Genomic DNA, 57,671 nt, shown 5'->3' on the forward strand with positions numbered 1-57,671 from the left:
GACCAGACTGACCAGACTGACCAGACTGACCAGACTGACCAGACTGACCAGACTGACCAGACTGACCAGACTGACCAGACTGACCATGTCAATCTTCCAATGAATCCGCCTGTTTGGATTTCACGGCGCAAAATTGCGTCTGGACCTGGTCAGTTGAAAGAAAGAGGGGGCGAACAGGATGTTGCGGCACCTCCTGAGTGGAATAGATCGGAGGAAACGGGCCTGGCAGATCAGGCTTTTGATGCGGCAAGCAAAGAGGGTCAGAGGCGCAACGACGCTGGTGCGAACCGAGACACGCAGCCTTCGCAGAGGGATGAGCCGGGAAACTCGGATATCGTTTCAGGAGAAGATAGCGGCGCTGGGACGCGTGCTGGCGTGTCAGACGTTTCCGGGGAGGCGCAGAAGATAGCCAAGCGGGTGAGCACAGATCACTCATCTGCGAGACCTGACAATGTTGAGGATGCTGACCACGCGCGGCCTGACGCTTTCGACCGATCATCCAACGCCGACCAATCGAAGAACCAGCAAGAACGCGATGCGGTTGAAAGTGATCATTATCGGGGTCCGACGCTTGACGGGTCTAACCGGCGGTTAAAAGGGTCAGTTACGCCAGGGTCGCCTGAACGTGATTTCCGATCTGAAAGGAGAGCTTCCAGGGATGATCCGGAACGGGGCCAGAAACCGGATTTGCAAGATGTAACGGATTTGGAACCCGGGCAGCTGGATGGCGCGACACCGGAAGCTTCGGCGCCAAACCCGGGACGCATAAAACCCGGGACTGAAGTCGAGAAAGACGTCAACTTGGACTCCGCGGCGTCGGACGATGGGCACCTGCCGGGTGGTGATCTTCCATCAGTTGAAGGTCAGGAAACGCCTCTTGCGTCGACATCATCAGAGGAGTTTTTCGCTGAGTCGAAACTCACCTTCACCTCTGAGAGACGGAAGGCAGAGGAGTTGCTGAAAGAGTCGCAAGCGAAGAGCGATGCAAAGGATCAGCGCGTTGCTTCTGATGTCGGGCAAGGCGGAGAGGGGGCTCTTTCTGAACGATCTGTTAATACCAACCGTAGGTACGCTGAAAACGCCACACCCGCCGATGATCAGCGTCGCAACGACGCCCCGCTGTCGGTAACCGAGGAGGAAGGCACGATTGGTTCAACACCTGCGCGTTCCGCCAGTCACGCTGGTCCGCCAAGGGCAGACCAGACAACAAGGCCGCTTGCACCGAATGATGACGGATCAGACGCGACACCGATATTCCGCACTTCCCAACCTGAGAATTCTTCTCAAACCAGGCCCGATGCGACGGATACGCTGCCTCCAGATTTTCCGTCGTCCGGGGATGTCGTCGATGCGCTTGTTGAGGCAGCATTTGGAGCGCACGCACAGGATTTTCGCGCGACCGTCGCCGCAATATGGTCGGCTTTGCCGCAAGCGGCAAAAGACGGCTATGGAAAGTTATCCATCGAGCATGAAGCCGCGCAGGTTCTGAGCGCTGCCGAACTTGAATGGGAAAAACTGGGCATCGAAGACCGTCTGCTGCTCGACATGGTCGCGCAAAACGGGGTGGTGGACAGGGATCTTCCACATTTTGTCAAAGATCTGCTGCAACTGATCGCACCAGAACAGATGGCGCGGAACGCCTTGTTGCGGTTGTTGGTTGTACGGGTTGGGTACGCTTCTGGTCAGGTGCCGCCGGCGTTGCGGTATCGGTTGAAATCCATTCTCCAGCAGCTTCTGGAGGCCGCAACACCAGATGTTTCCAGCGATCAAGCGACTCCGAGAATACCGCCCAATCAGGCTTCGCAACATCAATTGCTAACGGCCCATGCCGGGCTGATCCTGTTCCACCCTTACTATAAGATGCTCTTTTCGAGGATGGATTTGCTGACCTCCAAGGATGATTTGTTGCCTGATCAAATTAATCGGGCCGCAGCTGTCCTCAATGCCCTTGCGGGGGTGAATGACTTGCCCGGTCCCATGGACCCGTTGCACCGGGTTTTGTTGGGGATGCCCGATGGCATGGAGGCGCCCGTTCCTGACGAATTGTCAGCTGTCGAACTTGATCTGGTCGACAGTTTGATCCGTGCTGTGATCGATCAATGGGCAAGGCTGGGCCAAACCTCCCCAGCCGGTTTACAGGAAGCGTTTGTGCGGCGCGGCGGTTCCCTTCACTTTGATGACACTGGCGCTCATCTTCGGGTCGATCCCGGGCCCTTTGATGTGCTGCTTGACGGGTTACCCTGGTCGTTGGGCCCGACAGTTGCACTCCCATGGATGTCGATGCCCTGCCATATTCGCTGGAGGGACACCGATGCCTAGCGCCCCTAATCTTGTTGAGCTGAAAGGGAATGCGACGCCCCATGCTGTGGCTGTCGAAGCGGAACTGGCGTGGTTGTCGCAGGTCATCGAGACGCGGCTTTCCCATTTCTTTGATGCGACGGGGGCTGCATTCGTTATGCCCTCACCTCCGCCGCTTCGGCCCGGCTCGGCTTTGCAGGAGCTTGTTACTGAAAACCACTTGAGCGTCGGCGAGCGGCTGGTGATCGCTCTGGCGATTGCACCGCATGTGAATTCCGCGATCCTCGATCCGTTCTTTGTAAAAAACGCGGCGATCGACAGGGCCTTTTCACAGTTTGGCGGGCAACATAGCGGGGCAGGTGGGTTCCAACCAACCGCAGAGACTGCGCTGTTCCTGCTTGCTGGCGCGGAGACTTCGGACCGCATTGCGGCCATGGCGATTTTTGAGGCGGATCGCCCTTTACGAAAACGAGCAGGGATACTGTTGGGAACGGCGGGTCCGGAGACCAAGGCGTTTGGGAACCTTCTGGATATCTCGGTGCACCGGCTGGTGGCGTTGTGTGAAGGCTCCCCGCCGCGCCCGGACTTTTCGCCGAGTTTCCCTGCGCAACGCTTGCAGACGAGCCTGGAATGGTCGGATCTCGTCTTGCCCAGAGATTTGCACTACGCCTTGGGCCACGTCATCGCGTGGCTGGAAAACCGGGAAAAAATCCTGTCGGACTGGGGTCTGCACAAGCAATTTGGCAAGGGTTTCAAGGCACTTTTTTATGGCCCGCCAGGGACGGGAAAGACGCTGACCGCCTCCCTTTTGGGAAAGCGGACGGGCATGGATGTCTACCGCGTGGACCTGTCGATGGTTGTGTCCAAATACATTGGCGAGACCGAAAAAAACCTTGGTCTTGTGTTTGACATGGCGGCTGAACGGGAATGGATATTGTTCTTTGACGAGGCGGATGCCCTCTTTGGTGCGCGCAGTGCGACATCTTCGTCAAATGACCGATACGCCAATCAGGAAGTGGCCTATTTGTTGCAGCGGATCGAAGATTGCGAGAGCCTTGTGATCCTTGCCACAAACCTGCGCAGTAACATTGATGATGCGTTTTTCCGCAGATTCCAGATGTCCGTTGGCTTTGTTAAACCGGATACCGGGCAGAGGCTTCAAATCTGGCAGAACGTGCTGGCAAAGGTTCCGTTGGCGGATGATGTCGATGTCCAGAAAATGGCCCGTGATTATGCTCTGGTAGGCGGATCGATTTCCAATGTTGCCCGTACCGCTGCAATCACCGCTTTGCGTCGCGAAAGCGCAACCGTTGCGGCCGAAGATTTCAAACATGCCATCACGACCGAGATGCGCAAAGAAGGACGTACGTCATGACGATTATCAGACGTTTTCTGACCCGTTTTTGGGTTGTTGCTGCCCTTGCGATTGGAACACCGGTGGCAGCCTTGGCCAATTGTACTGACTTCCAGACCCTCGGGAATGAGGCATTTGAGGGATATGACGTCGGCACCGTCCAAACTGGTCTGCGCGCCGCGCTTGAAGACAGTAACGCACGTCTGAAAGACGGGTTTATGGGCAGCGTGACCCGCGCTGCCCTTGTGAAGCTCTGTGAGGATGTGCCGCGAAGGGGGAATGGCCCGGATATCACTCAGACTCTTGATTTAGCAACAGATTACGGCGTTCTATCCGGGCTCGTTTCCGAATGGCGCAGCCTCGTATTGTCGAACGATGTGATTTCCGGCCTGGCGCAGTCGAATGCGACGTCGCGGCTGGCGCTTAGATTAGCGGCAGGGCCGCACGTCGCATCGGCAGCTCTGACGGGAACGACATCCGTCGCGGATTGCAATGCACTGAGCGCAACCGAGGCTCTTTCAGCCGAGGTTCAGGCAGCGCTCGATCTTCTGTCCGGTCCGGATCTTGGCTATGCGCTGGTCGATATCTGCACCGCCTTCCCGATTGCGGGCACAGGCGAGGATTTCCTGTCGGCAATGGCGCGCATAGGCCAGATCGACCTTACCATGCCCGGCGGCGTAGATGATCTGATGTCGGACGCATTCGGAACCTGGCTCGGGCAATCGGCGGGAGACAGGCTGCCGCGCTTGCTGGGATCTGTTCCAGCCGTGCTGGCGTTGCTCAAGGAGTATGACGATAGCAAACTGACCGCCCCCGTCGTGGTCGATACGCCCGTACCAGTCGCCAAACCGGCATCCTGCACGGTTCATGCCGTCGACAGTTCGACACGTTACTTCGCGTTTTCGGAGGATAATCTGAAGGCGCTTACGGAAAACGTTGATGTGCAGACAGCATTTGAAGCTGTCAAGGACATGCAGTTTGCAAGCGCGCAGCAGTTATGGGCAGCATTGCAGGTCAATTTGCAGGGTGTGCTTGATCAATGCACCATGGACCAGATCAAGGAACTGGTCATCGGCCCAGAATTCCTGCCCAGAGCGTTCCTGATAGATGAAAACGCCACCAAATCTCTCAGCTTTATCGACCAACTGCAGGACGTTATGCCCGTGGTCGAACCCTTCATCGGGCGCATCGCCCCGGATGAAGAGACATTGATCTCCGGGCTCACCGCCGCTGTGACAGGACAGGTGACGCTGACGATAAACGAAGAAGTCGAAGTGGCCGCAACTACACTTGCTGCGGCTGCGGAGCCGGTTCCTCCGGTGTTGGACACCTTGCCCGAAGGTGTCCCGGAGTATGAATTGCCCGAACCACCGGCGACGATTGGAGTTACGGATGCCACGGATTTGGCCATCGCCAGCACGGTTCTGAACGACGCCTTTCGGGAAGCGCTCGCAACCAGCAACTACCTGCCTGCGACCCAGCCTGAAATCCTGAAAGGAGATGTGCGCCGCATTCTACGCCCGGTCGCCCAGGAACAGATTGCCGCAGAAGTCGCCGATAAGATGGCACAGATCGAACCGGTGATCATGTCTACATGGTCCCTCACACCCAGTCTCAAGTCCAGAATTCTTGACTTGCCGGATGTCAGCGATCTGGTGGATGACCCCACCAGCGACGACCTTGCGACACGGCTTAGATCATTGGTGGGTGTCGAGTATCCGTCAGCAAGGCTGTTTCAATCCGCATTAAACGCCGTGCCCCCTGCGGAAGGCGCGGACCCCTCGGAGCCGCCCTTGTCGGAACAACTGGTCGCCGCTGCTGCCGCATTGGCGCAACGCGAGGTCCCTGACAAATTCAAGGAACGTGCATTTGGTCCTTTGGCGGCGCCCGATTGCGGATGCGTTCCGAAAAGAGACGACACCGCAGAAGTCTATGGGTTCTACCCTTTCTGGTTCGCGCCCCTCAAAGATGCACCGCCCCCGGACGACAGTGAAGACGCCCCGCCTGCGCCGACATTGCAACTTGTCGATTTCGAATTGATCAGTCGTCTCGCGTTCTATGGAATGGAGATGACCTATGCCAACCCCGAAGGCGATGAAACGACGCGAAACCTGTCCCTGATCCATCGAGATCGTTGGATTGAGGCCCGGCGGAGTTTTGTGAATTCGGCGCACCGGCATCGTGCCAAAGTGGATGTGGCGTTTGATCTGCGTGACTGGTCCAACTGGACGGCAAGTGAAATTGATAATGCCACCACCGAAATCACCAAACAGTTGCAAGCCTTTGAGCGTATTCCAACTGAAACGGTGGCAGACCTTCGCGCCGCGCTGCCGACGCTCTTTGATGCGACCTATCCCGACGGTGTGACGCTGGTTTTTGAAAACTATGCAAACAAGACGATGGCTGATCTGAATGCCCAGAACCTGATCGATATCGTTCGCGCAGTGCACGCCAAGTTACCGCAGCCTGAAAACCAACATGTGAATATTGCACTTGATTTCGCCCTGATCGACATCCCCGGCCAAGAACCGGTGTTGAGCAACCTCAGCGATCTGCTTTTGACCGGCCGGTCCTTGGCGCAGAAACGTGTGGAGGGTCAGGAAGAAGGACAGTTTTCCCGCAAGGAGCAGGAAGAGGCAAAGATCGTGGACAAGATCCTGATCTTTCTGGAGCGCCCAACGACGGAAACGAAAAAGCGTCTGCGCGCCCGCATGGATCGCAGTGATTTCCGCGGTAAGGAGCGGTCGGAAATCCTGCGCAGCATCATTCCGATTGTCCCCCCCAGCGGGCACGAGTTCGTATTTCAGCGCCATCAGGAAAGCGACGTTACTGACGAAGAGGCGCTGAAATATTCGCAATTCGTTGATGACGTAATCTATTTTGAAGACAACTTTTCGGGTATTGGGTTCTGGCCGGTCCCGCGGTTGGAAGATACGGATATCGCCACGATCAAGGCAACAATCGCCGGGGACTGGAACCTGCACAGCCTTCCCAAGGAGCTCAGCACCATTCGGGTTCCGCTGGAACAGGTCTGCACATGGGCTTGTCCGAACCGTGCCTATATTTCGCTGATCGCGGCGGCCCTCTTTGTTTTTGTGCTCATTCTGACGCTGCGGTCGTTCTATAGCGGCGCCATCAATCAGTTGGCCTTCCGGCTTGGTGTTGTCTGGATCGGCATGGCTGCTGTGATCGCGATGTTGCTGATCCTGGACATTTGCGACTACCGATCGTTCTGGCCACGCATCTTCGTGATCTGGTTAATCGCCGTTCTGGGGCTCATCATCGGATACAATTTTGTGCAGCGGGTGAAAAACGGGCCGAAACCGTGACCGGGTTCAAAACTGTTGAAGCCGCTTGCAGGTCTCGCGGGTGTTCAGGGTAATAGCGCAGTTGATGCGCACGGTTTGATTCAGGTTGCCAACAATGGAGCCCGCCAGCTGTTGCCCGGCGAGGTGGCCGATTTCACGTGCTGGCAGACGGACCGTGGTCAAGGCGGGTGTCATTTCTTCGGACCCTTTGAAATCGCCAATGCCGATGATCGAAAGGTGATCAGGGACCTTCAGCCCGATACTTTGTGCGCCATACAATGCGCCGACCGCCAGCACATCATTGCCGCATAGCAAGGCGGTGGGCTTGTGCTCTTGATTGAGAATCCCCGTCACCGCTTGTTTGGCTTCAGACAGGCTATAAAGACTTTCGGTCATCCATCGTTCCTGCAGATCCACACCCGCTGCCGCCAGGGTCTTGCATGCCCCATCAAATCGCCCTCGGGCACGGTCATTGTCGGGAAGGGGCGGAAACAAAAGCCCGATATCCCGGTGACCGTGATCCAGCAAACATTGCGCCGCCAGTTGGCCGGCCAGAGCATTGTCAGCCCCCACACAGGACAGCCGCGATTCCGCGTCGTAATTCCAGATCGATATGGCGGGTGTCTTGTTACTTTCCAGCAATTGGTAGGTCTCTTCGGAATGGTCCTGCCCGATGAGCGCCACGCCATCCACGCGATGTTCAAGGAATTTGCGAACTGCCGCATATTCGCGTTCCAGGTCGTATCCATGGGATGCCACCAGAATTACGAAACCATGCGCTTCCACCGACTGTGAAAACGCCTGAATGAGTTCCGCGAAGATCGTGTGATCAATTGTCGGGACCACAAGGCCAATCGTTCCGCTCCGGATACCATGCATCGTCTGGGCGGCACGGTTTCGGATGTAGCCCAGGTCGCGCACCGCTTTGTCAATCTTTTTGCGAGTCGCAGGTTTTACCTGATCGGGGTGATTGAACGTCCGCGAAACCGTCGAAATAGAAACTTTGGCGCGCTTTGCAACGGCAAATATATCCACTTTATCTATCATTTATCAGTGCCTTATAGGAAAATATGAGCTCAAAAATGAAAACATTTGCAAAACTATTTTCATTGCCTACCCTGTTTTGTCAAGGAAGTTTGGCTGGGGAGCCTTTAAATGGAATTCATCTTCTATTTCGGCGATGTCTTTACACCCATCAACTTTGGGCTGCTCTTGCTGGGCACCATTGGCGGGCTCATCCTGGGGGCGACGCCCGGGTTATCACCCACCATGGCCGTGGCCTTGCTCATTCCATTTACGTTTCAACTTGAGGCGGCGCAGGGCCTCATTCTGCTGGGTGCGGCCTATACATCCACAGTGGCGGGCGGTGCAGTCTCGGCCATATTGCTGAAAATTCCCGGTGCTCCGGCGAACATCGCCACAACGCTCGACGGCCACACAATGGCGCAAAAAGGCGAGGGGGCCAAAGCGCTGCAATTGTCATTTCTGTCCTCGGCTGTCGGGGGGATATTCGGTGTTCTCTTGCTGATCTTTCTGACGCCTGTGCTGGCGAAATGGGCTCTGGCCTTTGGTCCCAGTCATCTCTTCTGGCTGGCGATCCTCGGGGTAACTGTCATCGGGTCTCTGGATTCGCGTTCGGTGGTGAAGGGGTTGCTTTCGGGGTGTATCGGCTTGTGGCTGGCCACAATCGGTTTTGATGACATCATGGGCGCGCAGCGGTTCATCTTCCACCCGGCCCTTGGAGGCGGCATCAATATCATTGCGGCATTGATCGGGCTTTTTGCCATCCCGCAGGTGATCACCATGTTCGCCAAAGGCCGCCGGAACGATGGTGCGGAAGTCATTCAGGTTCAAAAACACCCGATTTCCGGCGCGATAACGGAATTGATGCGCAACAAGCGCGCCATGAGCATCGGGACCCTGACAGGCTCCGTCATCGGCCTGATCCCGGGTGTCGGCGGGCAGATCGCCGGGCTTGTTGCCTACGACCAATCCAAGAAGTTCAGCCCTGATCGTGACAAATTCGGCACCGGCCATCCCGAAGGTCTTGTCGCGGCGGAATCGGCAAACAACGCGATGGTTGGCCCGTCGCTGGTGCCGTTGCTGACCCTTTCGATCCCCGGCTCGCCCACGGCGGCAGTGCTGTTGGGCGGGCTGCTGATCCATGGCATTTTCCCAGGCACCGACCTTTTCGACAATCACCCGGATGTGGCCTGGACATTCATCAATTCGATGCTGATCGGCCAGATACTGATGTGTATTTTTGGTCTCTATGTGGCCGGCATGGCAGCGCGCGTGGCTCAGGTGCCGCAAAGCGTGATGGCTGCGGTGGTTCTGGGTCTTGCGGTCTTTGGCAGCTACTCGGTGCAGTCCAGCATGGGAGATGTCTACGTCATGGCCGGGCTTGGCGTGATGATGTACTTCCTCGAACGCTTTGGCTTTTCCGCCGCCCCACTGGTGCTGGGTCTGATCCTCGGACCCATTGCTGAGGCGAATTTCATCCAGGGCAGCATGATCGCCACTGCAACAGATGGAATGGGTCCCTATTTCCTCGGCGGCGCGCTCAACCTCTTCCTGATCGCGGTGGTCATCGCCTCGATTTTCTACTCCGCTTACATGGAGTTACGCAGCCGTCGCTACACCTCCAAAGAGGAGATCATGGCATGAGTGATATCAGCTTGCCGCGTGTTCAGCACATCATAGGGTCGGGGATCGTGGCCGCCGTCGGCATCTGGGTCGCCTATGTCAGCTACACCCAGCAACCGTCCGAAGCCTTTTTGTTTCCGCGCCTGATCGCGACTGTCTTTGTCGTTCTGGCCCTCTGGACATTTGCCAAAGCCTGTCTCGGCTGGACCAAGGTTGGCAACGGCATTTCCGCCAGGCAGCTCCGAAATCTGGCACCGGGTTTGATCATCGCCCTGATCTACATCTTCTGGGCGGCCAAGGGATTGGGGTTTTATACCGCAACCTCCATCGCCTTTTTTATTCTGTTGAGCCTTTACGATCCGGCACCACACGGCGTGCTCAAATCCTGGCTCAAACGCATCATCATCACGGCCTGCTTTATGGCTGTCATGTACGGTCTCTTCGCCTTGCTGCTGAAAGTCTACACACCGCGAGAGATATATTTCTGAACCGCAAACAGCGGCAGATCATTTTGGGAGGAACTACCATGAAGAAACTACTCGCAGGGGCCGCCATTGCCCTAATGGGACTGACCACGACCGCGACGGCGGATGGTCACGCAAACTACCCAGACCGACCGATCATGATGATGGTCAGCTACGGAGCCGGGGGGGCCACGGATTTTCAAGCGCGCATCGTGACGATGACCGCCGGGAACGAGGATGCGCTCGGCATGCCGATCGCGATCCTCAACAAACCGGGCGCAGGGGGCCGTGTCGGCTGGAACTGGCTTGCCGGTCAGGCCGAAGCGGATGGTTATACGCTTGGTGCATATAACGTTCCGCATTTCATCGCACAGTCGATCAAGGGCGGTGTCGAGTATTCGGCGGACAGTTTCGAGCCCATCGCCAATTGGGGCGCGGATCCCGCCGTGCTGGTTGTCGGCGCGGACAGCGAATTCAACACGCTTCAGGATGTGGTCGATTTTGCCAAGGGCAATCCAGGTAAGCTGACCACCTCGGGCGCGGGGCTTTTCGTCGGTCACCACATTGCCGCACTGCAAATGGAAAAAGCGGGCGATATGAAAATGGCCTATATCCCGACAAAAGGCGGTGGTGCTGCGGCCATGAAAGCGGTGATTGCAGGCGAAGTCATGGCTGGTATCAATAACCTTAGCGATGCTTTCCGTGCGCGTGAGGCGGGCAATGTCAAAATCCTCGCGGTCGCCGATCTGGAGCGGAACGACTTTTTGCCGGATGTTCCCACGATGATGGAAGGTGGTCTGGATGTCGACAATGCCTCTGTAAACTTTCGCGGCGTGATGGTGCCCAAGGGTACGCCGCAGGGGATCATCGACAAGCTTGCAGAAACGGTTCCGACCATGTTCGAGAACAGCCGCGTCGCGGGCAAGATGAAAGCGGGCGGATCGCCCATGCACATCATGACCCGCGACGAGGTTCTGGCCATGTGGGCCGCGCGCGAAGAAACGCTGAAAGAACTGCTGGCCGGTTTGTAATCTACGCCGTCCCCATCCGGTCAGCCGGGTGGGGACCCCCTTCAGAGGAACATGCAAATGAACGTCCATGATGATCTTGCCGAGGTTGATGCCATTGTTGCAAGGGCGCGCCACGCGCAAAAAGCTTATGAGGTCGGTGGATCGCAGGCCCGTTACGACCGAGCTGCACAGGCCGCTGCCTGGGCCATCATGGAACCCACCCGTAACCGCCATCTTGCGGAGCTTGCGGTCGAGACAACCGGCCTCGGCAACGTGCCGGACAAGATCACCAAGAACCATCGCAAAACCTTGGGTCTGATGCGCGATATTGCGCCGGCCAAGACATACGGCGTGATCGCCGATGACCCGGAAACAGGTATCACCGAAATCGCCCGCCCGATGGGTGTGATCGGCGCCGTCGTGCCCTCCACAAATCCCGCGGCGACGCCGGCCAACAACATCATCAACGCTTTGAAATGTGGCAATGCCATTGTCCTGTCGCCGTCACCCAAGGGCGTGCCCGCCTGCGAGACCCTGCTGAAATACGTTCACGCGGAATTCGACAAGATTGGCGAAGACCATGATCTGGTGCAGATGGTGCCGGGCAAGGGCAGTAAGGAGAAGACTCAGCGTCTGTTGGAAACCACCGATCTGATCGTCGTGACGGGGTCGCAGAATAACGTCAAACGGGCCTATACCTCTGGCACGCCCGCGCTTGCCGTTGGTGCAGGCAATGTCACCGTGATCGTTGACGAAACCTGCGATCTGAAAGCAGCGGCAGAGAAGATCACGGCGTCCAAGACCTTCGACAACGCCACATCCTGTTCGTCGGAAAACGCGATTGTGGTCGTTGATGAAATCTACGACGCATTTGTTGCGGAACTGGCGAAAGCTGGGGGGGCTTTGGTAAAGAACGAAGGTCGTATCGTTGCCGCGCTTTGGCCCGACGGGCATCTCAATCGCGCGGTAATCGCGCAGGATGCCGACAAGATGCTGCAAGCACTGGGATTGACGCAGGAGGTCCCGGCAGAAACCAAATTCCTCGCGGTTGAGACCTCGGGCATCGGCCATGAACACCCGTTATCTGGAGAGAAGCTGTCACGTGTGGCAGCACTCTATCGTGCGGCAGATTTTTCCGATGCCGTGACCGTTGCCGGGAAAATTCTCGCCCATCAGGGAGCAGGACATTCCATTGGTCTGCACTCGCGAAAGGATGATCGGGCTTTGCAACTGGGTAGGGCCATTCCGACCTGTCGCGTGATCGTCAATCAGGCGCATTGTTTCGCGACCGGCGGGGCTTTTAACAATGGAATGCCCTTTTCGCTCTCCATGGGCTGCGGATCATGGGGCGGAAACTCTATTGATGACAACCTGCATTGGCGGCATTTCTTGCAAACGACAAAAGTCATTCGCGAAATTCCGCCGCGCGAGCCAGAAGTTGCAGACATCTTCGGCGACTACTGGGAAGTCGCTGGTCAATGATCTTCGCGCCGGATACGCCCCCAAAGGGGACGCTGCGCGACTGGATTGATCATCGCGCCGCGAACGGTGGGACAGCGTTTGTCTTCTGGGATGACTCTGAAGGATTGGATTGGAAGTCTCTTCAGGCTGAAGCCAGAAAGATAGCCATGGCCCTCACGGCCCAAGGCCTTGAGAAGGGTGAAAGTGTCGCGATCCTCCAACCTAACGGCCGCGAAGGCGTGCTGGCTTTTTATGGTGCGGTCTACGGCGGGTTCCGCGCCACCATGATCAACCTTGCGGCTGGTCAGGATGCGATTTCCTATGCACTGGAGCATAGTGAAGCGAAGGTCGCGATCGTCCATGACAGCGTCCGGTCGCTTTTTGACGCCACACGGCCTGGAGCGATGGCAACGATGGATGTATCTGTCGCGGTGATTGACGCGAAATTACACGACGTGGCGCCATCGGATCATGCGCTGTTGATGTACACATCCGGTACGACAGGTCGGCCAAAAGGGGTTGTGCATACACAGTCAAGCCTGCTTGCCGGCGGGTGGACCACGGCAATTGCCCATGACCTTTCGCCTCGGGACCGTGCACTCTGCGTTCTGCCCATTTGCCATATCAACGGATTATGTGTGACTGTCATTGGGGCTCTCGTTTCGGGCGGTTCGGTTGCGATGTGCCCAAAATTCTCGGTCAGCGGATTCTGGACACAGGTCAGTGAAATGGGTGCCACCTGGTTCTCCGTGGTTCCGACGATCATCTCCCATCTGCTCCATGCAAAGGGCGCACCGGGCGCAGAAACCATGGATCGGCTGCGGTTTGGCCGTTCGGCTTCTTCTGCTTTGGCGCCGGATGTCCAAAGCGCCTTTGAAAAGAGGTTCAATGTTCCCATCATTGAGACCATGGGATTGACTGAAACTGCAGCCCAGATCCTGTCCAACCCGCTGCCCCCGGGCATACGCAAAATCGGGTCTCCGGGAATTGCATATGGCAATGAGGTTGCAATTCTTGCGCCCGATCTGACCGAATGTCCTTGTGATACAGAGGGCGAAATTGCGGTTCGTGGGCCCAATGTGATGCTCGAATATCTCAAGAACCCCGATGCCACCAATGGGACCTTCGCGGACGGTTGGCTGCGTACCGGTGATCTGGGGAAAAAAGACGCGGATGGATATCTGTTCGTCACCGGGCGGCTCAAGGAGTTGATCATCAAGGGGGGGGAGAACATCGCCCCGCGCGAGATTGATGAGGCGCTTTATTCGCATGGTGATGTCATTGAAGCGGCTGCATTTGCGCGCCCCTGCAAGACATATGGTGAGCGGGTGGAGGCTGCTGTTCGGGTCCGGGAGGGGTCGTGCCTGACAAACGATGACCTCGTGGACATCTGCGTGCAGAAACTTGGCAGATTCAAAGCCCCTGACCGCATTCATTTCTTGCCGGAACTGCCCAAAGGCCCGTCAGGGAAAATTCAGCGACTGAAGTTGCTTGCGGTCACCTGATCGACGACATCGTCAGATGGTTCTGAAAGTGAAGACAATCGTCATTGCCACTCCGACACAGATCACGATTGACCTGATGACCCGCGCGGATAGCCTGCGGGCCAGCAATGCGCCACAATACCCTCCGACGGTCGCTGATACCATCATCAGCAGAGCCTGTGGCCAGTAAATTATTCCCGCCAGGGCGAAAGTGACCACTGAGGCTGCGGAAAGAATGAATGACATCGCGTTTTTGAGACCGTTCATAACGTTGAGATCCCGGACACCCAGCGTCGAAAACAGCGCCAGCAGAATGATACCGAGGCCACCGTTGAAATAGCCGCCATAGATACAGACGATCAGGGTGCTGAGCGTACCTAGGTTTCCAGTCGTTTGCGAACGCCGTTCAGCCCAGTTTGAGATGCGTTTGCCCAATGCAAAGACCAGTGTTGCGAAACCTAGCAGCCATGGGACCACTGCAGAAAACACAGTCGCGGGCGTCACCAGCAACAACAGCGAACCCAGAACGCCGCCAAGTACGGACAAGCCCAGAAGCGCGCTCAAATGTCTGCGCGGGTAAAGGCGTAGTTCATCCAGATATCCCAACGCACCGCTTAGATAACCCGGAAAGACGGCCACGGCGCTTGTCGCGTTGGCGGGGATGGTTGGCACACCTGCAAACACGAGTGCAGGGAAAGTCAGAAAACTGCCGCCTCCGGCAATTGCATTGATGACGCCCGCGAGAAATCCGGCAGATGTCAGAAGGCATATTTCAAAGATTGTCAAAGAGAGGTCTCAGATTGTGTGTTGATTTGGGAAGCGTTGCCGCAGATGCCAGTGAGTTTTGAAATCGCCGTTGACCTCGGGTTTTGCAACTCCAAATCGACTTGGACTTAAAAACCGAGGCCTGTCTATTGCGGATGACCAGCGCGCACCTGTCTGGCAATGACAACACGTTGAACGTCTGAGGCGCCTTCATAGATGCGCAACGCTCTGATGTCGCGATAGAGACGTTCCACCGTTTCCCCCGATTTTACACCGTCGCCACCGTGAAGCTGTACCGCTTTGTCGATCACGCTCTGCGCCCGATCTGTTGCAAAGAGTTTGGCCATCGCGGCCTCACGGGTCACGCGTGGCGCGCCGCTATCCTTGGTCCAGGCCGCGCGGTAGACCAACAGCGCCGCGGCATCTATGTCCAGCGCCATGTCGGCGATATGGCCTTGGACCATTTGCAAATTAAACAATGGGGCCCCCTGAATCTGCCGGGTTTCGACACGTGTCAATGTTTCGTCCAAGGCCCGCCGGGCGAACCCCAAAGCGGCAGCAGCGACGGTTGATCGGAAAACATCCAGGACCGACATGGCGATGGTGAAACCCCGTCCGCGCTCTCCGATCAAGGCCGCTGCCGGAACGCGGCAGTCGCTGAAGCGCAGGGTGGCGAGCGGGTGGGGGGCAATGGTTTCCAAACGTTCCGTTACTTCGAAGCCGGGCAAATCTGGCGTGACAATAAAGGCAGATAGCCCCTTGGCACCCGGTGCTTCACCGGTACGGGCAAAGACGGTGTAGACATCCGCAATGCCGCCGTTGGAAATCCAGGTTTTTTCGCCGTTCAATACATAGTGAGCGCCGTCGCGTTCTGCTGTCATCGTAGAATTGGCGACGTCCGATCCGGAGCCCGGCTCGGTGAGGGCAAAGGCGGCGATGGCCTCTCCGGAGCGGGTTTTCGGCAACCATTCCGCCCGTTGATCGGGTGAGCCAAAAAGGGAAATCGCACCCGAACCCAACCCCTGCATTGCAAAGGCGAAATCCGCCAAACTGTCATGACGCGCCAGCGTTTCGCGGATCAGGCAGAGACTGCGCACATCCAGCACGCCTCGTTCCGAGCCCGAATGGGTGAGAAACCCGCCTTCTCCGAGACGTGTCACCAAAACCCGACAAGCAGCGTCGGTATCCCCGTGATCGACATCTCCCAAGGCGGATTGCGACCAATCCTCCAGCTTCGCGGCCAGGGCGCGATGCCGGTCTTCCAGAAAAGGCCATTGAAGAAAGGATTTATCTGCCATCAATCGCCCTCAAAGACAGGTTTTTCTTTGGCCACAAAGGCATGGTAGGCCCGGTGAAAATCCTGCCCCTGCATGCAGATGGCCTGCGCCTGCGCCTCAGCCTCGATGGCCTGCTCGATGGACATCGACCACTCCTGCGCCAGCATGGTCTTGGTCATCATATTTGCAAAACCCGGACCGTCCGCGATGCGACGCGCAAGCGCATTGGCTTCCTGGGTCAGCTGGTCTGTCGCTACGATCTTGTTGAAAAATCCCCAGGCATGACCCTCCTCGGCAGTCATGGAGCGCCCCAGATATAGAAGTTCCGCAGCCCGCCCCTGACCAATGATCCGTGGCAGAATGGCACAAGCCCCCATGTCACATCCTGCCAACCCGACACGGTTGAAGAGAAAAGCGGTTTTGGAGTCCGGGGTTGTTATGCGCAGATCGCTGGCCATCGCGATTATCGCGCCTGCACCTGCGCAGACACCATCTACCGCGGCGATGACCGGTTTGCCGCAATTGACCATCGCCTTGACCAGATCGCCGGTCATCCGCGTAAAGGTCAAAAGCTCTTTCATACTCATCTTTGTCAATGGACCGATAATATCATGAACGTCCCCGCCCGAGCTGAAATTGCCGCCATTAGGCGCAAAAACGACGGCGTTCACATCCTCTGCGTAATGCAGGTCCCGAAACCAGTCTCGCAATTCTGCGTAGCTCTCCAGTGTCAGCGGGTTTTTCCGTTCAGGCCGGTCCAGAGAGATCCTGGCGATACCCTCCGATACGGTGCAATTGAAGTGAGAGACGTCGCTGCGCATGTCAATTCTGATCCTCAAGTGATTGGCTGAGGTGATCCAGCCGCTGGATCATTCCCTCAATGTCGTTCTCATCCAGATCGCACAAAATGCCGCTGATCCAACTTTCATGTGCCTCAGCGTGTTCAGCAAAGACTTCACGTCCCTTGGGTGTCAATTGAACGAGATTGGCGCGACGGTCACCCGGTATCGATCGGCGCGATGCAAGGCCCTCTTCGGTCAGCTTGTCCACGATGCCAGTGATGTTTCCGTTGGAGACCCGCAGCCGCTTCGAAATTTCGCTCATTTTCAAACCGTCAGACGTGCGTGCCAACGCAGACATGACATCGAACCTTGGCAGGGTTGATCCGAATTCGCTGCGCAGTCTGCGTCGTATTTCGCCCTCGATCTGATTGCTGGTCTTCAGCAATTTCAGCCATAAGCGCAGACGTTCCTTGGAGAGGCTTTCACCGATGTCATGCGTGTCGCGGGCAGATGTCATATCTCGCCTCCCGAGAGTGACAGGGCGTGACCATTGACCGAGCGGGCGGCGTCCGAACAGAGCCAAAGCACCGCCTCCGAGACCTCGTCGGTTGAGATCAAGCGCTTCTGCGGGTTCCCGGCGACCAACGACGCGCGTGCCTTTTGCTCGGACATGCCGGTGTTGTCGGCAATTGTCGCGATGGAACGATCCAGCATTGGTGTGTCGATGAACCCGGGGCAGATAGCATTTACGGTAATGCCGGAGGCCGCCAGTTCGATGGCGAGCGCCCGCGTCAACCCGACAACCCCATGCTTTGATGCGCAATAGGCCGCTACATAGGGGTACCCTTTCAGACCCGCAGTGGAGGCAATGGCGATCATGCGTCCCCAGCCTGCGGCCTTCATGTCCGGCAAAGCGGCTTGCCAGACATTTGCAACCCCGATCAGATTAACCGACAGCATGGCCTGCATCTGCTCATTGGTCATTTTAGCGAAAGGCGCGCTTTGCGCGGCTCCGGCATTTGCAACAACTGCCGCAATCGGCCCGTGATCTTTTCGCGCGGCGCTGAAGGCATCTGCAACAGCCGCCGGATCGGTCACGTCGCAAATCTGATAGGGGAATTTCTGAGATTTCAAAGGCGCCTCACTGCGCCCCATGATTGTGACTTTGGCTCCGGCTTCGAAGAGGGTTTTGGCGGTTTCCGCCCCAACGCCCGTGCCGCCGCCAGTCACAATGACATGTTTGCCTGAAATGCTCATACCCTGATCATCTCCGCTTCCCGGTCGGCCAGTCGCCATGTCTGATCTCTGCCCGCCTGATAGGGGAGCGCCCAATCGGCTTGGCGATCCCCGATTTTCGCAGCCTCGTGCAACGTCCAATAGGGATCCGCCAAATGCGGGCGTCCCACCGCGACAAGATCCGCACGCCCCGCCATGAGGATCGAATTTGCGTGATCGGCCTCATAGATGTTTCCAACAGCCATGGTCCTGATACCGGCATCATTGCGGATGCGATCTGAAAACGGCGTTTGAAACATCCGACCGTAGACCGGTTTGGCATCAGGCGTTGTCTGCCCGGCGGAAACATCAATGATATCAGCGCCGAGGGCGCTAAAGGAGCGTGCGATTTCGACCGCATCGTCCGGGGTGACGCCTTCGTTCTCCATCCAGTCAGTGGCCGAAATGCGGACGGACATTGGCTTGTGTTCCGGCCAGACCTCGCGCATCGCCGCAAAGACTTCCAATGGATATCGTAGCCGATTTGCCAAAGCGCCCCCATATGCGTCTTGGCGCTGATTGGAGACCGGCGAGATGAAGGAAGAAATCAGATATCCGTGGGCTGCGTGCAATTCGATCATGTCGAAACCGGCGCGCTCTGCCATTTCTGCGGCGGCGACAAACTGTGCTTTGATATCGTCCATATCGGCGCGTGTTGCTTCACGGGGGGTTGCGTTATCCGGGGACCACGGGATTGCGGAGGCCGAGACCAATTCCCAGTTCCCCTCCGCCAGGGGCCGGTCCATCCCTTCCCAACCGATGTTTGTTGATCCCTTGCGACCGGAATGGCCGATCTGGCAACATATGCGCGCCGTCGTCTCGTTGTGGACGAAATCTGTCAGGCGTCTCCAGGCTGTTTCATGCTCAGGCGCGTAAAGTCCGGGACAACCCGGTGTGATCCGACCCGTCTCAGAGACACAGGTCATTTCCGTGAATACCAGCCCGGCACCCCCCTTGGCACGCTCACCATAATGAATCAGATGCCAATCGTTGGGCGTACCATCCACCGCTTTGTACTGCGCCATCGGCGATACCACGATGCGGTTTTCAAGCTGCATTTCGCGAAGCCTGAAGGGTGCGAACATTGGCGCACGAACCGGCACATCATCCGCCACGCCAGCCTGATCAAAGAACCAGCGCTCCGCGCTTTCCATCCATTCCGGGTCACGCAATCGCAGGTTTTCGTGGCTGATCCTTTGCGACCGCGTCAGCATTGAGTAGTTCAGCTGCACAGGGTCAAGGCCCAGGTACCGCTCCACAGATTCAAACCACTCAAGAGAATTCCGCGCGGCTGATTGCAGTCGCAGAACTTCCAGGCGCCGCTCTTCCTGGTAGCGGGTGAAGGCCAATTCAAGAGTTTGTTCCGTATGGATAAATTCAGCCAGAGCGATCGCGCTCTCAAAGGCTAGCTTGGTACCCGAGCCGATTGAAAAATGCGCCGTTGCCGAGGCGTCCCCGAGCAGAACCACATTTTCATGGTGCCAGGTTTCGCAAAGGACTCGCGGAAAACGTATCCAGGCGGAGCCGCGAATATGGTTCGCGTTCGACATCAATTCATGGCCACCCAGGTGGTCTTTGAATATCGCCTCGCAGGTCCGGATGCTTTCCTGCTGGCTCATGTCGGCAAAGCCGAACTTGTCGAATGTTTCCTGAGCGCATTCGACGATAAAAGTCGCGGTTTCGTCATCGAACTGGTAGGCATGCACCCAAACCCATCCATGCTCTGTTTCTTCAAAGATGAAGGTGAAGGCATCGGAAAACTTTTGATGTGTCCCGAGCCAGACAAACTGGCATAGCCGCTGATCAACCTCGGTTTTGAAGCTTTCCGCGTATAGATTGCGCGTGGCCGAGTTCAACCCGTCAGAAGCGACGACGACATCATAGTCCGACCGGTAGGTATCGGCGCTTTTTATCTCGGTTTCAAAGCGCAGTTCGACGCCCAGTTCCTTGGCGCGGGCCTGCAAGAGCAACAGGAGTTTCTTGCGTCCGATCCCGCAAAACCCATGACCTGAGGAAATATGTGTTTCGCCCCGATAATGCAGGGCGATGTCGTCCCAATAGGCAAAACTGTCGCCGATCGCTTCGGCGCTTACGGGGTCGTTGCGGGACAGGTTTTCCAATGTTTCATCTGAGAGCACCACACCCCAGCCGAAAGTGTCATCGAACTTGTTGCGTTCGAATACCGTGATGTCGCTGGAAGGGTCGCGCAGCTTCATAGAGATCGCAAAATAGAGACCCGCCGGCCCGCCCCCCAAGCACGCTATTCGCATTAAGCCCTCCCAAAATCGCCTTTGAACAGCACAGGTACCGCTTGCTGTTGTGGCAGAAGTCTACGACCAGAGGCGATAATCTTCAAGTTTGAAATATTAAAACCTAAATAAAATACCATAGGAACTGCTTGCGCCGATTGACGTCACCGGACTGTCAGTCCTAAATGAAAACTTGCACCATGCCGTCAACTTCGCGCGACAGGATCATCCGCAACTTAACCCGGGCGGGTGCTGCGACGGCCACTCCTGTGCGCGCGTCAAACAGGCCTTGATGCAAAGGGCACTCAATATGGGTACCGTCGAAGTAGCCGTCACATAAATTGGCAGCGCCATGTGTGCATCGGGCCAGCGCCACCGTGATCCCCTGATCGGTGTCAAATACAGCAAACTCTCTGGACCCAAGGGAAACCGGTGTCGCATCGCCGCGATAGATTTGGGCAACCGGGATTAAATCTCGCCAGGCCCTTTCCCGAGGCATGTCAGTTGCCCTTCGTTGCATCACAACGATGCTTGCGTCCGAACAGCTGCGCCAGAATGTCGATGTGGGCCCCGATATAGCCTCTGGACTCGACCGCCACATGGCCTTTGAGTTTTTCGTGCAAAGCAGGCAGCGCGTGGAAAGGCACAGAGGCCGCATAGTGGTGCTCGGCATGATAGTTCATGTTCCACGCGAGAAACCGCATGGGCCGGGTGACATAGTTAGTGCGGGTATTTTCGGTCATATCGCGCACGTTCGGTTTGCCCACGTGTTCGGTCATGCGAATGAACCGCATCACAGGTTCGCCCAATAATACCGGTCCCCACCAATAGATCACAGGTCCCCACCAATGGGTCGCAATACAAAAACCCCCGATTGCCACATAGGCCACCAGCATCAGACGCGCCTCCCAGAAAATGGTCTGACGCTCCTCCTTTGGGATGAATCGTTCTTCTTCCTTGCTGAGGTGTCCGAAGGTATGTCGACCCAGTTCGGTGAATTTGCTGCGCCAGTAGGGGAGGGAAGACAGATACCAAAGATACCCGCCAAGGCTGCGCGGCAGTTCGATGAGCTCAGGGTCATCCCCCTTGAGCTGGGTGTAGGTATGGTGATCGCAGTGCTCATAACGAAAATGCCGGTTTGGTAGCATGATGATGATGGCGCAGATGTTCCCGACCAGGTCGTTCAACCATCGGGTCCTGAATACGGTATAATGGCAACACTCGTGTTGCAGTGAGAAATGGTGAACCAGAACCACGCCGTGCAGGAACATGGCAGCCCACATCCAGACCGATCCATACGTCAGATGGATGAGTGATCCGGTCGAAAGCACCAGCATGATCCAGAGAGCCAGGTGTTTCAGCGCGGGAACGTCCGACCGTACCATCAACGCCTTCAGTTCCTGGCGCGTGAGCACGCCAGCGTTAAGGGCCTGGGTGATCGGTGTCAGAACGGGTGCCGTCATCGGGTGCTTCCAGCTGAAACGATGCTGATTCTACTATCAGTAAAATTAGTTCTTTTGAAGAAAATTTCCTATGGGGTGACGATGATGGTAAAGAATTCAACAGATTGCGTGTTCAGCGTGACCGGCCCATGGGGCATCTCGCTGTCGAATGTCAGGCAATCCCCTTTTTCCAGCAGGTAACTGTCGCCGCCGACGCGGTAGGTCATTTGACCGGTTATCATGCGTATGAACTCTATCCCGGGATGCTGGAACAGAGGTTGTCCTGCTGCGGTGTCCCTGATGGTTATAACGTAGCACTCCAGATGTTGGCCGTTTGCCTCGGATCGTCCGACCAGAGTGTAGCTGTGGCCATAGGTGCTGCCGACACGGCGAACCTCGATGCCGGCGCCTGCTTTTACAAAAGAGACTTCCTTGCGCTCGACTGTGTCCGCGAAAAGGTTTGCGATGGGCACTCCAATACTTTGCGCCAAGGCGTCGAGCGTGGACAGAGACGCCGAGACCTGACCGCGTTCGATCTTTGAAATCATGGCGGAGGAAACCCCCGAAATTTTTGAAAGTTCGACGATTGTAAGGTCTCTCGCATTGCGGTGCTTCTTGACGGAATGACCGACGCAGCTTTCAAGCCTGTTGGAGGGATCCTTGGGTTCCATGCGCGCAGCTTACGTTTGGCCTGTCCAATTGCAATGTTGGAAATTCCCGACCTCACCCACAAGATCAAACGCGACGCGCCGTTCAAACCCGAGCTTTGACGGGTCAAAAATATGCATGCACACAGCATTCAATTCTGTAGGCTGCACCGAATAACCTGCCCCAAAGAGCGAGACATCCAATGCCGAAAAGTACCGTTGCACCGACGATTGACCTTGCGGCCGAGGGAAAACAAGTTGGGGATTTGCGTGTCCGCTGGTCCGATAACTCGGTGCCTTTGGGGTATCACCCGGTGCCAATCATCAGCCTCAAAAACGGTGCTGGACCCGTTATATTGATCATAGGCGGCACCCATGGTGACGAGTTCGAGGGACCATCGGCGATAATGCGTCTTGCTGGTGACCTGTCGATCGAGGATGTTACCGGACAGATCATTATTGTACCCAGTCTGAACAGGCCCGCTGTCGCGGCATCTACCCGCGTTTCTCCGCTTGATCAGGTAAATCTGAACCGTGCATTCCCCGGTGATCCGATGGGGGCGCTCACCGAGCAGATTGCCTACTATGTAGAGACCGAACTGCTCCCGCTTGCCGATGCGGCTTTGGATTTGCACTCGGGAGGTAAGGCGGCCTATTTTGCGCCTTGCACCTTGCCAACACGGACAGCTGATCCGGGGCTATATGCGCGAAATCTCACCTTGGCGGAGGTTTTCGGCCTGCCGCTTGTATGGGTTTTGGGCGGATTTAACGAGCCGCGTTCTCTCAATTCTGCGGCTGAGCGGGCAGGGGTGCCAATGATTGCGACAGAACTGGGCGGTGGCGGTGGCGTCGACCCTGACATTGCCAACCTGGCGGAACAGGGCCTTTACAGGGTGCTGCGTCACATGGGCGTTCTCGCCGGGGAGGTCTCTGAAATTCGAACACCCCGGCGGGTAGAGATCGCAGACCCTGATCACAGTATCTATGCGCCGGGGGAGGGTATCTTTGATCGCAAAGTGTCAGCCGGGCATGGGGTCAGAAAAGGGCAGGTCGCAGGCTACCTGCATTATGTTTGTGAACCGCGACGGGCCTCCGAAACTATTACCTTCTCCCATGACGGATTTGTACTGGCGCATACCAATCGTGGCTACGTCGCGCGGGGTGATCTTCTGATGCTGGTTGTTCAGGATACAGAATAGTTACTTGTTTTCCAGACGCCGGAACAGCAGTGACAATCCGAAGCAAATCACAAAGTAGAATGCTGCTGCCGTCAGCCAGCCTTCAAAGATCAGCCGGGTTGAGGCGACCAACTCGACCGTCTTGAACGTCAGATCGGGTACGGAAATGAGGGACACCAATGAGCTGTCCTTGACCAGGCTTATGAATTGGTTGGCTAGCGGCGGCAAAACCTTGCGAAGCGCCTGGGGGAGCACGATGAAACGCATCTCCTGAAACCAACTCATGCCGATGGACCGCGCTGCTTCCCGCTGCCCCCTGTCGATAGACTGGATGCCCGCGCGGACAATCTCACCGACAAATGCGCTTTCGAACAGGGCCAGCACAATCACCCCTGAAATGAGCGCGGGAAAGCGTCGCATGTCACCAAACAGAAAGGTCCAGATCGCGTTGTTTTCCTGCCGGGCGATGCTGCGGGCCCAACTTTCCATGTTGAGTGCCACGATCAACTGCTCGGAGAGGAAAAAGAAGAAGATGAAGATCACCACAACGGGAGGAACATTGCGCAGAAACTCAAGATAGGTCCGCGCAAGCATCCTTATTGTCAGGTTTGCCGAGCAGCGTGCGACACCCAATATCACCCCAAGAATGAGGGCCAGAATACTGGCGTAGATACTGATCCGGACCGTCGCAACAAGGCCTTGCACAAGCAGGTTGGCGACCCAGCGCTCCTCGCTTTCCTTGTAGCGGAAAATATAGTTCGGGATTTTCTCCCAGCGCCAATCGTAGTTCAGAACGCCACCAACGCGCACGACGATTGCAGCAGTTGCTGCAACGAGGACGAACAGGATAAGGTAGTCTATCCAATGGAGGCGTTTAATCAGATTTCGCATGCAATCCGCTTTCAACCGGGAAAATCCCAGAGGGGCGAAGAACGCCCATCTGGATGCTGATCCTCAAGCTTATTCAGCGACGCTGTCTTTCCACTCATCTCCACGGAACCAGTAATCATTCCGCTCTTTCAGCCAGCCGGTGCGGGTCTTCACGCCGATCCAGTTGTTGAAATAGTTTTCCGCATCCGGATCCCCTTTGCGAAAAGCGAAGGCCTCGCCGCCAGCCTGAAAGGTCTCGTTAAATGGCACATAAAGCGTATCAGAATAGCGTCTCGCTTCTTCTGACGGTGTGGGCTCGGAGGCCATGGTCGCATGCGCATTTCCGTTGAGAACTTCCTGAGTGGAGGCCCCATCTTCGTCGAACATCAGAAGCTGCGCCTGCGGGAACATAGATTGGATGACCGCAACCGGCGTGGCTCCGCGACGGGCAGCAAATGTAACATCCGGGTTGTTGTAATCTTCCAGCGAAAAGCCTTCGGTCATGGCCCTGTTGGCAAGGATCGTCATGCCGGAATAGGCGTAGGGATCAGAGAAGCTGACCGTCAGGTTGCGCTGAGGTGTGATCGACATACCGGAGATAATGACGTCAAACTTGCCTGAAACCAGCGCCGGAATGATCCCGTCCCATGAGGTCGGCACGAATTCGGCTTCAACGCCCATGTCTTTGGCAAGCTCACGCCCGACATCCAACTCAAACCCGACGAGTTCACCGTCCAGATCGCGCATCGACCAGGGCCGGAACAGCGACAGGCCGATCTTGATCACGCCGCGTTCCTTGATGGTCTCGATAACGCTGTCGCTGGATAGACCTTGCCGCGTCTGCTGCGCTGCGGCTGGCAATGCCAGAGACATCGCGGCAGCGGAGGCGAGGGCCATCCCCACCAGTCGTCTTGTGATTTTCATGTCCTATCTCCTTGTTGATCGTTTCTGTTTTGGGTTTATGTCCGGACCGCGTATTTGGTTTCCAATCTTGAGACGCCGATTGACAGCGCAAGCGTGATCACCATGTAGACGGCTGCAATCGTGAACCAGATTTCAAAGCTCATGTAAGTGTCGGAAATGAGATTGCGCCCGATCGTCGTGAGTTCGGCGACCGCAATGACACTGACGATTGCGGAACTTTTGACAAGATGAACAACCTCGCCGGTCATGGGCGGCAGCATGAATTTTATGGACTGGGGCAGAATAATGTAGCGATATGCCTGCGCCTTTGACATCCCGATAGAGGTGGCGCCTTCCCACTGACCTTTTGGGACGGCATTGATGCCCGCGCGAAAAATTTCGGAAATAAGGGCGGCGTGAAACACCGCAAGACACAAGACGCTTGCCGTGTACCGATCCAGCGAAAAGACGGGGCCGAGCACGTAATAAAAGAGATAGAGCAACACCAGAATTGGCATGTTGCGAACAAACTCCAGAAAAGCGATGGCAATCGCCCCGCCAACGACCAGCCCAGAAAGCCGCAACAGCGCAATCAGCAGACCCAGAAGTGTCGCGAAAATGAAGGAAGTGACCGAAAGCTGGATCGTTTTGACCAGCCCGATCATGATTTCACCCCACTGAAATCCGTCGTCGGTAAGTGTATAAAAATACTGTGGAATGCGATACCACTGCCAATTGTATCCCATCGCCTGCGCCCCTGAATAGGCAAGCCAGATGATGCCCAGAATAACAGTGAAGTAGAGCGCGAGAGAGATCGGAACCGAATTCACAATCTTTGAGAATTGAAGCCGGGATTTGCGCTTGGTGCCGGGTCGAGTGGTCATCCTAATGCTCCAGAATCTGGCTCAGGAACAGCTTGCAGCGCGGGCTGTCGGGGTTGGTAAAGAACTTGTCGGGCTCTGAAATTTCCAGGATGCGGCCTGCCTCCATAAACACCATTTTGTCGGCGACCTTGCGCGCAAAGCCCATCTCGTGGGTCACGCAGACCATGGTGATGCCAGTATCGGCCAGTTCCACCATGACATCCAACACTTCGTTGATCATCTCGGGATCGAGCGCTGAGGTCGGCTCGTCAAAAAGCATGATGCGCGTTTCCATGCACAAAGATCGGGCGATGGCGACGCGCTGCTGTTGGCCGCCCGAGAGCTGGGCGGGAAACTTGTCCGCCTGTTCGGGGATATGAACCCGCTCCAGATATTTTCGCGCTCGTTCCTCCGCTTCCGCTTTCTGGATTTTCTGGACCCGGATCGGTCCGATGGTCAGGTTCTCAAGAATGGTCAGGTGCGGAAAGAGATTGAACTGCTGGAACACCATTCCGACTTCTTGCCGAAGGGTCTTGAGTGCCTTTGATCCTTCCTCAACCTCAATTCCATCGACTGTGATGCTGCCTGAATCGTGAAATTCCAAGCCATTGAAGCACCGGATCAATGTTGATTTTCCAGAGCCGGACGGGCCGCAAATCACAACCCTTTCACCCTTTTCCACCGTGAGATTGATATCGGTAAGAGCCTGAAAGGAACCGTAGAATTTATCGACGTTTGAAACGGATATCATCTCGCCAGAGTTCATCGGCTATCGGCCTCGAATAAACCTATATCAAACGGATTATGTCTGCGTTTAATGATGATTGGCAACAGCTTTCTCAAATGTGACTTGTCTTGGCAGGCGGCCGCGGTGGACCTTGATCAGAATTTAAGCAGGTGCCAATCCCCCGATGCGCTGCCGGGCAACAGTGGCGGCGACAGCCAGTGACAGCATCAGTCCGGTGACGACGGCAAGTGCAATTCCGATCCTAACGCCCGAAAGACCGAAGTCAAAGACAGCCGTAAGTAGCCATATGAAAAAGGCAATGCCGATGCCTTGCCGATAAATGCCGATCCACATGGTCCATACGGCCTTTTTCAGGGCCTGCAGCAATGAGTTCACCGAAAACAGAACAACATAGAGCGGCAGCACAATCGCTTCGATCTTCAGAAAAAGTGCCCCGATCCGGATGACTTCGGGATCGGATGAAAAGAGGCTCGTGGCAAAACCACCGAAAAACCACAGGAATGGAAAGGCACAGCAGGTGGCAATCACGCCCAACGTCCAGCACCGTTTGAAAGCCAGGCGAACCCGGTCATGGTTTCCCGCACCATAGTTTTGAGCTGCGATGGGAACCAGCGCGATGGTGATGCCGACCGCCGGGAGCAAAAAGAGCTGCTCTACACGCAGAGATATTCCATAGGCGGCAAGGGCCGTCGCGCCGTAAGCCTTCAGCGCGAACTGAACAACGAAACCGCTGGCAAAGTTGATGAGCAGAGCAAAACTCGCCGGGAATGCCTGATTGGCAATCTCGGAATATTTCGAGGGTATTGGGACAAATTCACGCCATGCGAGATCTTGCATCATGGCGCGCCCGAAGATTTTGGTAAGCAAGTAGATCGCGACGCCCGTTTGGCTAAGCGCGGTCGCCAGTGCGATGCCGTTGAACCCCATGCCGGGAACCACCTCGGGAATGCCGTACATCAACAGCGGATTAAGCCCGATATTGGCGAAAAAGGCGACGATAAGCGCGCGTTGCATGGATACCGTGTCACCCCGTGCCTGCAAGATGCCGTTGCCGCCATAGGCCACGATAAATCCCGGTAACGAAAGAACCAGCCAGTTGAAATAGGATTGCCCGGCATCGCGATATGCTCCGGGTTCGGAAACCACATTGATGAGCGCGGGCCCTGCCAATAGTGACAAGAAAATCAGCACCACCGTGGCAAAAAGGGCAAAGCTGATGCCCTGGGCGGCGAGGTGGCGCGCATCAGCCACATCCTTGCGGCCTTTTGCATTCCCAACCAGTGCGCTCATCGCCGCTCCCAGTCCAAAACCTACGGAGACCAGAACGAAGAACGCCTGGAAGCCAACTGCAAGCCCGGCCTGTGCCTGGGTACCAAAGAGGCCCGCGTAGAAGGTATCCACCACGTTGTAGAGCGTGCTGAACAGCATCCCTATCGCGGCAGGAAGCGCCAATCGGCGAAAGTGGCCTTTGATGGATCCGGTCGTCAGATCGTCGTCAATCATCGCCGATCCGCTTCTTGATATCGAAGGTGGTTGCGGGAGCAAAAATCTTTGGGTGCTGTCGGGTGGGTCGCCGGGGGGTCTCGGACTTCAAAAGTGCAAGCGTGGGGATCAGCGAGGTTGGCATCCAGGTCAAAGTTGCGTCGTCATTTTATAGTCCCGCGCGAAATAGAGTCGCGCATAGGTGACGCTGATGTCTTCCAGCCAGGTTGTCCGCTCGACCGTGAAAATGGCGTCGCCCTCCGCAATGTTCAGAAAATCGGCAATTTCAAGTGTTGCGTTTGTGGCCGAGAAAACCAGCTCGCCATTGGTGAAGGGTACTTTGCGCACCAGCCAGTCGTTTGGCCCCATGTCCTTGAAGTCAAAGCCTTCCGCGTCCGGAACCGCGCCAAGGTTGATCCAGCGTTCCTCGAACTGGTAGGGGCGATTGCCTGCGTAATGCATGCATCTGAGATGCAAGACTTTCTGGCCTTTCGGGATTTCGATCTGAGCACGCAACCAACCCGGGGCGGCAATAATGTTTCGATCGACAAGCACGTATCGATAGGTCGCACCGGTATTGGTGATTTCTTCGCGAATGAGCGGGATGGAGAATTTGGCTTTCCGGCTGGGCGATGATTTGACACGTGTTCCCGCCTTGCGCTTGCGCTCCAGAATGCCTTCGCTAACAAGTTCACGCATCGCACGGTTCACAGTTGCACGTGCACACCCGAATTCTTCAGCCAGTTCAATTTCGCCTGGAAGATTTGCACCGGGGGGCCAGATGTTTTTGCGAATGCGATCTAGAACATCGGCTTTGATGTCGTGGTAACTCGTCCGCATTTGGAGGCCGCTCACTTCATTATGTATATCTTTAATAGCGATAATGACTAACTATCGGCAAGGCAAAAGCTCTTATATTAGAATTGCTAATGATGGGGTTAATGAACGCCAAATGGTTTGAACGCTCGCCACTTGCTACGGTGTGCTCGGGGAACGGACATGCGAGAAATCGGGGACATCACTTGCACACACATCTGCAACAGCGCCTGGAAAAAGGTACGCGGAACCTCCTGATCAATTGTGCGGAATGCACACCGGGTCAGAAGGTCCTGCTGGTCTATGAAACTGAAAACGACGGTTACTACGATCCGGCCCTGTTGGATGAGGTCCGTAAGACTGCGGAGCATTTGGGGCTGATCACGGAAAGCTACGGCGTTCCGCTGGCGCGCGATGTCACGGACCCTGACGACAATCTGGTCGCAAAGATGCTGGAGGCCGATTGCACGGTTTTTCTTGCCCGGTTGGGTGATCAGATCAGGTTCAGAACGAAAGATGCATCGAAAAAGCAGATCATCAGTTATGCTCTTGACCGTGAAATGCTGGCGTCACCGTTCGGGACCATCGATTACAGCGCCTTTGAAGACCTCAAACAGCATATCAACGCTGCAATTGCCTCTGCGAACGAAATTCACGTGACTTGTCCTGCGGGGACCGATTTCAAAGGCAGGGTGGGTCAGAACACGCTGCAGGTCGGTGACGTGACCAGAAAGCGGTTTCCTGTTTCCGTCTTTGCTCCTGTCCCAGCATCCGATTTCAGAGGTTGTGTGGCGCAGCGTGGGTTCCTGACGGGAACGGGCTCACACTACTATTCGCCCTGGTCTTGCGAGATAGAAGATACGTTATTGGTGAATTTTGACGGATCGCGCATCACCGGTTTCGAAGGGTCTGCCAAAGATGTAGCGGCGGCGCGTGCACATTATGAGTTTGTCGGCAACAAGTACGGGATCGACACCTACTACGTGCATTCCTGGCATGCGGGTATTCACCCGGGGTGTGAATATAAAACGGCAGCAGGGCGTCACTTTGAGCGCTGGAGTGGCAGCGCCTTCGGTAATCCACGTTTGTTGCATTTCCATACTTGCGGGGCTTATCCGCCCGGCGAGATTTCACTCAATGTGCTTGACCCGAGCATCCGCTTGGATGGTTTGACACTGTGGGAGAATGGTATCCTTCGAATTGACCGCCTCCCTGAAAGTGCCGCTTTGCTGGAGGCTTCCCCGGATTTTGCAAAGGTCTTCCAGAGTCCGGCGGCAATGGTAGGGCAAGCCGCCTGCGGAAACTTGAGATATCGCTGAGCGGTTGGGCTTCGCAAGTGAGACGCTCAGATCTGCTGCGAAGGCACCCACGGGCAAGCGCTGCGCCTGCACCGAAAAGTGGTCCTAATCCACATTGCCTGATTGTCTAAAAGGTTTGGCTTCTTCATGAAGCCATTTCCGGAAAGCGTTTACGTTATCCGATTTGAGCGCTTCGTGTCGGCAGACAAACCAGTAAGAAAACTGCGACGGCGCTGTGGCTTCGAACGGGCGAACCAACGTCCCATCCTTGATGGCATCCGCAACCAGCGGCCCTCTTCCCATCGCGATCCCAAGCCCCTGAACTGCGGCCTGAACCACAAGATTTGCCTGACCGTATGTCTTTGTGCGGTTGAAATGAGGCAATCCGATCCCGCACTCTTTTGCCCAGAATTCCCAGGGCGATAGGGCTTCGTCGGATTCCAGATTGTCCCTCAGGATGGTGTGATTGGACAGGTCGCCAATGGCGTTGACGGTTCGCGCCAAGTTCGGTGCGCAAACCGGTGACATCCTCTCGTCCATCAATTGTTCGGCGTGCAAACCCGGGAAACCCCCGGCGCTATATGAAATGAAAACATCCGCCTCTCCGGTGCTAGGCTCACGTGAATGAGGATCGGTTGACAATGAGATTGAGATGTCCGGATTCATATGGTCAAACCTCAAAAGCCGGGGCAGCAGCCAGACAAAGGCAAAACCGGGCGGCGCGCCAACCAGTATGCCTTGCCCACGAGTTCTTTTTGACCCACGCAACTCGTCGCAGATCATCTCGATGCCGCCAAAGCCTTCGCGTGTGGCTTGTGCCAGGCGTTCGCCCGCCTCGGTGGGCACGGTCTTGCGGCTGCGGCGGATCAGCAACCTGTGACCCAACCAATCCTCCAGCAGTTTGATATGCTGACTGACCGCGCTTTGCGTGACATTCAACTCTTCCGCCGCACGCCCGAAACCGCGCAGCCGTACGACCGATTCCAAGGTGCGCAAGGCGTTGAAGGGCAAGGTCTTGAGCATGTCACCTATTCTTTGAGATCATATCATTTGTTCAATGTCGCCATCAGCTTGCGCATGGCCTCGCGATATTGCGACAGGATTTCTTCCTGGGCAACATGCTGCCCACCGTGAACCTGATGGCGCCCGCCTGACCAAACATCCGTGACGACCTTGTCTTTGGCCGCGAAAACGAGACCATCAAGCAACTGGTCGTCCCGAAGCATGCAGAGAGCCGGAGCCGTACTGTCGATGGCGACCATATCGGCCAACTTCCCTTCACCCAGAATGCCCGCGTTACGTGACAGGGCCTGCGCACCCCCCAATGCGGTGTTTGTATAGAGCGTTTCACCCGTGGACCCGGGGCCTGCCGCCAGAACATTGCGTTGCTGGTGTTTCAGGCGCTGCGAATACTCCAGTGTTCTGAGCTCTTCGCAAAGCGAAATGTTGATGTTGGAATCTGTCCCAATCCCGAATTTTCCACCATACTCCACATAGGCGGGACCGTTAAAGATACCGTCACCCAGATTGGCTTCTGTCACAGGGCAGAGGCCGGCAATCGCTCCGCTCTGAGCGATGCCCAGCGTTTCTTCGTCTGTCATATGGGTTGCGTGGATCAGGCACCATCGCGCGTCGACCTTGGCATTATGTAGCAGCCACTCTACCGGTCGCGCCCCGAGCGCCGCTTTGACGCTTTCGACTTCTTTCACCTGTTCAGCAATATGGATGTGGATCGGGCCCTGCGCCTGAAGGCCCGATACCCGGGCGAGATCGGAAGGCGAAGTCGCGCGCAGGGAATGGGGTGCAATCCCGAGGCGTGTATCCGCGTTGAGTTGCTTTACCATGTCCTGACAACGGTCGATCAATTCAATGTATTGATCGACCTTATGGCCAAAACGCAATTGGCCGCCTGTCAGTGGTTTTTGACCAACATCGCCATAAGAATAAAGGACAGGCAGATGCGTCAGCCCGATGCCGGTATCCGACGCGGCCTGCAATATCTGGCGCGAAAGCTCGGCCGGATTGTCATAGAGCTGCCCGCCGGGTGCATGATGGATGTAGTGGAATTCGCCCACCGCCGCAAAGCCTGCTTCTTGCATTTCCATGAAAGCGAGACGCGCGATTGCCCCAATCTGCTCCGGCGTCAGATGATCCAGAAACCGGTACATCAGGTCACGCCACGTCCAGAAACTTTCTCTGCCCGCTGTGCGAAATTCTGTCATCCCAGCCATGGCACGTTGAAAACTATGGCTATGAAGGTTCGACAATGCAGGCAGCAACGTATCGACACGAATGTCTTCTGGTTTCGGTGCTGTCTGGGTCTGGATGTGCGCGATTTCTTCTGCGCGCAGGGTTATCCGAACGTCCTTGGCCCAGCCATCTTGGAGGTAGGCACGTTGCGCAAAAATGGTCATTCATGATCCTTATTATGAATGGACATAATAAACTTAAGGCCATACAATCTGGCTGACAAGATGAATTTCGAATTTGGTGTTCCCGTGACGCGCAGAGTTCTGAAAAATTGCCAAGTTGCGACCATGGTACCCGGCAGCGTGGCCTATGGTTTGGATGGCAGCGATACAATTGCCTTACAGGATGAAAAGATCATTTGGGTTGGCGTGCAGGCCGAACTGCCGCAAGAATATTCCAAGGCATCCGCTCTCGATCTGGAGGGCAGATTGGTGACCCCGGGTCTCATCGATTGCCATACGCATCTGGTGTTCGGAGGCCACCGGGCGCGGGAATTTGAGATGCGCCTGAATGGCGCGTCTTATGAGGAGATTGCGCGCGCTGGCGGCGGCATTGTGTCAACGGTCACGGCGACGCGCGCCGCCAGCCAGAACGAGCTGGTAGGTCAGGCGCTACCCAGACTGGATGCCTTGATCGCCGAGGGCATCACTACCGTCGAGATAAAGTCGGGCTATGGCCTTGATGCGGAGGTGGAGCTGCACATGTTGCGGGCCGCGCGTCACCTTGGTGATCTGCGGGGCGTGACAGTTCAGACCACCTTTCTGGGCGCGCATGCGGAACCACCAGAATTTTCCGGGCGGGGGGATGCGTATATTGACGAGGTTTGTATTCCCGCTCTTCGTGCAGCGCATGCCGAAGGTCTTGTGGATGCGGTAGATGCATTTTGCGAAGGCATTGCTTTTTCGCCGGAGCAGGTAGCGCGCGTGTTTGAGGTGGCCAGCGAGCTCGGGTTGCCGGTGAAAATCCATGCCGAACAGCTTTCAAATCTGGGGGGCGCAAAACTGGCTGCGGGATACGGCGCCCTGTCCGCTGATCATATTGAATACATCGATGCGCCGGGTGTGGCCGCCATGGCTGCGGCAGGCACCGTTGCGGTCATTTTGCCTGGTGCATTTTATACGTTGCGTGAAACGCAGAGGCCGCCAATTGATCTGTTGCGTGAACACGCCGTGCCGATGGCGGTCGCGACTGATGCCAATCCCGGCTCTTCGCCAATGACCTCCCTGTTGTTGGCAATGAATATGGCCTCGACCCTGTTTCGCATGACGCCGGAAGAGGCATTGGCCGGGGCTACGCGCAATGCGGCGCTTGCTCTGGGGCTTACAGATCGCGGTATGATCGCCCCGGGAATGCGCGGGGACCTTGCCGTTTGGGATGTCGAGACGCCCGCTGAACTGGTTTACAGAATTGGGTTCAATCCGCTGCATTCACGGATTTTTGGAGGTCAGCCGTGACCGTTCTGACACTGACGCCTGGCGCTGTTTCATTGAGTGATCTCGCGCAGGTTTTTCATCATGAAACCTCTGTGGTCCTGGACCCTGATTGCCGCAGTGCTGTCGAGGCTGCGGCTGCACGCATTGCGGAGGCGGCTCGCGGCGAAGACCCGGTCTACGGTGTGAATACGGGCTTTGGAAAACTGGCCAGCCTGAAGATCGCACCCGAAGATACAGAGACGCTGCAACGTAATCTGATCCTGTCACATTGTTGCGGTGTGGGTGACCCAATATCGCGTGCTCACGCCCGGTTGATCATGACGCTGAAGATGCTGTCATTGGGGCGCGGAGCGTCCGGGGTGCGCTGGTCGCTCATAGAATTGCTGCAAGAGATGTTGGCGCGAGGTGTGACGCCTATGATTCCAGCGCAGGGCTCAGTGGGCGCTTCGGGCGATCTGGCGCCCCTTGCTCATATGGCGGCTGTCCTGATCGGCGCGGGGCAGGCGGAGTTTGAGGGTGATGTCATGCCGGGCCATGACGCCTTGAGCAAGGCTGGCCTGCACCCCATCCAGCTCGGGCCAAAAGAGGGCTTGGCTTTCATCAATGGCACCCAGTTCTCTACCGCCTTTGCCTTGTCCGGCCTCTTTGGCGCGTGGCAGGCGACCGGTTCAGCGCTTGTTACGTCAGCACTTTCCACAGATGCGATCATGGGCTCGACCGCCCCTTTGCAGCCTGAAATCCACACGCTGCGGGGGCATCGCGGGCAAATTGAAGCCGCTGCGGCGATGCGGGCGTTGCTGGACGGATCCGAAATCCGCGAAAGCCACCGCGAAGGCGATAGCCGTGTTCAGGATCCATATTGCATCAGATGCCAACCGCAGGTTACCGGCGCGGCAATGGATGTGCTGCGACAGGCGGCCATGACGCTGCGGATTGAAGCCAATGCCGCCACGGACAATCCTCTGGTTTTGACGGGCGCGGATATGATTGTCTCTGGTGGCAATTTTCACGCGGAACCGGTTGGTTTTGCCGCCGATATGATCGCGCTTGCACTGTCGGAAATAGGAGCCATCGCGCAAAGACGCGTGGCATTGATGGTCGACCCGACCCTGTCCTTTGATTTGCCACCTTTTCTGACGCCAAATCCGGGCCTGAACTCGGGCTACATGATCGCAGAGGTTACCACGGCGGCGTTGATGTCAGAAAACAAACATCTGGCAAACCCCTGCGTGACAGATTCGACGCCCACCTCCGCCAATCAGGAGGACCATGTTTCCATGGCGGCGCATGGGGCGTTTCGGTTGCATCGGATGTTGTCGAACCTACACAATATTCTGGGTGTTGAACTGCTCTGTGCCGCACAGGGTGTCGAATTCCGCGCGCCGCTGGAAACCAGTGCTGCCCTGTCGCGCTGTATCCGCTTGCTGCGCAAGGATGTGCCTGCGCTGGAGGAAGATCGTTATCTCGCGCCCGATATCAAACGCGCAGCCGATCTGATCGCCTCGGCAAAGGTGCAAAATGTCGCGCAAATCCCCATGCCGGAACTGAAAGCATGAAGGTTTTTGAGGTGATCCCGGGGCACAGCCCGGTTGTTCTCGCGCAGCCCCACGGTGGGGTTTTCGTGCCGGAGGGCATCTTTTCCAGACTGAATGCCCGCGGTCAGGGGTTGTCAGATACCGATTGGCACATCACCCGGCTTTATGGTGGATTGCTCGACGGCGCGACGGTAGTCAGGTCAAATGTGCACCGATATGTCGTGGATGCAAACCGCGATCCGGGCGGTATGTCATTGTACCCAAACCAGAATACGACCACGCTTTGCCCACAGACGGACTTCGATGGGCTTGATATCTGGCTTAAAGGGCAAGCCCCCGGAGACGATGAGATCGCGGCGCGCCGCGAAGCCTTTCATCTCCCCTACCATGAAGCGTTGCGGGCGGAACTGGATCGCGTGAAGGCCCGTCACGGGGTCGCTATTCTCTATGATTGCCACTCCATTCGCTCGACCATTCCCTTTCTCTTCGAAGGGGTATTGCCTGTCTTTAGCATCGGCACCAACGATGGCCTCACCTGTGACCAGCTGGTGGAGGAAACGGTCCACCTAGAGTGCCTGTCGGAAATCGAATACAGCACTGTTCTGAATGGGCGTTTCAAAGGTGGCTGGACGACCCGCCATTACGGGAAGCCCGCCGAAGGAACCCACGCGATCCAGATGGAATTGGCCCAGCGTGCCTACATGGAAGAGAAAACCCCCTGGGCTTACCGCGAAGATCGCGCATCAGGCCTGCGCGCGGTCTTGCAGAAAATCCTCAAAAATCTGGATCGCCTCGCCCGCAGTGGTGAATTCAACACATAAGGAGTCGGAAATGCGCGACCGCAAGAATACACGTGACGTTTATCCGCCAACAGGTCCGGAATTGAATGCCAAAAGCTGGCTGACCGAGGCGCCATTGCGCATGTTGATGAATAATCTGCATCCGGATGTCGCAGAAAACCCGCATGAACTTGTGGTCTATGGCGGTATCGGACGCGCCGCGCGGACATGGTCGGATTTTGACGCGATGGTGGCGACGCTCAAGGACCTCGCAGAAGACGAAACGATGATCGTGCAATCCGGGCGCCCGGTCGCTGTGATCAAGACCCATGCAGATGCACCGCGCGTTCTGATCGCAAATTCCAACCTCGTTCCGCATTGGGCGACGTGGGATCATTTCAACGAACTCGATAAAAAAGGTCTGGCAATGTATGGCCAGATGACCGCCGGGTCGTGGATCTACATCGGATCTCAGGGGATCGTGCAAGGCACATTCGAGACATTTGTCGAGGCCGGGCGACAGCATTATCAGGGGGACCTGACCGGCAAATGGATCCTAACCGGCGGATTGGGTGGCATGGGGGGCGCGCAGCCGCTCGCGGCGGTCATGGCGGGCGCTTGCTGTCTTGCGGTCGAGTGCAACCCTGACAGTATCGATTTCCGCCTGCGTACCCGATACGTCGATGAAAGAGCCGATACGCTTGACGAGGCCTTGGAGATGATCACCCGTTGGACGGCTGCGGGTGAGGCCAAATCCGTCGGACTGCTCGGTAATGCTGCGGATATTTTTGCGGAGCTCGTAGCACGTGGGGTCAGGCCGGATATCGTCACCGATCAGACCTCTGCCCATGATCCGATCAACGGGTATCTGCCTCAGGGCTGGAGCATGGCAGAATGGCGTGAGAACCGCGAGAGCGATCCGAAGGCCGTAGAGAGAGCTGCGCGCGCCTCGATGAAAATCCACGTCAAGGCGATGGTGGATTTCTGGAACATGGGGGTGCCGACGCTGGATTATGGGAACAACATCCGGCAGGTCGCTTTGGAGGAGGGGTTGGAGAACGCTTTTGCTTTCCCGGGTTTTGTGCCCGCCTATATCCGACCGCTCTTTTGCCGGGGCATCGGCCCCTTCCGCTGGGCAGCGCTGTCGGGTGATCCGGAAGATATTTACAAGACCGATGCCAAGGTGAAGGAACTCGTCGATGATCCACACCTGCACAAGTGGCTGGACATGGCGCGGGAGCGGATCAGCTTCCAGGGATTGCCCGCGCGGATTTGCTGGGTGGGTCTGGGCGTCAGGCATAAACTCGGCCTCGCGTTCAACGAAATGGTCAAAAGCGGCGAGCTATCCGCGCCAGTTGTGATTGGGCGTGACCACCTCGACAGCGGATCGGTTGCCTCACCCAATCGGGAAACGGAGGCGATGAAGGATGGCTCCGATGCGGTCTCGGACTGGCCGCTGCTGAACGCGATGATCAACACGGCCTCCGGGGCCACGTGGGTTTCGTTGCATCATGGTGGCGGTGTCGGCATGGGGTTCAGCCAGCACGCCGGAATGGTCATTTGCGCAGATGGCACAGATGAGGCGGCAGCGAGGCTCGCGCGCGTGCTGTGGAATGATCCCGCATCGGGCGTGTGGCGTCACGCCGATGCCGGCTACGCCGATGCGGTTGCTTGCGCGCGCGAACAGGGTTTGCGTCTGCCAACCATTCTGGGCAATTAAAACATCCTCTCATGCGTCTTTCAGGGGTCGAATAAGCCCAGCTAATAAGGTGCATTAACAGACAGTCATGGAGCAATCCTGTCCAAGCGCATATGCTGCTCAGGTGAAGAAGTCAGAGGAGAAGACAGATGTTTTTGCGCAATTGCTGGTATGTCGCAGGTTGGAGCAAGGACTATGATCAGACCCTTACGGCGCAAAAGCTGCTGGGCGAAAACATTGTTCTTTACCGGAAGTCCGATGGCACGCCAGCAGCGCTCGAAGACGCCTGTCCGCATCGAAAATTGCCACTTTCAATGGGGAAACTGGAAAATGATAATGTCGTTTGCGGCTATCACGGCTTGACCTTCGATTGTTCTGGGGCCTGCGTTGATGCGCCGACACAGAGGGGCAGCATCCCGAAACGGGCGGTCGTGCGATCCTATCCGGTCGTGGATCGATACCGCCTGCTGTGGATTTGGATGGGTGACCCGAAAAAGGCTGATCCTGACGAGATTTTTAAAATTGAAAACTTTGACAATCCGGAATGGGGCTACACCGATGGCGGCACCCTCCCGATTGCCTGCAACTATCTCTGGATCGTCGATAATCTGCTGGACCCCAGCCATGTCGCCTGGGTGCATGTTACGTCTTTTGCCGGGGGTGGGACCGATGATCAGCCGTTGGACATGGAAAAGACCGACCGCGGCGTGATCGTGTCGCGCTGGATTTACGATCAACCGCCGTCACCCTACTACAAGGACTTGATCAGGTTCGGTGGTAACTGTGATCGCAAACAGCACTATGAGATGTGCTTTCCCGCCATTGCGCTCAACAAATCTGTCTACACGCCCGTAGGGACCGGTGGCCCAGGTAAACCCGCAGTTGATCAGACCTATGTGAACATCTCATACAACTTCATGACGCCCGTTGACGCGCATAACGCGCAGTATATCTGGTTCCAGCATCGCAACACCGACCCCGATGACAAGGCCATTTCGAAAAAGATGAATGACGGGGCGATCATGGCCTTCAACGAGGACAAGGATATTCTGGAAGCGGTTCACAAGGGTATGGAAGCGCCGGTCACACCGCATCTGGACCTGGGGCTCGATCTGGGGGCCAAGACATTTCGGCTCCAGCTACAAAGGTTGATCGACGCTGAGCAAGCCGCGTCTGGATCAACCTAGGGCTTTTGCCGCAGGTCTTCGAGCCGTGTTAAAAGACGATGGGCAGTCTTCCACGTCACCTGCTCTTTCTCTGCTTCCGTCAGTTTGGCGGGCGCAACGGCATGGGCATAAGGATCGTCCTTGAAGATCGGATAATCCGATCCCAACATGATCCGATCCGCGCCAAGAACCCTTACTGCGGCCTCCAAAGCGCGCGGACCAAGCGACGCGCAATCATACCACAGGTGCCGTAGCTTTTCCGTGGGAAATGGCAGGTCCGGATTGCGATGCCGGGCAATGCTCTCCAGGCGTTCAAAAATGAAAGGCAGGGTGCCCCCCAGATTGACGATCTGGAAGCTGATGTTGGGATAGGTTTCGATTATGTCAGAAAGGATCAGGGTCAGGGCCACCTGCGAGGCGCTTGATTGCAGATCCACGGCGGAGAGCCGGTATTGTACAAAATCTGCGGGCAGGGGAGGCGGCTCCTGCCCGACCTTTAGGCCCGGATGCAACATGATATGGCAGCCATGGTCATTTGCTGCTTCAAGCAATGGCACAAGGGTGGCGGCTTCCTGCAAGGAGTTGAAGTAGTTGGACGGCAAGATGATCCCGGGTAAGCCAAGGTCTCGACGAATACGCCGGACCTCCGCACAGGCAAGCTCAAGATCGTCCAGAGGCACCCCCGCCAGCCCGATCAAGGCCCCGGCACTTTGCGTGCCCAGTTCTGCAAGGAAATCGTTGTAATCCGAGATTGCCGTCGCAATTTCATTTGCGGGCAATAAGTCCACACCCAGAGCACCGGGGAAAGTCAGCATACGGTGGGTCAGCCCTGCAGATTTCATCTCTGCCAAACCTACGAGCGGGTCATGATAATGATCCGTAAACGGAAATTCGCCATTCATCGCGACCATGACGGTCACGCCGTCCTCTCGTTTTCGCAGGTACGGTCGTTCCCTGCGCGATTGCAGTGTCTCCACCAGCCCGCCACCATAAAAATGGGCGTGCATATCGATGCGACGGTTCTCTTCTGCCATGCGCATGTCCTGATCGCCGCCGGTTCCGAGTGAGAAAATCGCACTGCACTCAGGCTTTCAAATCCGGCGTGTTAACTTCTGAGTGTTTGAAGATGTGCCGCGCGGCCTGAAACGCTGCGCGGCATATATTCTCACGGCTACTTATTGTTCTGGCGGCTCAAAGCCCCCATTTCTCGGCGGTTGTTTCAAAGAAGCCCTGCTTTTTCTTCAGTTCGATCCAGCTGTTGACGTAGTTGATCCAAACCTGATCGGTCTGCGGCAGTAGCATTGCAATCGGGGTCGGCGCGCGCGAGTTGGACACGCCGATTTGGCGCAAATTTGGGAACTTTGTCAGCAGCGTCGACCCTTCAATGTTAGATGTGATGAAGACATCGGCGCGACCCGACAGAACTTCCTGAAAGCCTCGTGCGGGAGCTTCAACCACAACGATTTCGGCGTCGGGGAACCAGCTCCGGACGCTCTTTTCAAAGGTGGTGCCAAGGGTTGTGGCAACCTTGACGTCGCCTTTGTTGATGGTCTCCCAGTCGCCGAAGCGCTCAGCCTTGTCTTCTGTGGTGAAAGGCAGGATTTCCACGTCAATATAGCTGTCTGAATAGCCCGCGGCTTTCAGACGTGCCGGGCTGATCGAAGCGGAGCCGGTCATGTGGTAGTTGCCTGCGACCACACCATTGACGAGGGTTTTCCAGTCGGTGGGAACCATTTCAAGCTCCACGCCGAGGTCCGCCGCCAGCTGTGTCATCACGTCAATGTCGTATCCGACATAGGAGTTGGTCGCCGGATCCCGCACCGACATCGGGTTCCAGTCACCCGTCGTGCCGACTTTCAAAACGCCACCGTTCAGAATTTCATTCAAGGCGGATTGCGCGCTTGCTGGTGCTGCCAGCAGTGACACTGCAAATGCCGTCGCCAGGCCTACCGTTTTCATTAGTTTCATTATGTCGTCCCTGTTGGTTGCTTTCTGTCTGTATTATGTCTGTGCATTAAAATTTTTGTATAGTTCTATCGGAATATCAAGTAACAAAGACGATAACAAACATACCGGGGAGGGGTCTATGTCCGAAAAAGGTCCGGCCATCAAAATCAGCGCATTGAACAAGTGGTATGGCGACTATCATGCGCTCAAGGATATTGATCTGCAAGTTGATCATGGCGAACGGATTGTTGTCTGCGGGCCGTCGGGATCCGGGAAGTCCACGTTGATTCGCTGTGTGAATTCACTTGAACAGCACAATTCAGGCCAGATCGTTGTCGATGGCATCTTGATGAAGGATGAAGCATCCATCAACGAAATCCGCTCTGAAGTTGGCATGGTCTTTCAGCAATTTAACCTATTTCCACATTTGACGATTTTGCAGAACCTAACGCTGGGGCCGATGAAGGCCCGCAACATGTCCAAGGCAGATGCCGAGGAGCGGGCCATGCGCTATCTGGAACGTGTCCGCATTCCCGATCAGGCGCAAAAGAAACCCAGCGAGTTGTCCGGTGGCCAACAGCAGCGGGTTGCGATTGCGCGATCGCTCTGCATGGAGCCGAAAATCATGCTTTTTGATGAACCAACTTCCGCGCTGGACCCGGAAATGATCTCGGAGGTTCTGGATGTCATTGTTGATCTTGCCGAAGAGGGGATGACGATGATCTGCGTCACCCATGAGATGGGATTTGCCCGGCGTGCTGCTGACCGCATGATCTTCATGGATCATGGCGAGATTATTGAAACCGGCCCACCGGATGCGTTTTTCAATGCGCCAAAATCCCAGCGTTGCCAGTTGTTCCTCAGCCAAATCTTGCAGCACTAGGGGGCGCACCCATGAGACCACGTATATTCTTGTCATTCGGTGCCTTGGTGCTTCTGGCCGGGTGTAGCTCCGGCTCCGGAACCTGGGGTTGGTATGTGATTGATCCCAGTACACCAAAGGGTATGTCCAATATCAGCTTCTTGCTTAGCGGCTTCGGTGCAACCATCCTGCTGTCACTCATAGCAGCGGGGCTTTCGATGATGTTGGGGTTGCTGGTGGCCTTGCCCGGCATGTCGGGCAATCGCTGGATACGACTGCCATCGCGCATCTACATCGAATTCATAAGGGCCATTCCCTTGCTTCCGATGCTGTTTTGGGTGTTCTACGGGCTCCCGGTTGTGCTGAAATCCATCGGGATCAACGTAAGCATTGATGCTTTCTGGGGCGCGGTTCTGACGCTTGCAATCTCTGATAGCGCCTTTACCGCAGAGATTTACCGGTCGGGCATTCAGTCGATCAGTAAAGGGCAAACCGAAGCCGCAAAAACCGTTGGTCTGAACTATCGACAAACGATGCGCTACGTAATTTTGCCTCAGGCGATCAAACGCATCCTGCCACCCCTGGCGAACCAATTCATCTATATTGTCAAAATGTCCGCTTTTGCCTCTGTCATCGGCATGCAGGAGTTGACGCGCCGCGCCAATGAATTGGTGGTGACAGAGTATCGCCCCCTCGAAATCTACACTTTGCTGATATTTGAGTATCTCGTGCTGGTGCTGATCATCAGCTTCTTTGTCCGCTGGCTTGAACGAAAAATGGGCGCGGATGAAAGCAAGTGATCACCCGGTGAAAGACAGAAAATCCGCAGCGACTGCGGCGGCTGCCGTCTCTAGCAGCACCTTACCGTGGTCGGCCCGGGCCAATGCAGAATGAGACCCGACCCGGCCGTCTGGAAAATCGCGGCGGTGGTCCTCTGGTGGTCCATGTTTGTCTCCCGCATGCGCCTTGATGTAATCGGGCGTGAGTTTGCGTGGGACAGGGAGGTTTTTGTCTTCGATGGTGCGATGGGTGTGCTGCGTGACCGACACTTCGGACGGCGTGGCATGCATACCTTCCCAATCCCCATACCACGCTTCCCGCAGCACATTGACCTCTTCGAAGTCCCACCAGCTGCGGATGTGCGTGTCTGCGTCGACCTTCATGCTGGCCTCAGTCAATGGCTCAAGGTTGGCACCATGTCCGTTCAAAATGTAGATTTCACGAAACCCATGATGCGCCAGAGATTGCATGACCTGCAGCGCAAGATCCTCAAAAAGGGCAGGGCTTACCGAGACCGTGCCTGCAAAGCTCATGTTGAATGGCGCAGGAGCATAGGCCAGTTCCGGTGCAACGATGGCCTGGCATTGGTCTGCCGCCGCCCAGGCAATTTCGCGCGCGCAAATTGCATCTGTCCCGATCAGACCGAGCGGTCCGTGTTGTTCAATCGATCCCGTCGGCAGGATCACCCCTTGGCAGGTCGCAAGATAGGTATCGACCTCTTGCCAGGTCATTTCTTCAAGTTTCATACCATCTGCTAACGCGCAGTCATATCGAAAGGAAAGCTCAATCATGAACTGGACGACGTTTTTAGGGGAGACCATCGGTCGTATCGGCAAATTGCAGAAAGAAACGCCGGATATGTTCGCGGGCTTCAACGCCATGTCGCAGGCGGCCAAGAAATCTGGTGCACTGGATGAAAAGACAAAAGAGCTGATTGCACTTGGAATTGCGGTGTCCACCCGCTGCGATAGTTGCATTGGCTTTCATGTCAAATCTCTGGTCCGGCTGAAGACCACGCGAGAGGAGCTTTGTGAAGCGCTTGAAATGATTGGCTATATGGGCGGCGGCCCGTCCATTGCTTACGGTGCGAAAGCGCTGGAGGCTTTTGACGAGTTCTCCGCCTAGAAACGTTGAACTCTGCCAATGCGGCTGTCGATGGAGCACCTTTTGACAGGTCTGCGATGGTGCCTAGTGATCGGTTAATAGCAAGCGGAGCTAGGCGTATGGCGATGCAGAATATCTTTGGGAGCTAGCGAGAGATGAGTAAAACAGTCAGGCCAGCAATCCGATTCAACACGCCCGATGTCTGGGGGATAGAAAACTATCCTTATTGCCAGGCAGCTGTAGAACCGGCTGGCCACAGGGTGCATGTGGCAGGTCAAGTGGCCTGGACAATCGAGAGGGAACTGGTCGGGCCTGACGACCCCACGGCACAGACCGAGAAAACGATCGATAACATCGAGACGATTCTGAGCGCCATGGGCGGATCGATACATGATGTGATCTCTGTCACGATGTATTATGTGCGAGACGAGGACCTTGCGGCCATTCGAGATGTGCGCGGACGGCGGTTTGGCCTCGAACACGGTCCCGCCTCTACCGGCGTCAAGGTTGCCGGTCTGGTGCGGCCCGAGCTTCTTGTCGAAATGTCGGCGATAGCGGTCATTCCCGAAGCCCGGTTCAAACTATGATGTTCTGGCGCGAGCGCGTTCAACTATTTCCATGACGTGTGTCACGGTTAAACGGACCGCTCCCAACCCGGGCGACCGGATTGGGAGCGGGTCGTACGGCTGATCAGGCAGTCACAGCGTTGTGGCCGAAGTACATGAATTCGCGATCCATGCCCGCGACCTCGCTGGCGTTAAGCGACACGCTGGCGCCATCAAGCATCTTGTAGCTGGATTGCGCTTTCACCCACTCATCCGCGTTTTGAAGGGTGGTCAGCGTGTAACTTGTGGTCTCGTTCAGATAGTGGGTCGGGATCACGACTTTGGGCTTGAGGCGTTCGACGATGTTGTTCCCCATCTCGTAACTCAGAATATGCTGGGATCCATCGACCGGCAGGGTCAGCACATCGACCTGGCCAATCGCGTCCCAGAATTCCTGCGGCGGATTGTGCCGGTTGTCGCCCCAGATCAGCGTCCGAATGCCGCCTGTCTCCACCAGGTAAACGACCATATCCATATGGCCGACATTATCGGGCGGGCAGGCGTTAACGCCGAATTCTGCGAGCGCATCGGTCCAGCTGTACCACCCGGGGGCCACGCAGGCATGTTTGTCGGCAAAGCCGGTGATTTTGATATCGGCAAATTCAAAATTTCCGACCATTCGATCCAGAACCATGGTCGATACCGGACGGTGGATAGCGTCGTGATCAAAATGCGTGTGGGTCGACATGCAGATGTCGACGGGCGTTTCCGGGAACTCATTCTTGAACCATAGCCCCCACGCCCCGGACGGGTCATCGCGCCAGGGATCGAACAGCACTGTTGCGCCTCCGGGAGAGGTGATCTTGATAGCGCAATGCCCATAGAAATCGACGCCGACTGCCCCGTCGACCGCCGATCCGGTTGTGCTTTGCAAATCTATGACGTGATTGTTGTTGCCCGGCTGGGTCCAGTCAGTGGATTGCGCCTTGGCTGAGGTGCCGCCCAAGAGCGCCGCAGTCGTTCCTACGCCGGCGGCCCCCGCTGCTGCGAAAAATGAGCGGCGTGACAGGCCGGGGGACAAGGTGTCTCTGGCACCGTTCAGCACAGTTGGTTTGAGATTCAGATCGTCTCTTTCCATTTCGGTTCTCCATGTTGGCTAAGGTCGGGCGTCGCCCGGTAGCGGGAGAGTAACGGAGGACATCAGCATTTCATGATGTTGGAAAAACCATGGTAAAACATGGGGAAATACCCCTTGGTTTACTGAATGGACAAAAGAAGGCTGCGCAGGTTCTTGCCACTCCGTTTGAGCCCGAGTTTCTTGCGAATGTTGTTGCGGTGAAACTCGACCGTGCTGGGTTCGCGCGACAGAGTACGCGCGATATCCTTGGTTGTCTGCCCATGCATGATCATTTGCGCGACTTCTTGTTCTGAAGGGGTCAGAACTTCGAAGACTTCGGAAAACTGGTCGGACATAGAGGCAGTGATCGACCGAAGGTTCTCATCAATCATTTCGAGGTAGGCGCTGGCCGCGCTATCGCCTTCCAGACGGCTGCGGAGCTTGCCAAGATGGGGTAAAACCAACCCTTTGATCTGACGCAGCACCTTGGCATCATATTCATTGCGGGATTGTTCGACGTTCGCCAGCAGCACGCGCAACGCGGTGTTGGCTTCTTCCAGTTCGGAAGTACGCTTGGCCACATTTCTTTCCAGTTGATCCAAGGTCGCCTGCAATTTGGCTTCCAGCCTTGCGCGCTGGTCGATTTCCGTCAGTAGCCGCAAATCAGCCTCGATCACGCGGGCAAATTCCTGCAACCCTTCACGAAACATCAACGCCCGGCGATTGCGGTGCTTGTCCAGCACGCAAATGGTTCCGAAAATGACCCCATCAGGCCATTTAAGTGGAAATCCAACATAAAAACTCATGCCGTGTTCCATGTCTTCATTGTCCACCCACGCAGGTTCACAGGTGGCGTCTTCCACCACCAGCTCTCCGTCATTCTTTAGGACACCGAAACAGTAAAGTTTGTCATTGAGCGTGAAACGGCGCCCGACATCGTAGGGGTTGCCGGGGCTGTGACTTGTCACCAGAACAGAATGATCAGGCGCATGGGTTTGCATGACAAGACTTGCCGGAACATCCGCCAGCCGCGCGATCAGGTCGACGATCCGCTGCCAGTTGGACATGGTCTGTGGTGGTATCTTTGGTTTTGGAACGGCCATGCACACCCTCCCGGCACTTTGGTGCAGCTAGACAAGCAAACGCGAGCCGTCAGGGCTCACGTTTGATGTTGTGGTTTCGCAGGGCTGCGGTCAATCAGGTAAGATGCGGGACAACCATGGTTGGAATGGAGGATCGCCGCAGCACCCGTTTTACAACGGTCCCGATGAACGTATGTCCTGTGCCTTGCTCGTGGGTTCCCATGACGATCAAACCACAATTGAGCTCCTTTGCGCGATTAAGGATCATCTCTGCTGGATGACCATCGACCAACTCAACCGATCCGACCGCTGAATAAGCGTCTTTCTCAGCGTCCGAGAGCGACTGCACAAACTTCTTCTGATTGAGCTTGAGCATATCCTTAACCGACGCATGCCTTTCCTTGATGGCTTTGTCGCGCGCTGTTTCGTCCTGCAAGAACATGCGCAGCGTCACCACCGCATCTTGCGAGAGTGGCTCGGCGACATGAAGGATGTGCACCTTTGCGCCAAGTGACTGCGCCAAACCCAAGGCATGGCGCAGCGCATTGTCAGAATTCGGCGAGAGATCTGTCGCGAACAGAATGTCTTTTACGTGGGGTATCATTTTGTGATCCTTTTCTGTTCGCGGCTCAATATCCGAAGGCTCTCGGCAACCAAAGCGATATCTCCGGGAAGAAGGCTATGATGAAGATCGCGATGGTATTGATGAAGGCGAAGGGCAGGGCCGCCACTGAAATCCGTTCAATCGAGATGTTCGATATCCCGGAGGCAATGAACAGATTCTCGCCAAGGGGTGGCGTCTGGAACCCAATGCCAAGTGTACACACCATGACAACGCCGAAGTGGATCGGGTCGATCCCCATGCTGTAAGCCACCGGCAACATCACGGGAACGAGGATCAGGATTGTCGCCAGCGTTTCCATGAACATCCCGACAAAGAGCAGGAAGAAGATCACAAGCGTCCAGATCACGTAGATATTGTCCGTCACGGACAACATGCCTTCGGCGATGACGGCTGGAATCTGGTTTTCTACCAGCAGACGTCCAAACACCGTAGCCGTGAACATGATCAGCAAGACCCGCCCGGTGAGCCAGGTTGTGGTCTCCAGAGAGGTGAAGAGATTTGCCCATGTCAGCTCACGGTAAATGAACGCTCCGACAACCAAAGTGTAGAAGATCGCGACAATGGCGGCTTCCGTTGGGGTGAAGAAGCCCGAGTAGATACCGCCCAGGATCACCACAGGTGCCATCAGCGCCCAGAAACCACGGTAGAGCTCGCACCAGATCTGACGTGCAGACCATCCTTCGGCGGAGCCTTTGTATCCGTTCTTTTTGGCAAGGATGTAGTTCATGATCAGAAGGCTGCCCGCAATCAGGAAGGCTGGCATGAAACCCGCAATGAAGAGTTTGGGGATGGAGACGGTCTGGAATGTGCCGTGTGCGGCAACGGCTTCTGGCGGGGCCGGCATGCCGAGGGCCGCGATGCCGTAGATGATCAACGGGATGGAGGGCGGTATAACGATGCCCAGCCCCCCTGAGGAAGCGGTAATCGCGGATGAGAATGGTTTTCCGTATCCGCGTTCAATCATCGCCGGGATCATCAACATGCCCACAGCGGCCGTAGTGGCCGGACCGGAGCCCGAAATGGCGCCAAAAAACAGGCATGCAAAAACGGTCGCGGCCGACATGCCGCCCGTGAAGGGGCCCGCGAAACTCTCAGCCACGTTGATCAGCCTTCGCGACAGTCCGGAGGCTTCCATCAACGCGCCAGCTAGGATGAATGCAGGCAACGCCATCAAGGGAAAGGACCCCACGGAGGTGAAGGCGATCTGAACGAACTTGATGGGGTTCTCATCGAGATACAAAAACGAAATCAGGGTCGAGACACCCAGTGCGACGGTGATCGGCGCGCCAATGAAGAGAAGGAAGAGAAATCCTCCGAAGAGGATGAAAATGATTTCGGTGCCCATTAGGTGTTCCCCCGGTCGTTTTGGCCTGCCGCGCTTCCGGCTTCTTCTGCGCGCAATTCTTCGAGATCAATCGCGTCAGGATCGCGGAGATCTTCGTTCAGGATAATTTTCTTGTAGTTCACTTGCAGGATGCGGATCGTCATCAACGTGAAAGCGATGGGCAGCACGATGTAGACCCAGCTCAGATGAAAACCCAAGGTCTGTGAGGACTGAAAGCGGTTCATTTTGTTGAAGATGAAATCAATCGACAGATAGACAAAGTAGACATTGAAAAACAGCCAGAAGAGGTCAGCAAATGCCTCAATGTACTTAATCGCTCTGGGTGGTAAAAATTTGAATTGGAAAGTCACGCGGTTATGCGCGTTCATTTTGGCTGCGTAGCTGGCACCAAAGAAGACAAACCACACAAACATGTAAACAGAGAGTTCTTCCACCCAGGAGAACGAGAAATTAAATACGGTTCGTACGACAACCTGCAGGAACAGAAGGCACACAAATATCGCCAACAGGGTGCGGCATATGTAGCTTTCTATATTGTTCAGAATACCCCAGAATCTAGTCATGTGTCCCTCACTGTCTATGTGAAGGGAGCGCCCAAAGGCGCTCCTCATTATTTCTTTTGCGATGTTACTCGGCGACCGGGTCTCGCCCGATGGCTGCCAGCACTTCGTTCATTTTTTCGATACCACCGATGCTGTCATAGAACTTTGGCCAGACAGCTGCTGTCGCAAGGTCGATAAACTCCTGCTCGTTGTTTTCCGGATCAGAGATTTCCATACCCTTGTCGAGCAGGATTTGTTTGATCTCGGCTTCCTTGTCGCGCAGGAACTGAGCAGAGGCTTGTGTCGCGGCCTTACCGGCTTCCAACACAGTGTTCTGATCTTCGGCAGAAAGGTCCTGGAATACGCTTTCAGAAATGATCAGAGGTTCAATCGAGAAGATGTAGCGAATATTGGTCACATACTTCTGAACTTCGTAGAACTTCATCGCGTTGATGGTCGTGTAGGGGTTGTCCTGACCGTCCACAACCTTGGTTTGAAGACCCGCAAAAGTTTCTGACCAGGCCATCGGTGTCGGGCTGATGCCCCAGGATTTATACGTGTCAATCATGATCTCGTTTTTGGGAACACGGATCACCAGACCTTCAAGGTCCGCCACGGATTTAACTGGCTTTTTGGAATTTGTCAGAACACGGAAGCCTGTGTAGGTCCACGCGATGATGCGCACACCGGCGTCATTGATGGTGTTTTCGGTCAGCTCCTGTCCGATGGGGCCTTGGGTCAGTGTTTCCGCATCTTCGAGGCTGAGAATGACGTAAGGCAGGGTGAAGACGCCCACAGTTGGCGAGAATGGTGTGATGTTGTTGATCGCCAGCAAGGACATATCCAATGTCCCGATTGCCGCATCATTCACTGTATCCTGTTCCGAGCCCAGCTGACCATTCAGAAACAATGTAGCAGTGTGCTTGCCGCCAGAAAGTTCTTCAAGCGCTTTGACAAAACCCAGACCTGTCGCTTCCTGGCTGCTGCCGCCGCTATCGCCAACGGCGATTTTGAAGTTCTTGGCATGGGCTGGGGCAACCAGCGTCAGTGCCGCAACCGACGCAACGGCCGCAAACGTGGTAAAAGATTTGATGGGATTCATGTAGAGTTCTCCTTGCTGTTGAATCAAAGTTCCATGAGCCGGCTGTCCGGCCTTCTTGTCGCGCCATAAAAGACGCTTGTCCTTATTGATGGCCTGTGGATGGACCGCGAACCGGCACGAGCCGCTTGCGGAATGGGAATTTCGGCGGCGCTGTCAGAATTGCGTTTAGCCGTAGTGTAGCAAGACATGACGATCATTGGGCTGAAAGCGTAGGCGCGCCTGCCAATCGAACAGAATCCAATCTGCGAGGCCGCGTAAGCCAGCGTACCGCTCAAAGCCGTGATTTTCGAATTGAGCCATCCTGCGTCCATCGCTCTGCCGCAGGAATATTCAGTGCTATTCGAACCCTGACGGGAACACATCCGAGGCTCTCGCCACATGCCCTTCCCGAAGGAGGTTATGCCAAAACGCGTCTTGGTGTCTCTTGCTTGGATAAGGCGGTTTCGAATTGCGATTATTGCCTCCCGTGCCCAGTTGCCAAGCAACTTGGTATGGTGCGGAGTCACTTTCCCCTGGGTCACGATGGCATTTCGAGTTCTTAACGTCCAGCTAATTCCAAAAGCCGCAATTGTGGTGTCGTCACTTCCGTTGGAAGACACCTGACGCGCAAGAAAAACACGGAACTTCGTCATTAAATCAGATAGATATTCACCTGATAACATCATCGAAATTCCGTGAACATTTAGCATGTCATGCCTGATCTTTTGAGGAGTTGCAGCGGTTGGCCATTGGTCATTTTGCAGAGTAATCGCGAATTACGAAGTGTTTGGTTGTGGTTTCAATCACGTTCCAAAATCCTGAAAACCCATTTGGGATGAGGAATGAATCTCCTGCGCGAAAGGTCTGTGTTTCGCCGTCTTCAGATATCAATTGAACATGACCCGAGATGATGTAGCAAAACTCATCCCGATCAGAGAAGGCGTGCCACTTGCCTGGCGTACTTGTCCAGGTTCCGGCCAGAAACGTGCCATCCGGGCTAGTGAAATGTGATCGCGTCTCGTGATGCGGATCGCCTTCGACCACCCTGTCCGGCAGATCCGCCAAACGGCGCTTGCCAAGGGTCCCTTCATGCTTCGAAAAATCGATAACCGACTGCGTCATAGGATTTCGTCTTTCACGTAGTAGTACGGATACATTATGCGCTGACCGAGGCGTCTGAATGGTGTCAGAATCCCGTGGCTTGGCAGCGGCGAATTGAAGATTGGCAGATCAACCTCGATTTTCTTGCCGGCAACAATCTGGGCCAGACGCTTGCCTGCCTGGGCGGAATACATCACGCCGTTTCCACCGTAACCCATGGCGTAGTATACCGTCCGGTCAGGGTCAGGCTGGTAGACGCGCGGCATCATGTCGTGGCTGACATCGACCCAACCCCACCACGAGTAGTCGAGGTCCACGTCTGTCAACGCGGGGAATTTTCGGTGTAGGCCCTTACGCAAGAGCGCAAGGTGTTTGGGGTTTTCCGCATCGCGCCCGGTGATCGCGCTGCGGCTACCGATCTGGACGCGGTCGTCGGGCAGGAAGCGATAGTAATGGCGCAATGTGCGCGTGTCCGTCAGCGGCGATTTGGTCTGGAAACCACATTCGGCCTTTTCGTCATCGGTCAAAGGCCGGGTGACGATCGAATTCGACAGGATCGGCATGAGGCGATGCTTGGTACGATTGTCAAGGCCAGGGGGCGTGTAGCCAGCCGTGGCCAAAGCCACCGCACCGGCGCGAACGGTCCCGCCAGGGGTGGTCAAGTGGTGCACGCCGTTTTTGACCTTCCATCCCATAACCGGGCTTGCCGTGTGCACTTTTGCGCCAAGTTTGCGCGCTAGCCTGACATAGCTGAACGCCAGTTTCGCCGCGTGAATGCCGGTCCCGTCGGGTTCCCACATTGCGCCACAGGCTTCCTGGTCGCGCACATAACGTTCATGCAGTTCGTCACGTCCGATCATGCGACTGCCATACCCAAATGTTTCATTGAGTAGTTGGCATTCCTTTTCCAGATTTGGCATGACTTTTTCGCGGTGCGCCAGATAGAAATGCCCACCCGTCTGCGGGTCGCAGTCGATATCTTCTGAGCCAATCAGATCGTTGAAGAGTTCAAATGCCTCGCAGACTTCTGCATGCATCTTCTTGGCCATGTCAACGCCCCAGCGTTGAATCCACTGCGAGCGTTTGAGACGGCCGGACGATATCTGGGCTTGTCCGCCATTACGTGTGGAACAGCCCCAGGCAACGGTATTTGCCTCAAGCACAGTTGCCTTGATGCCGTGCTCTTTTGCCAGGTGGATTGCCGTGGAAAGACCCGTGTAGCCAGAACCGATGACAACAACATCGACGTCCATGTCTTCGGAGACCGGTCCGTCATCCTCGGGAGGTGCGCCCGCGGTCCCAATCCAGTAGGTCGGCGCATGATCTCGGTTATGGCCGGGGCCTGCGTCGACCATCGGGTCGTATTTTGGATCGTAGCTGGCCTTTGGCCAATGGCGGGGCCGCATTCTGTCCGGCATTTTCTCATTCCTTCAGTCTGAGAAGAGACGCATCCTTACGCTTTGAACGGAGGACGCGATTTACGTAATGCTTGTTTCACGATGATCTGCCCGTCGCGGAGTGTGAAGAGATCAGCGCCTTGTGCCTCGACACGCATGCCGTCAGCGTCAGTGCCGGAGAACGTCCATTCTGAAACGGCGCGGTCGCCATGGACGAAATGGCTGTGATGATCCCAATGAGCGTCTTTCATACCAGCCCAGACCGCCGAAAATGCCTCTGCAATGGCCTTGGCACCTTCGATTTTAGCACCAAAAACTTCCGGGCCACCCACAGTGAAAAATACGCAATCCTCTGCAAAACACTTCATGACGCCGTCCACATCGTGCCTGTTGAAAGCATCGAAAGTATCAGCCAGGTCTTGAGCGGTCAGGGTGTTGGACATTTATTGTCTCCAGGAATTGTAAGTGGTTCTGGCCACGACATCTCTCGTGAAACCAGGCTGCAGTGATCAAGCGGATAGCGTCCTCGTGGGCGATTCCATAAATAGTTGGATGCGCCAGTGAGCCTGCGTTTACAGGAAAAGCCACTTATTCAAATAGGGCCAGTTATTGACTTAGCTTAATGCCAAGCGCTGGCCTCAAATTTAAGAGCGTTTGCAAACGCGTCTCGCGCCGCGGTCTCGTCAAATGTATTTGGCCAGTAAGCAACGCAACTATTATGTTCCCCGTGATGGCGTGCAAGGCTTCAAAAGGCTGTCGTTTGAAACCCTTGCGGCATTTAGAACGCAGACCTTCCAGGAAGTGACGACTCGTGTATCAAATATATTTAATCAGATTACATAACATGTCTTATTAAATCTTAGACTCGTCTAAAGCGCAATAAAATAAGCTACCTTGGCTGCGGATACCGAGCTTTTATCCGGATTGCGTAACTGTTTGGGATACCCAACTGGCTGGGCATAGGTTCTCAAGGCTCGTTTAAAATATCCTGAGTTCAATTGTTTGATGCCTTACAAACCTGCATTTGGTGAAAGTTTACGTTGCTGATTATCGTGTTCTGTTCTTGACGATTCAGCGATTTCGTAGATGCCGCGAGGGATGTGGTCAACGGTCATGGCGTTGAGCCAGGGCTTCGATTTTCATACCAGCGAGTCGAGATCAATTTCCGGTGTACTGCCATGTATGGCATGGTGCGCTGTCCGCCACGTTCGCTATCTGGATCGATTGCTGTCTTCAGCAAGCGCGACGCATCGTTTATCAAGTTAGAAGTTCATCAATCGTTTGATGTGCTTTGCGAACAACCAGGTAGCGGGAAATCCAAGCGGCAGGCCCAGAAGAACTGCGATGCCAGGTGTAATGACTGGCGCACCAAACCATGAAACAATCAGCGATCCGAAATAGATATTCAGCGCCATGGCCCCTGCCCCGAAGGGATACAGCGCCAAAGTAATTTGCCAGACACTCCATCCCTGGGTGCTCATCTGCGGGAGACCAACCGGTGCACGCCCCAGAGTGCGCCGATCAATGCCAGGGATGCGGCCAGAAACCAGAATTCTGCTGTGGCGGATTGCGGCTGAGGAATGGGTCGGATGTATCCATCAGCGGTCACAGCTGACGGCGCAGACAGCAAGATCACGAAAAAGATGCGCATCATGTTCAAATCTCCTGGATGAGGGCGCGGTAAATATCCGGCAAGGCTTTAGTCAAGCGTTGAGGTTGCGGCAGAAGGGTAAACCCATGCTTTCCGAAAAGACGTGCGAACCAGTTCTGACCGTCTTCGTCTATGACGATTCCATGGACCGCCTGACCCCGGTTGCGGGCTTCGCGAATTGCCATGTGGCTGTCCTCGATACCGTGCTGGCCTTCGTAGTGATCGAGATCATTGGGCTTGCCGTCAGTCAGTACCAGTAACAATTTGCAGCGTGCTGTTTCAGTGTCCAGCTGGGTGCTTACATGGCGAATTGCCGCGCCAAGACGGGTGTAGTGCCCGGGCTTAAGGCTGCAAATCCGATCCAGGACATCCGGAGAGAGAGCGGTGTCAAAGGTTTTGCATCTGTGCAGGAAGACCCTGTCGCGTCGCAACGATGAAAATCCCCAGATCGCAAAACGATCACCGGTGGCATCAATCCCTCCGGCCAGAGCAGCCAGAGCGTCACGCGCCACGTCGATCACGTTGGTTTCCCCCACCGCGGCGTCGGTTGACCGCGAAGTATCCAAAAGGATAGCGACAGAGAGATCGCGCTCTGTCCGGCGGTGGCTCAGGTAGATGCGATCGCTGCAATACCCGTTTGTCTGCAGATCGACCCGGGCCGCTATCAATGCGTCCAGATCAAGATCGTCACCATCAAGTTGCCGGGGACTGTGAATGATCCGCGGATGAAGCGTTTCAAACTGCCGCCTGACATCGCGCATGCGTTTGGGATCGGGGGTCAAAGCGACGTCCGCTGCGGGCTCTACATCTGCCTCCAGCACCCGACAGTGATCCGTCATGTAGCTGCGGCTGCGATGATTCCACTCAGGATAGATGAATTCCCCGGCCAAACGTTCATGCTCCGCATCCCCTGGAGACAGATCAAGATGCAGACGCAATCTCGTAGCCGCGCGTCGGTCATGCCTTGAGAGCGTGATGTTGTCCTGATCTTCCGCCGCTTTCTGCGCGTTCTCGTCATCATCGTCATCAACGCTGCGGTTCAGGTTCATGCTTTCGACCCAGCTTAGGATGGCCTCAAATCGATGGATGATAAAGCTGTCTTTGCGCATGGCTTCAGAAGTATCCGACCGCAGGCCAAGCTTGCGCGTGGTCGTTGCGGCTGCCGCCGGAGTTGCTGCGATCTGATCCGGGGACGCTTCGGAAAGCCCGCCTCCCCCGGGCTTGCCAAAGGACAACCAGAAGGGGACCGGCGCAAAACGGCAATATCCCTTGGGGGCTTGTCCCGTGGGCGGGTCATTGGGTTCCCGACCCGAGAGCGTTTCGAGGATTGCATTTTCGATCATGGCTTCGGCCTTGGGGAGCCTATGAGAGGGGCGCGCTGCAATTGCGGCCTGTCGCATAAGGTGATGGCTCTGTCTCAACCCCGGGCATTGGTCGCGCACCATTTTTGAGAGTTGATGGTTCTGATGCAGCTGCATCCAATCAGCCACCGCCGGATCTGTCGGAAGCTCCGGCACCTCGGCCAGCGCGGCCATCGCTGTCAGCCAGAAATATGTGGTGCGGTTCAACTTCGCTTGTGAAAAACAAGCGATGCAAGGGGGCAATAACAACCGCTCACCATCGAAATATGCCTGATGCTGGGCGACATGTGCATTGCCCAGCTTACGCAACTTGTCCAATCGATGTTCCGATCGGGTGGCGGGTGCCGGGGCGATTTCAACCGAGCGAGCCCCGCCTAACGCCCGAAACAGGCAAGAGAGGCTGGGACGCAATTCTTCCAAACTGGCCGAGGCGTCCAGATGAGCGGTTTCTTCGCCCAACGTGGCCGCGATCCCATGCCATATATTGCCGACCGTTTCCTCGGGCTCCATAAGATCAAGCGGGCGTATCGACATCGGATCAGCCGTAAACCACTGTTATCAGGTCACGCAGCGCGGTTTTGACATCATCATCATCAGTTAACGGCTCGATGACGGCCACTTCAAGAACGTGGTCAAGGTTCATTCCGGCCTTCACAAGTTTTGCGGCATAGATCAGCAACCGCGTTGAAACGCCTTCTTCCAGATCCATGCCGGATAACTTGCGAATATGCCCAGCCAGCCGCACAAGGGAGGTGACCCGCGTGTGATCAAGACCCGATTCCCGAGCGATAACCCTGGTTTCAACGTCAGCTTCCGGGAAATCGAAAGTCAGCGACAAGAAGCGCTGCCGGGTGGAAGGTTTCATGCGTTTGAGAACACTTTGATAACCCGGGTTGAAGCTGGCCACCAACATGAAACCGGGTGGCGCTTGCAGTGCTTCGCCAGTGCGGTCGATCATCAGCGTGCGCCGGTCGTCTGTTAGCGGATGCAGGACAACGGTGACGTCTTTGCGGGCCTCGACGACTTCGTCAAGATAGCAAATAGCACCCTCGCGCACGGCCCGTGTCAGGGGACCGTCGATCCATTCCGTTTCGCCGCCCCGCAACAGATAGCGACCGATCAGGTCGGGGGCAGAGAGATCGTCGTGGCAAGCAACGGTATAAAGTGTCCGCCCCATGCGCGCGGCCATATGCTCTACAAACCGGGTTTTGCCGCAACCGGTGGGCCCCTTCAAAAGCAGGGGGAGCCCATTTTCATGCGCGGTCTCAAAAAGGACACATTCCTGCGCTGTGGGTTCGTAAAATGGGGTGTGCAATTCTGGTGAGGGAGCATTCATGATCATTCACCCGCGACCTGAGTGGCATCCCCTGGGGAGATGATCTCGGCTTTGCGCACCACCAGCATGGCGTAGATGAAAAGCAGGGCTCCGATGACAACTGCTATACCCGCGCCAAATCGCATCAGGTAGAAAAGAGACAGCGCATCCTGCACGTCCATGTAGTAATCACCGATGACGCGTTGCAGATGTGTCTGGATGGTGCCCGCGAAGGTCAACACGAAGGTCATGAAAGCCATGCCTCCGGTCATCAGCCAGAAAGATCCCATGTTGAGAACCTGATTGTAGGGCTCCCTTCCGCGCAACATGGGCA

The 57,671-nt window shown here is 55.9% G+C and carries 54 protein-coding genes (1 of these 54 running past the window's edge); 19 read left to right on the forward strand and 35 right to left on the reverse strand.

Going from position 1 to position 57,671, the window contains the following annotated elements; all coding sequences use genetic code 11:
- Positions 1-153: 153 nt before the first annotated feature.
- Genes Q0802_RS12300 through Q0802_RS12310 form a run of 3 tightly spaced genes read left to right on the forward strand, consistent with a single transcriptional unit; the run spans position 154 to position 6,981 of the window.
- The gene (locus Q0802_RS12300) at positions 154-2,319 is read left to right on the forward strand and encodes a contractile injection system tape measure protein (protein WP_298918489.1); all 2,166 of its coding nucleotides are present in this window, start codon (positions 154-156) and stop codon (positions 2,317-2,319) included.
- The gene (locus Q0802_RS12305; protein ID WP_298918492.1) at positions 2,312-3,673 is read left to right on the forward strand and encodes an ATP-binding protein; all 1,362 of its coding nucleotides are present in this window, start codon (positions 2,312-2,314) and stop codon (positions 3,671-3,673) included. Before Q0802_RS12300 ends, Q0802_RS12305 begins: the two co-directional genes overlap by 8 nt.
- Entirely contained in the window at positions 3,670-6,981 is a 3,312-nt protein-coding gene (locus tag Q0802_RS12310; protein WP_298918495.1) for a hypothetical protein, read from the forward strand. The genes Q0802_RS12305 and Q0802_RS12310 overlap by 4 nt, the downstream gene beginning before the upstream one ends.
- Before the next feature lie 6 nt (positions 6,982-6,987).
- Here Q0802_RS12310 and Q0802_RS12315 read toward each other — a convergent pair whose 3' ends face one another.
- The gene (locus tag Q0802_RS12315) at positions 6,988-8,007 is read right to left on the reverse strand and encodes a LacI family DNA-binding transcriptional regulator (protein ID WP_298918497.1); all 1,020 of its coding nucleotides are present in this window, start codon (positions 8,005-8,007) and stop codon (positions 6,988-6,990) included.
- A 108-nt stretch (positions 8,008-8,115) separates the two neighbouring features.
- On the opposite strand from Q0802_RS12315, the gene Q0802_RS12320 reads away from it, so the two are divergent.
- The 5 genes from Q0802_RS12320 to Q0802_RS12340 are packed head-to-tail and all read left to right on the forward strand — an operon-like array spanning position 8,116 to position 14,046.
- Positions 8,116-9,627, forward strand: a complete 1,512-nt coding sequence (locus Q0802_RS12320) for a tripartite tricarboxylate transporter permease (protein ID WP_298918499.1) — start codon at positions 8,116-8,118, stop codon at positions 9,625-9,627.
- Positions 9,624-10,094 carry a tripartite tricarboxylate transporter TctB family protein gene (locus Q0802_RS12325; RefSeq protein WP_298918502.1) on the forward strand — a complete coding sequence of 157 codons (471 nt, stop codon included), beginning with the start codon at positions 9,624-9,626 and terminating at the stop codon, positions 10,092-10,094. The genes Q0802_RS12320 and Q0802_RS12325 overlap by 4 nt, the downstream gene beginning before the upstream one ends.
- A gap of 38 nt (positions 10,095-10,132) precedes the next feature.
- A complete protein-coding gene (locus tag Q0802_RS12330) occupies positions 10,133-11,101 on the forward strand; it encodes a tripartite tricarboxylate transporter substrate binding protein (protein WP_298918504.1) in 969 nt (322 codons plus the stop codon).
- 57 nt (positions 11,102-11,158) lie between these two features.
- On the forward strand, positions 11,159-12,562 hold the full coding sequence (locus tag Q0802_RS12335; RefSeq protein WP_298918507.1) for an aldehyde dehydrogenase family protein: 1,404 nt from the start codon (positions 11,159-11,161) through the stop codon (positions 12,560-12,562).
- On the forward strand, positions 12,559-14,046 hold the full coding sequence (locus tag Q0802_RS12340; RefSeq protein ID WP_298918510.1) for an AMP-binding protein: 1,488 nt from the start codon (positions 12,559-12,561) through the stop codon (positions 14,044-14,046). Before Q0802_RS12335 ends, Q0802_RS12340 begins: the two co-directional genes overlap by 4 nt.
- A 12-nt stretch (positions 14,047-14,058) precedes the next feature.
- Here Q0802_RS12340 and Q0802_RS12345 read toward each other — a convergent pair whose 3' ends face one another.
- From Q0802_RS12345 to Q0802_RS12385, 9 genes are all read right to left on the reverse strand, one after another.
- Positions 14,059-14,811, reverse strand: coding sequence for a sulfite exporter TauE/SafE family protein (locus Q0802_RS12345; RefSeq protein WP_298918513.1), 753 nt, complete (start codon positions 14,809-14,811; stop codon positions 14,059-14,061).
- 125 nt (positions 14,812-14,936) lie between these two features.
- Complete coding sequence (locus Q0802_RS12350; protein WP_298918516.1) at positions 14,937-16,088, reverse strand: acyl-CoA dehydrogenase family protein; 1,152 nt, start codon at positions 16,086-16,088, stop codon at positions 14,937-14,939.
- A complete protein-coding gene (locus tag Q0802_RS12355) occupies positions 16,088-16,888 on the reverse strand; it encodes an enoyl-CoA hydratase family protein (RefSeq protein ID WP_298918519.1) in 801 nt (266 codons plus the stop codon). The genes Q0802_RS12350 and Q0802_RS12355 overlap by 1 nt, the downstream gene beginning before the upstream one ends.
- A gap of 1 nt (position 16,889) precedes the next feature.
- Positions 16,890-17,366 carry a MarR family transcriptional regulator gene (locus tag Q0802_RS12360; protein ID WP_298918522.1) on the reverse strand — a complete coding sequence of 159 codons (477 nt, stop codon included), beginning with the start codon at positions 17,364-17,366 and terminating at the stop codon, positions 16,890-16,892.
- Positions 17,363-18,106 (reverse strand): SDR family NAD(P)-dependent oxidoreductase, encoded by a 744-nt coding sequence (locus Q0802_RS12365; protein ID WP_298919171.1) that lies wholly within the window; start codon positions 18,104-18,106, stop codon positions 17,363-17,365. Before Q0802_RS12365 ends, Q0802_RS12360 begins: the two co-directional genes overlap by 4 nt.
- A complete protein-coding gene (locus tag Q0802_RS12370; protein ID WP_298918525.1) occupies positions 18,103-20,394 on the reverse strand; it encodes a bifunctional salicylyl-CoA 5-hydroxylase/oxidoreductase in 2,292 nt (763 codons plus the stop codon). Before Q0802_RS12370 ends, Q0802_RS12365 begins: the two co-directional genes overlap by 4 nt.
- Positions 20,395-20,554: 160 nt before the next feature.
- Positions 20,555-20,872, reverse strand: a complete 318-nt coding sequence (locus Q0802_RS12375) for a Rieske 2Fe-2S domain-containing protein (protein WP_298918531.1) — start codon at positions 20,870-20,872, stop codon at positions 20,555-20,557.
- A 1-nt stretch (position 20,873) separates the two neighbouring features.
- Positions 20,874-21,836 (reverse strand): fatty acid desaturase family protein, encoded by a 963-nt coding sequence (locus Q0802_RS12380; RefSeq protein ID WP_298918534.1) that lies wholly within the window; start codon positions 21,834-21,836, stop codon positions 20,874-20,876.
- Between the two features lie 68 nt (positions 21,837-21,904).
- Positions 21,905-22,486, reverse strand: a complete 582-nt coding sequence (locus Q0802_RS12385) for a helix-turn-helix domain-containing protein (RefSeq protein WP_298918537.1) — start codon at positions 22,484-22,486, stop codon at positions 21,905-21,907.
- Between the two features lie 179 nt (positions 22,487-22,665).
- Between Q0802_RS12385 and Q0802_RS12390 the strand changes: the two genes are divergently transcribed.
- Positions 22,666-23,661, forward strand: a complete 996-nt coding sequence (locus tag Q0802_RS12390; RefSeq protein ID WP_298918540.1) for a succinylglutamate desuccinylase/aspartoacylase family protein — start codon at positions 22,666-22,668, stop codon at positions 23,659-23,661.
- Here the strand turns inward: Q0802_RS12390 and Q0802_RS12395 are convergent, their stop codons facing one another.
- The 6 genes from Q0802_RS12395 to Q0802_RS12420 all read right to left on the reverse strand — a co-directional run bounded on the left by Q0802_RS12395 (position 23,662) and on the right by Q0802_RS12420 (position 29,346).
- Entirely contained in the window at positions 23,662-24,531 is an 870-nt protein-coding gene (locus tag Q0802_RS12395) for an amino acid ABC transporter permease (protein ID WP_298918543.1), read from the reverse strand.
- Between the two features lie 69 nt (positions 24,532-24,600).
- On the reverse strand, positions 24,601-25,434 hold the full coding sequence (locus Q0802_RS12400) for a transporter substrate-binding domain-containing protein (RefSeq protein WP_298918546.1): 834 nt from the start codon (positions 25,432-25,434) through the stop codon (positions 24,601-24,603).
- Positions 25,435-25,469: 35 nt separating this feature from the next.
- The gene (locus Q0802_RS12405) at positions 25,470-26,297 is read right to left on the reverse strand and encodes an amino acid ABC transporter permease (protein WP_298918547.1); all 828 of its coding nucleotides are present in this window, start codon (positions 26,295-26,297) and stop codon (positions 25,470-25,472) included.
- A 1-nt stretch (position 26,298) separates the two neighbouring features.
- Positions 26,299-27,042 carry an amino acid ABC transporter ATP-binding protein gene (locus Q0802_RS12410; protein WP_298918550.1) on the reverse strand — a complete coding sequence of 248 codons (744 nt, stop codon included), beginning with the start codon at positions 27,040-27,042 and terminating at the stop codon, positions 26,299-26,301.
- Positions 27,043-27,165: 123 nt separating this feature from the next.
- Complete coding sequence (locus tag Q0802_RS12415) at positions 27,166-28,527, reverse strand: MATE family efflux transporter (protein ID WP_298918552.1); 1,362 nt, start codon at positions 28,525-28,527, stop codon at positions 27,166-27,168.
- 129 nt (positions 28,528-28,656) lie between these two features.
- Complete coding sequence (locus Q0802_RS12420) at positions 28,657-29,346, reverse strand: UTRA domain-containing protein (protein WP_298918555.1); 690 nt, start codon at positions 29,344-29,346, stop codon at positions 28,657-28,659.
- 182 nt (positions 29,347-29,528) lie between these two features.
- Between Q0802_RS12420 and Q0802_RS12425 the strand changes: the two genes are divergently transcribed.
- Positions 29,529-30,641 carry a hypothetical protein gene (locus Q0802_RS12425; protein WP_298918558.1) on the forward strand — a complete coding sequence of 371 codons (1,113 nt, stop codon included), beginning with the start codon at positions 29,529-29,531 and terminating at the stop codon, positions 30,639-30,641.
- Positions 30,642-30,725: 84 nt separating this feature from the next.
- On the opposite strand, the gene Q0802_RS12430 is transcribed toward Q0802_RS12425, so the two are convergent.
- Both Q0802_RS12430 and Q0802_RS12435 read right to left on the reverse strand, forming a co-directional pair.
- Positions 30,726-31,643 carry a LysR substrate-binding domain-containing protein gene (locus Q0802_RS12430; protein ID WP_298918561.1) on the reverse strand — a complete coding sequence of 306 codons (918 nt, stop codon included), beginning with the start codon at positions 31,641-31,643 and terminating at the stop codon, positions 30,726-30,728.
- 23 nt (positions 31,644-31,666) lie between these two features.
- Positions 31,667-33,034, reverse strand: a complete 1,368-nt coding sequence (locus tag Q0802_RS12435; RefSeq protein WP_298918564.1) for a formimidoylglutamate deiminase — start codon at positions 33,032-33,034, stop codon at positions 31,667-31,669.
- Between the two features lie 123 nt (positions 33,035-33,157).
- Between Q0802_RS12435 and hutI the strand changes: the two genes are divergently transcribed.
- The 5 genes from hutI to Q0802_RS12460 all read left to right on the forward strand — a co-directional run bounded on the left by hutI (position 33,158) and on the right by Q0802_RS12460 (position 39,503).
- Positions 33,158-34,324 (forward strand): imidazolonepropionase, encoded by a 1,167-nt coding sequence (gene hutI, locus Q0802_RS12440; RefSeq protein WP_298918568.1) that lies wholly within the window; start codon positions 33,158-33,160, stop codon positions 34,322-34,324.
- Positions 34,321-35,859 (forward strand): histidine ammonia-lyase, encoded by a 1,539-nt coding sequence (gene hutH, locus Q0802_RS12445; protein ID WP_298918571.1) that lies wholly within the window; start codon positions 34,321-34,323, stop codon positions 35,857-35,859. Before hutI ends, hutH begins: the two co-directional genes overlap by 4 nt.
- Positions 35,856-36,659, forward strand: a complete 804-nt coding sequence (gene hutG, locus Q0802_RS12450; protein ID WP_298918574.1) for an N-formylglutamate deformylase — start codon at positions 35,856-35,858, stop codon at positions 36,657-36,659. Before hutH ends, hutG begins: the two co-directional genes overlap by 4 nt.
- A 10-nt stretch (positions 36,660-36,669) precedes the next feature.
- Entirely contained in the window at positions 36,670-38,337 is a 1,668-nt protein-coding gene (gene hutU / locus Q0802_RS12455) for a urocanate hydratase (protein ID WP_298918577.1), read from the forward strand.
- Positions 38,338-38,465: 128 nt separating this feature from the next.
- Complete coding sequence (locus tag Q0802_RS12460) at positions 38,466-39,503, forward strand: aromatic ring-hydroxylating dioxygenase subunit alpha (protein WP_298918579.1); 1,038 nt, start codon at positions 38,466-38,468, stop codon at positions 39,501-39,503.
- Here Q0802_RS12460 and Q0802_RS12465 read toward each other — a convergent pair.
- A complete protein-coding gene (locus Q0802_RS12465) occupies positions 39,500-40,516 on the reverse strand; it encodes an amidohydrolase family protein (RefSeq protein WP_298918582.1) in 1,017 nt (338 codons plus the stop codon). The two genes, Q0802_RS12460 and Q0802_RS12465, sit on opposite strands and share 4 nt — an antisense overlap.
- 157 nt (positions 40,517-40,673) lie before the next feature.
- A complete protein-coding gene (locus tag Q0802_RS12470) occupies positions 40,674-41,441 on the reverse strand; it encodes a transporter substrate-binding domain-containing protein (protein ID WP_298919172.1) in 768 nt (255 codons plus the stop codon).
- Positions 41,442-41,568: 127 nt separating this feature from the next.
- On the opposite strand from Q0802_RS12470, the gene Q0802_RS12475 reads away from it, so the two are divergent.
- Both Q0802_RS12475 and Q0802_RS12480 read left to right on the forward strand, forming a co-directional pair.
- Positions 41,569-42,312: an amino acid ABC transporter ATP-binding protein gene (locus Q0802_RS12475; RefSeq protein WP_298918585.1), complete on the forward strand. Its 744-nt coding sequence runs from the start codon at positions 41,569-41,571 to the stop codon at positions 42,310-42,312.
- 11 nt (positions 42,313-42,323) lie between these two features.
- Positions 42,324-43,091 (forward strand): amino acid ABC transporter permease, encoded by a 768-nt coding sequence (locus tag Q0802_RS12480; RefSeq protein WP_298918588.1) that lies wholly within the window; start codon positions 42,324-42,326, stop codon positions 43,089-43,091.
- On the opposite strand, the gene Q0802_RS12485 is transcribed toward Q0802_RS12480, so the two are convergent.
- On the reverse strand, positions 43,092-43,817 hold the full coding sequence (locus tag Q0802_RS12485) for a creatininase family protein (RefSeq protein ID WP_298918592.1): 726 nt from the start codon (positions 43,815-43,817) through the stop codon (positions 43,092-43,094).
- Between the two features lie 43 nt (positions 43,818-43,860).
- On the opposite strand from Q0802_RS12485, the gene Q0802_RS12490 reads away from it, so the two are divergent.
- Positions 43,861-44,196, forward strand: coding sequence for a carboxymuconolactone decarboxylase family protein (locus tag Q0802_RS12490; RefSeq protein WP_298918595.1), 336 nt, complete (start codon positions 43,861-43,863; stop codon positions 44,194-44,196).
- A 134-nt stretch (positions 44,197-44,330) separates the two neighbouring features.
- The gene (locus Q0802_RS12495; protein WP_298918598.1) at positions 44,331-44,762 is read left to right on the forward strand and encodes a RidA family protein; all 432 of its coding nucleotides are present in this window, start codon (positions 44,331-44,333) and stop codon (positions 44,760-44,762) included.
- A 103-nt stretch (positions 44,763-44,865) separates the two neighbouring features.
- Here Q0802_RS12495 and Q0802_RS12500 read toward each other — a convergent pair whose 3' ends face one another.
- The 14 genes from Q0802_RS12500 to Q0802_RS12565 all read right to left on the reverse strand — a co-directional run.
- Positions 44,866-45,858 carry an MBL fold metallo-hydrolase gene (locus Q0802_RS12500; RefSeq protein WP_298918601.1) on the reverse strand — a complete coding sequence of 331 codons (993 nt, stop codon included), beginning with the start codon at positions 45,856-45,858 and terminating at the stop codon, positions 44,866-44,868.
- Positions 45,859-45,977: 119 nt separating this feature from the next.
- Complete coding sequence (locus Q0802_RS12505; RefSeq protein ID WP_298918604.1) at positions 45,978-46,940, reverse strand: LuxR C-terminal-related transcriptional regulator; 963 nt, start codon at positions 46,938-46,940, stop codon at positions 45,978-45,980.
- Between the two features lie 94 nt (positions 46,941-47,034).
- Entirely contained in the window at positions 47,035-47,523 is a 489-nt protein-coding gene (locus Q0802_RS12510; protein ID WP_298918607.1) for a universal stress protein, read from the reverse strand.
- Between the two features lie 25 nt (positions 47,524-47,548).
- A complete protein-coding gene (locus Q0802_RS12515; protein ID WP_298918610.1) occupies positions 47,549-48,889 on the reverse strand; it encodes a TRAP transporter large permease in 1,341 nt (446 codons plus the stop codon).
- Positions 48,889-49,452 carry a TRAP transporter small permease gene (locus tag Q0802_RS12520; RefSeq protein ID WP_298918613.1) on the reverse strand — a complete coding sequence of 188 codons (564 nt, stop codon included), beginning with the start codon at positions 49,450-49,452 and terminating at the stop codon, positions 48,889-48,891. Before Q0802_RS12520 ends, Q0802_RS12515 begins: the two co-directional genes overlap by 1 nt.
- A 64-nt stretch (positions 49,453-49,516) precedes the next feature.
- Positions 49,517-50,533, reverse strand: a complete 1,017-nt coding sequence (locus tag Q0802_RS12525; protein WP_298918616.1) for a TRAP transporter substrate-binding protein — start codon at positions 50,531-50,533, stop codon at positions 49,517-49,519.
- A gap of 732 nt (positions 50,534-51,265) precedes the next feature.
- Entirely contained in the window at positions 51,266-51,634 is a 369-nt protein-coding gene (locus tag Q0802_RS12530) for a cupin domain-containing protein (protein WP_298918619.1), read from the reverse strand.
- Positions 51,631-53,031: an FAD-binding oxidoreductase gene (locus Q0802_RS12535; RefSeq protein WP_298918622.1), complete on the reverse strand. Its 1,401-nt coding sequence runs from the start codon at positions 53,029-53,031 to the stop codon at positions 51,631-51,633. Before Q0802_RS12535 ends, Q0802_RS12530 begins: the two co-directional genes overlap by 4 nt.
- Positions 53,032-53,066: 35 nt before the next feature.
- Positions 53,067-53,453 carry a nuclear transport factor 2 family protein gene (locus Q0802_RS12540; RefSeq protein ID WP_298918625.1) on the reverse strand — a complete coding sequence of 129 codons (387 nt, stop codon included), beginning with the start codon at positions 53,451-53,453 and terminating at the stop codon, positions 53,067-53,069.
- A gap of 819 nt (positions 53,454-54,272) precedes the next feature.
- Positions 54,273-54,491 (reverse strand): NnrT protein, encoded by a 219-nt coding sequence (locus Q0802_RS12545; RefSeq protein WP_298918628.1) that lies wholly within the window; start codon positions 54,489-54,491, stop codon positions 54,273-54,275.
- Positions 54,488-54,664 carry a hypothetical protein gene (locus Q0802_RS12550; protein WP_298918631.1) on the reverse strand — a complete coding sequence of 59 codons (177 nt, stop codon included), beginning with the start codon at positions 54,662-54,664 and terminating at the stop codon, positions 54,488-54,490. The genes Q0802_RS12545 and Q0802_RS12550 overlap by 4 nt, the downstream gene beginning before the upstream one ends.
- Positions 54,665-54,666: 2 nt before the next feature.
- Positions 54,667-56,556, reverse strand: a complete 1,890-nt coding sequence (locus tag Q0802_RS12555; RefSeq protein ID WP_298918634.1) for a VWA domain-containing protein — start codon at positions 56,554-56,556, stop codon at positions 54,667-54,669.
- A gap of 4 nt (positions 56,557-56,560) precedes the next feature.
- Entirely contained in the window at positions 56,561-57,358 is a 798-nt protein-coding gene (locus Q0802_RS12560; protein ID WP_298918636.1) for a CbbQ/NirQ/NorQ/GpvN family protein, read from the reverse strand.
- A 2-nt stretch (positions 57,359-57,360) separates the two neighbouring features.
- Positions 57,361-57,671: the 3' end of a cbb3-type cytochrome c oxidase subunit I gene (locus Q0802_RS12565; protein WP_298918639.1), read on the reverse strand. It continues 1,039 nt past the right edge of the window; 311 of the gene's 1,350 nt are visible here — the last part of the coding sequence; the start codon falls outside the window, past its right edge — the gene reads right to left on this strand; it ends in the stop codon at positions 57,361-57,363.

It is taken from the genome of uncultured Roseobacter sp. (assembly GCF_947495275.1).
In the GTDB taxonomy this organism is placed as follows: domain Bacteria; phylum Pseudomonadota; class Alphaproteobacteria; order Rhodobacterales; family Rhodobacteraceae; genus Roseobacter.

Bases quoted from the DNA above. Each gene is read 5' to 3' on its own strand.
- Q0802_RS12370 (WP_298918525.1), bottom strand. From the start codon at position 20,394: ATGCGAATAGCGTGCTTGGGGGGCGGGCCGGCGGGTCTCTATTTTGCG.
- Q0802_RS12380 (WP_298918534.1), bottom strand. From the start codon at position 21,836: ATGACGGCACCCGTTCTGACACCGATCACCCAGGCCCTTAACGCTGGC.
- Q0802_RS12500 (WP_298918601.1), bottom strand. From the start codon at position 45,858: ATGGAAAGAGACGATCTGAATCTCAAACCAACTGTGCTGAACGGTGCC.
- Q0802_RS12515 (WP_298918610.1), bottom strand. From the start codon at position 48,889: ATGGGCACCGAAATCATTTTCATCCTCTTCGGAGGATTTCTCTTCCTT.
- Q0802_RS12470 (WP_298919172.1), bottom strand. From the start codon at position 41,441: ATGAAAACGGTAGGCCTGGCGACGGCATTTGCAGTGTCACTGCTGGCA.
- Q0802_RS12365 (WP_298919171.1), bottom strand. From the start codon at position 18,106: ATGAGCATTTCAGGCAAACATGTCATTGTGACTGGCGGCGGCACGGGC.
- Q0802_RS12410 (WP_298918550.1), bottom strand. From the start codon at position 27,042: ATGAACTCTGGCGAGATGATATCCGTTTCAAACGTCGATAAATTCTAC.
- Q0802_RS12315 (WP_298918497.1), bottom strand. From the start codon at position 8,007: ATGATAGATAAAGTGGATATATTTGCCGTTGCAAAGCGCGCCAAAGTT.
- hutU (WP_298918577.1), top strand. From the start codon at position 36,670: ATGCGCGACCGCAAGAATACACGTGACGTTTATCCGCCAACAGGTCCG.
- Q0802_RS12560 (WP_298918636.1), bottom strand. From the start codon at position 57,358: ATGAATGCTCCCTCACCAGAATTGCACACCCCATTTTACGAACCCACA.
- Q0802_RS12400 (WP_298918546.1), bottom strand. From the start codon at position 25,434: ATGAAAATCACAAGACGACTGGTGGGGATGGCCCTCGCCTCCGCTGCC.
- Q0802_RS12375 (WP_298918531.1), bottom strand. From the start codon at position 20,872: ATGCCTCGGGAAAGGGCCTGGCGAGATTTAATCCCGGTTGCCCAAATC.
- hutI (WP_298918568.1), top strand. From the start codon at position 33,158: ATGGTACCCGGCAGCGTGGCCTATGGTTTGGATGGCAGCGATACAATT.
- Q0802_RS12535 (WP_298918622.1), bottom strand. From the start codon at position 53,031: ATGCCGGACAGAATGCGGCCCCGCCATTGGCCAAAGGCCAGCTACGAT.
- Q0802_RS12420 (WP_298918555.1), bottom strand. From the start codon at position 29,346: ATGCGGACGAGTTACCACGACATCAAAGCCGATGTTCTAGATCGCATT.
- Q0802_RS12550 (WP_298918631.1), bottom strand. From the start codon at position 54,664: ATGATGCGCATCTTTTTCGTGATCTTGCTGTCTGCGCCGTCAGCTGTG.
- Q0802_RS12540 (WP_298918625.1), bottom strand. From the start codon at position 53,453: ATGTCCAACACCCTGACCGCTCAAGACCTGGCTGATACTTTCGATGCT.
- Q0802_RS12475 (WP_298918585.1), top strand. From the start codon at position 41,569: ATGTCCGAAAAAGGTCCGGCCATCAAAATCAGCGCATTGAACAAGTGG.
- Q0802_RS12350 (WP_298918516.1), bottom strand. From the start codon at position 16,088: ATGGCAGATAAATCCTTTCTTCAATGGCCTTTTCTGGAAGACCGGCAT.
- Q0802_RS12430 (WP_298918561.1), bottom strand. From the start codon at position 31,643: ATGCTCAAGACCTTGCCCTTCAACGCCTTGCGCACCTTGGAATCGGTC.
- Q0802_RS12405 (WP_298918547.1), bottom strand. From the start codon at position 26,297: ATGACCACTCGACCCGGCACCAAGCGCAAATCCCGGCTTCAATTCTCA.
- Q0802_RS12415 (WP_298918552.1), bottom strand. From the start codon at position 28,527: ATGATTGACGACGATCTGACGACCGGATCCATCAAAGGCCACTTTCGC.
- Q0802_RS12395 (WP_298918543.1), bottom strand. From the start codon at position 24,531: ATGCGAAATCTGATTAAACGCCTCCATTGGATAGACTACCTTATCCTG.
- Q0802_RS12355 (WP_298918519.1), bottom strand. From the start codon at position 16,888: ATGCGCAGCGACGTCTCTCACTTCAATTGCACCGTATCGGAGGGTATC.
- Q0802_RS12510 (WP_298918607.1), bottom strand. From the start codon at position 47,523: ATGATACCCCACGTAAAAGACATTCTGTTCGCGACAGATCTCTCGCCG.
- Q0802_RS12390 (WP_298918540.1), top strand. From the start codon at position 22,666: ATGCCGAAAAGTACCGTTGCACCGACGATTGACCTTGCGGCCGAGGGA.
- hutG (WP_298918574.1), top strand. From the start codon at position 35,856: ATGAAGGTTTTTGAGGTGATCCCGGGGCACAGCCCGGTTGTTCTCGCG.
- Q0802_RS12360 (WP_298918522.1), bottom strand. From the start codon at position 17,366: ATGACATCTGCCCGCGACACGCATGACATCGGTGAAAGCCTCTCCAAG.
- Q0802_RS12520 (WP_298918613.1), bottom strand. From the start codon at position 49,452: ATGACTAGATTCTGGGGTATTCTGAACAATATAGAAAGCTACATATGC.
- Q0802_RS12385 (WP_298918537.1), bottom strand. From the start codon at position 22,486: ATGGAACCCAAGGATCCCTCCAACAGGCTTGAAAGCTGCGTCGGTCAT.
- Q0802_RS12330 (WP_298918504.1), top strand. From the start codon at position 10,133: ATGAAGAAACTACTCGCAGGGGCCGCCATTGCCCTAATGGGACTGACC.
- Q0802_RS12505 (WP_298918604.1), bottom strand. From the start codon at position 46,940: ATGGCCGTTCCAAAACCAAAGATACCACCACAGACCATGTCCAACTGG.
- Q0802_RS12335 (WP_298918507.1), top strand. From the start codon at position 11,159: ATGAACGTCCATGATGATCTTGCCGAGGTTGATGCCATTGTTGCAAGG.
- Q0802_RS12310 (WP_298918495.1), top strand. From the start codon at position 3,670: ATGACGATTATCAGACGTTTTCTGACCCGTTTTTGGGTTGTTGCTGCC.
- Q0802_RS12465 (WP_298918582.1), bottom strand. From the start codon at position 40,516: ATGGCAGAAGAGAACCGTCGCATCGATATGCACGCCCATTTTTATGGT.
- Q0802_RS12530 (WP_298918619.1), bottom strand. From the start codon at position 51,634: ATGACGCAGTCGGTTATCGATTTTTCGAAGCATGAAGGGACCCTTGGC.
- Q0802_RS12545 (WP_298918628.1), bottom strand. From the start codon at position 54,491: ATGAGCACCCAGGGATGGAGTGTCTGGCAAATTACTTTGGCGCTGTAT.
- Q0802_RS12340 (WP_298918510.1), top strand. From the start codon at position 12,559: ATGATCTTCGCGCCGGATACGCCCCCAAAGGGGACGCTGCGCGACTGG.
- Q0802_RS12525 (WP_298918616.1), bottom strand. From the start codon at position 50,533: ATGAATCCCATCAAATCTTTTACCACGTTTGCGGCCGTTGCGTCGGTT.
- Q0802_RS12320 (WP_298918499.1), top strand. From the start codon at position 8,116: ATGGAATTCATCTTCTATTTCGGCGATGTCTTTACACCCATCAACTTT.
- Q0802_RS12325 (WP_298918502.1), top strand. From the start codon at position 9,624: ATGAGTGATATCAGCTTGCCGCGTGTTCAGCACATCATAGGGTCGGGG.
- Q0802_RS12485 (WP_298918592.1), bottom strand. From the start codon at position 43,817: ATGAAACTTGAAGAAATGACCTGGCAAGAGGTCGATACCTATCTTGCG.
- Q0802_RS12490 (WP_298918595.1), top strand. From the start codon at position 43,861: ATGAACTGGACGACGTTTTTAGGGGAGACCATCGGTCGTATCGGCAAA.
- Q0802_RS12555 (WP_298918634.1), bottom strand. From the start codon at position 56,556: ATGTCGATACGCCCGCTTGATCTTATGGAGCCCGAGGAAACGGTCGGC.
- Q0802_RS12305 (WP_298918492.1), top strand. From the start codon at position 2,312: ATGCCTAGCGCCCCTAATCTTGTTGAGCTGAAAGGGAATGCGACGCCC.
- Q0802_RS12495 (WP_298918598.1), top strand. From the start codon at position 44,331: ATGAGTAAAACAGTCAGGCCAGCAATCCGATTCAACACGCCCGATGTC.
- Q0802_RS12435 (WP_298918564.1), bottom strand. From the start codon at position 33,034: ATGACCATTTTTGCGCAACGTGCCTACCTCCAAGATGGCTGGGCCAAG.
- Q0802_RS12460 (WP_298918579.1), top strand. From the start codon at position 38,466: ATGTTTTTGCGCAATTGCTGGTATGTCGCAGGTTGGAGCAAGGACTAT.
- Q0802_RS12480 (WP_298918588.1), top strand. From the start codon at position 42,324: ATGAGACCACGTATATTCTTGTCATTCGGTGCCTTGGTGCTTCTGGCC.